The following is a 57671-nucleotide window of genomic DNA, read 5'->3' on the forward strand; positions in this document are numbered from 1 at the left end:
CCATACAACACCTAAGGGGTTTTGTGGACTCAAAGCCAAGAACGAATTGAATGTGTGACGAACTTTTAAAGCCAGCTTTCCGAATTTAAGCATTTGCTTGGCGACCATAGCATTGTGGACCCACCTGATTCCATGCCGAACTCAGAAGTGAAACGCAATAGCGCCGATGGTAGTGTGGGGTTTCCCCATGTGAGAGTAGGACATCGCCAGGCTTTAATACCGTCTTAGGTTACAGACCCAAGACAAACCTGAATAAAGCAATCTAACCATAAGACTTTATTTAGGGTAAAAATACCGCTGCGGAGTGGTAGTTCAGTTGGTTAGAATACCGGCCTGTCACGCCGGGGGTCGCGGGTTCGAGTCCCGTCCACTCCGCCACTTATTAGAAACCCCAGTCGAAAGACTGGGGTTTTTTGCGTTTAAAATCAAAATTATACCTACCCATTTTCTATTCGATATCACTCAATCTTAGTTTGAGTGGTCACATTGTGAACCCTATCCGATAGAATACGATTAATTATTTAGGGGATGAAGTATGAATCAGTTTTATGTATTAGCCAGTATTGGACTCGGCGGAGCTTTTGGTGCTTGTTCAAGGTATTTAGTGGCTGAGTTGTGCGCCATGTTATTTGGGCGCGGCTTTCCTTATGGCACATTGACGGTCAATGTAGTCGGATCTTTTATCATGGGCCTGTTGGTTGCAGCGTTTGAGACGGAGTTGTTAGCGACTGAACCTTGGAGACAAATTATCGGTCTAGGTTTTCTTGGCGCATTAACTACCTTCTCTACCTTTTCAATGGACAATGTCACCATGATTCAACAGGGGGCCTTTATGAAAATGGGCCTAAACGTTATGTTGAACGTTGTATTAAGCATCTCAGCTACTTGGGTTGGTTTTCAATTGCTTACTCGCTCATAGAAATTGTCACAAAAATAATGAATAAGCTGGTTAATCTGGATTAATTTCATATAATAACTTCACTTGTCGGAGTGCCACATGGCTGAGACCGTTAACCCGGGATCCGTTGAACCTGATCAGGCTAATACCTGCGAAGGAAACAAGAGAAGATTCAACCAATTTATTATTGGTTTCCTGTCACCATATACCTTATTTTTCTAATAAGGGTTTCTTCTTGTAGCATCCATCCGTCAAGCATTTTTGTTATAAAATCAACAAGGAAATGCTATGTCGAGCCGTAAACAATCCAGATTAGAAGCAAAGCAGTTCATCGACTCTTTGTCTGTAGAATCGTACCCTAACTCTCAAAAAGTCTATGTCGAAGGAAGTCGCCAAGATATCCAAGTGCCAATGCGGGAGATTAGCCTCGCGGACAGCTTGATCGGTGGCGGTAAAGATAATCCAATCTTTGAACCTAACGAGCCTATTCGCGTTTACGATACTTCTGGCGTCTATACTGATCCTCAGCATCACGTCGACCTATATCAAGGGCTACCTAAGGTTCGTGAGCAGTGGATTGACTCTCGAAGTGACACGCACGTTCTCAGCAGCGTGAGCTCTACCTATACTCGTGAACGCTTAGATGACGAAACGTTAGATGACCTTCGCTACGGTAACCTACCTAGAGTGCGACAAGCTAAAAACGGCCAGTGTGTTACTCAATTGCACTATGCTCGCCAAGGTATTATCACGCCTGAAATGGAGTACATTGCGATTCGAGAGAATATGGGTCGCAAGAAGTATTCGGATGAACAGTTGAATATTCAGCACCCAGGTGTTGGTTTTGGTGCCAATCTACCTAAAGAAATCACTCCTGAGTTCGTACGTCAGGAAGTCGCGGAAGGTCGCGCGATTATACCATCCAATATCAATCACCCTGAATCAGAGCCTATGATTATTGGCCGCAATTTTTTGGTGAAAGTGAACGCTAATATTGGTAACTCATCGGTTAGCTCGTCGATAGAAGAAGAAGTAGAGAAATTGGTGTGGGCCACACGCTGGGGTGGTGATACGGTCATGGATCTATCGACGGGGCGCAACATTCACGAAACCCGCGAGTGGATTCTCCGTAACAGTCCTGTGCCGATCGGTACGGTACCAATGTATCAAGCCTTGGAGAAGGTCAACGGCGTTGCAGAGAATTTAAATTGGGATGTGATGCGCGACACGCTCATTGAGCAAGCTGAGCAAGGTGTTGATTACTTTACCATTCATGCTGGGTTGTTACTGCGCTACGTACCTATGACTGCAAAACGTGTGACAGGTATTGTTTCTAGAGGCGGTTCTATTATAGCGAAGTGGTGTTTGGCACATCATCAAGAAAGTTTTCTTTATACGAACTTCCGCGAAATCTGTGAAATTTGTGCCAAGTATGACGTAGCCTTATCTCTTGGCGATGGACTTCGTCCGGGATCAATTGCCGATGCTAACGATGAAGCGCAATTTGCCGAACTGATGACGCTAGGTAAATTAACCAAAATTGCTTGGGAATATGATGTTCAAGTCATCATTGAGGGCCCAGGTCACGTTCCTATGCATATGATCAAAGAGAATATGGATTTGCAACTTGAACATTGCCATGAAGCACCTTTCTATACTCTAGGGCCACTAACCACAGATATCGCGCCGGGTTATGATCATATTACTTCTGGTATCGGTGCCGCCATGATCGGTTGGTATGGCTGTGCGATGCTTTGCTACGTGACGCCGAAAGAACACCTTGGCCTACCTAATAAAGATGACGTAAAAACGGGTTTAATAACCTATAAGTTAGCCGCTCACGCAGCAGATTTAGCTAAAGGTCATCCGGGTGCTCAAATCCGAGACAATGCTCTATCCAAAGCACGCTTTGAGTTTCGTTGGCAGGATCAATTTAACTTGTCTCTCGACCCAGACACTGCGCAAGCTTTTCATGATGAGACTCTTCCACAGGAGTCTGGAAAGGTCGCACACTTTTGTTCGATGTGCGGACCGAAATTCTGTTCCATGAAAATTTCCCAAGAAGTGCGTGAGTACGCCAAGACTAATGGCACAAAGCTTATTGATGAAGCTCTGTCTATTAAGATGATTGACGACCCTCTTGAAGGGATGAAACAAAAGTCACAAGAATTTTTGGCGTCAGGTTCGGAGCTGTACCATCCAGCCGCTGACGTTAAGGCTAACACAGCAGATATCGAGGACTAGGCAGTGGAAATCCTAGTCCCATCTAATTACAAAGAATGGACTGGTGAGCTGCAACGATGTTTATTGTCTGTTGGTGCGCAAGGCTTTTGCGTAGCAGACATTCAGTTGGGCATCAGCCCAACTGAATGCTTTGTTCTTCGTTGTGGAGGTCAATCTCAGCGCACTCTCCGATTGACCTCAGATATCGTTGGTTGTGGCACAGGTCTAAGTCAAGTTGACTATTTAATATCTTATCCTTCATTTTCGTCGCCCTCTTTTAGCGAAGCGCAGAAGCACGTGACCTCTACGTCTCAGCAAGTCTATATTGGCGTTGGCGACGAAATGGGATTATCTACTTATGACGTATGGATGAGTGAGGGGGTAGTCAAGCACTCTACAAGAACTGAAGCTTCTGCATGTTCACTTACAATTATTCAACCGAAGCAGCATTTTTGCTGGTTGCTGTCGTTGTTATCGGTTGAATTTTCAATAGATGATGCGCTCATTTTATCGAATGCGCTGTGCTATGTTTCACGTGAAACATGGCCAAAGTCTACCAAGGATTTTCCATTGGTTACGGCGAGTGATACTAAAATTCTACGTGAATCTATGAATATCTATAACAGCTTTCCTCGAGTAGATAAGAATAGGCTAACCCTTTACCCCATTGTTGACAGTATAGAACAGCTACAACGTTTACTTCAGTTAGGCGTAACAACGATCCAATTCCGAATCAAAAATTTGCCAGTTGAGCTAGTCGAGCGACAAGTTGAGGATGCTATAGGACTCGGTAAGCGGTTTAATGCTCAGCTATTCATTAATGATTATTGGAAACTTGCGATTAAGTATTCCGCTTTCGGAGTTCACCTGGGGCAGGAGGATCTTATTGATTCAAATCTTGAACAGATTCTAGAGTCCGGCCTTGCGCTTGGCGTTTCTACACACAGTTATTTTGAATTACTTTCGGCGCTGGATTTTAACCCTAGTTACATCGCGGTCGGTCCAATATTTTTTACCCAAACCAAACAGGTGTTAGCTCGTCCTCAAGGGATCGCCAAATTGAGGGCATTTAATCATTTAGTGGCTGAGTACTCCAATTCAAATATAGCAACAGTATCAATTGGTGGGATTAATCTAGCCAATGTTTCGTCAGTGTGGGCGACTGGGGTGGATAGTGTCGCGGTGATTGGCGCGCTTTCGGAATGTAGCGATTTGCAAGGCACTGTCCAATCTTTTAACAGAGCCCTTGAGTCTCAGCGCGGTCGCGATATTAAATGCGACAAGGAGGACCACATTGCTCTCTGATCAGCAGTTTTTACGATATCAAAGACAAGTTGCGCTAGAGGAGTTCGGTGAACACGGTCAGCAGACGTTACTTAATAGTAAGGTGCTAATCATAGGCTGTGGAGGTCTTGGTTGCGCAGCTGCTCTATATCTCGCCGCGGCTGGCGTTGGGCAAATGGTACTTTGCGATGATGACACGCTAGAATCCTCAAATTTACACCGGCAAGTCGCATTTCGTCGTAGTGATCTCGAGGAGCTTAAAACTACCGCGCTCGCGAAGCAGATAACCCTGCTAAATCCTGACGTCCGAGTTAGAACAGTGCGACGTCGTATGGAAAAGTCTCAGCTTGAAATGGAAGTGATGCTCGCAGATATAGTACTGGATTGCACGGATAACTTTCCTTCTCGTCAGCTAACTAACCTTGTTTGTTATGAACAACGCACCACGCTGATTAGCGGAGCCTCGATTGGTTGGCAGGGGCAATTTGCAATGTTTAGCTACTGCGATGATGAATCTGCTGGCTGTTACCGGTGCTTATACCCATTTGATGATATTCCCGTCAAAACTAAATGTAGTGAGCTTGGGGTGGTCGGTCCGGTGGTGGGGGTCATGGGAAACTTACAGGCAGTCGCGGCGTTGCAAAAGCTAGTGTTAGGCGAAGCGAGGGTTTCGGTAAGCACGTTACATCTGTTCGATGGGCAGATGTTTGACTGGCAAAAACTCAACATTCCCAAGGTAATTACTTGCCCAGTGTGCGGAGACGAAAACGGCCTTATGGAGAGGGCAGAGTATGAATCCAATTAGTTTCGCTATCAATGGTATTGCAAGAGAGGCGCAGCCAAATTCCAGTATCAAGGATGTTATCACAGCGTTTAACCTACCTAAACTGGGTGTGGTTTGCGCAGTCAACGGCCAGATTGTCCCTGCAACAGAATGGGATGATAAAGTCGTTTCTCAAGGCGATGTAATTTCGTTGTTTCAAGCGATTGCAGGTGGGTGAACATGTTATGTATTAATGATTTTCAATTTTCGTCGCGTTTATTTACAGGCACGGGAAAGTTTAGCAATAGTGAGGTTATGTCAGCCGCCATTACTGCTTCTGGTTCTCAAATGGCCACAATGGCCCTGAAAAGGGTTGATCTCGAAGCTCAACATAGTGATGACATTCTGTCTCCTTTAGTCGAGAATTCAATTAAGTTACTCCCAAATACTTCTGGGGCGAAAAACGCTCAAGATGCAATCTATGCTGCGCATTTAACACGGGAGGCGCTCGGAACGAATTGGGTTAAACTTGAGATTCATCCTGACCCAAGATATCTGATGCCTGACCCCATCGAAACCTTGCTCGCTGCGGAACAACTGGCTAAGGAAGGATTCACCGTTTTGCCATACTGTCACGCCGACCCTGTATTGGCCAAAAGATTGGAGGAGGTTGGCTGCGCAGCTGTTATGCCTCTTGGCTCACCAATCGGTAGTAACAAGGGATTGGCATCGCGCGAGTTTCTTAAAATTATTATTGAACAGGCAAACGTCCCAGTTATCGTGGATGCTGGAATCGGGGCGCCGTCCCATGCCGCTCAGGCGATGGAAATGGGTGCCGATGCGGTATTAGTCAACACAGCGATTGCTGCTGCCAGCGACCCGACAAAAATGGCATTGGCATTCAAGTATGCGGTTGAAGCTGGCCGCATGGCCTATGAAGCTGGTTTGGCGGGGCAAGTTTCTCTTGCTAGTGCATCTAGCCCGTTAACAGCATTCCTGGATAAATAGGGCATATAATGAGCTTCGTAAATAGATTTAATCAGCTCAATTGGGACGATACTTATTTGTCTATTTATGGCAAGACGTCTCACGATGTTGAAATTGCGTTAAGTAAAACCTCATTGACTTTAGAGGATTTTAAGGCGCTGATTTCACCCGCGGCAGAACCTTACTTAGAGCGCATGGCACAAAGGTCAGCAGCGTTAACGCGACAGAGATTTGGTCATACCGTGTCTATGTACATACCACTTTATCTTTCAAATCTTTGCTCAAATGCCTGCACGTATTGTGGATTTTCGATGGAGAACCGAATCAAACGCAAGACGTTGAATGAGACTGAAATCTCTGCTGAGGCGCATGCGATCAAAAAGATGAAGTTTGATAGTGTGCTACTGGTAACGGGTGAGCACGAAACTAAAGTCGGTATGGAGTATTTTTCTCGTGCGCTACCTGTGATTAAAAACGAGTTTAGCTATGTAGCAATGGAAGTGCAGCCTCTCGATCAGACTGACTACGAAGAGTTGAAGGCGCTTGGACTCGATGCCGTGATGGTTTATCAGGAAACATATCACCCATCGACCTATGCCAAGCATCACCTACGTGGAAAGAAGCAAGACTTCTATTATCGCTTAGATACCGCAGATAGATTAGCGAAGGCGGGCATAGACAAAATAGGTATAGGGGCATTGATTGGTCTTGAGGATTGGCGGACTGACAGCTTGTATGTTGCCGAGCATCTAGATTACCTTCAGCGTACCTACTGGCAAACAAGATACTCCATTTCGTTTCCTCGCTTGCGTCCGTGTGAAGGAAGCCTGAAGCCGAAATCAGAGATGTCTGATCGTCAGTTGGTGCAGTTAATCTGCGCCTATCGGTTGTTCAGTCACGATGTCGAACTCTCTTTATCAACTCGTGAGGCACCAATTTTCCGAGATAACATATTGCCACTCGGTATTACTAGTATGTCGGCTGCATCTAAAACCCAGCCGGGCGGGTATGCATCTGCTAGTGAAGAGCTGGAGCAGTTTGAGATTTCTGACGAGCGTTCAACCCAAGAGATTGAAGCTATGATCAGGAAAAATGGATTTGCTCCGGTCTGGCAAGATTGGCATTCGAGTTATTCTGGGTGAATTGTTTCACGTGAAACATCGATGTTTAGGTTTAGGCACTTAGATTTAGGTACTTAGATTTAAAAGCGGCGCTGATGGTGCGCCGCTTTTTCAGTTTGTACTTAGGAGCTGTACAGTTTAGTGCGTTTAGTGCGTTTCCACTTTGATCATCCTTAATCTAACCCACTTGTATTACCTTGTAAGCGTCGCTGTTGCCTGTTCTAACCAAGCTTTAACGTCGCCGGATACTAGTGGGCTAATGTCACTCCAAACTTGTTGATGATAACGATTGAGCCATGCTATCTCTGCATCTGAAAGCAACTCAGTATTAATATTTCGCTGGTCAATCGGACAACGCGTCAAAGGCTCAAATGTGAGGACTGGGAAATCACCGTTGGTTTCTTTCTCCACGACTAGCTCTAGGTTTTCAATACGAATACCGAAGGCGTCAGCACGGTAATATCCAGGTTCATTTGACAGCACCATTCCAGGTAACAGCGGAACATTTACGTAACGCTTAGAAATGCTCTGTGGCCCTTCATGTACGCTGAGAAAATGACCTACACCGTGTCCAGTTCCATGATCGTAGTCGTACCCTTGTGCCCATAAGTGCTGTCGGGCAAGGGTATCGATTTGGTGACCACAAGTCCCTTTCGGGAAGCGAGCCGTCGTAACTCCAATATGCCCCTTTAATGCCAAGGTAAACTGGTTGATCATATCTGAAGACGGATGACCAATTGCTATGGTGCGTGTGATATCTGTTGTGCCATCTAAGTATTGCCCACCTGAATCTAATAGGTAGAGTGAGTTCATTTCTAAGTAGGTAGATTCTGGCTGGTTATTATGATTGTAATGGCACATGGCGGCATTGCTGCCAGCCGCTGAAATGGTATCGAAGCTTAAATCGACCAAATTAGGGTCTTCAAAGCGGAACGCTTGCACTTTGTCCGATAAAGTAGCTTCATCATGAAGTTTGCCCGCGGAAACTTCACTGTCGAGCCAAGATAAGAATTTGGCCATTGCGACACCATCTCGAATATGACTAGCTTTCATTCCTTCGATCTCAACTGAATTCTTGGCAGCTTTCACGAGTGCGCATGGATCTTGGGTTGCGATGATTTTCGCGTCGGCTTGTTCAAGCGTCATACTTAGCCAAGCATTGCTGGTGCTAGGATCGATACTGACTTGTTTACCTTTCAATGTCTGCAAAACGGATCCATATTCTTCAGGAGAATAAACTGATACGCCGGCGCCAGCGTGTCCAGCAAACGCATCATTAACGCGAGAAGATTCAATGAAAAACTGCACGTCGCCATTGTTATGCAAAATAGCGTGCGACAATAACACTGGTAGCCGAGACACATCCATACCACGAATGTTCAATAGCCAGCATACTGAGTCTAGGGCTGTAATTACGGCGCAATCTGCACCTGAATCAGCAACCACGCTTCCGATGCGTTGGCGTTTTTCTTGGCATGACACTCCGACTTTATCGATTGACATTAATCGCATATCGGTGAGAGCTGGGGTTGGTCGGTCGGCCCAGTAAAGGTCAATCGGGTTCTCAGCCACCGTGACTAACTGTTGTTGCTGTGCAAGTTTTGTTAGCGCTCCTTGATACCAATTCGCGGTATGCATACGTGGATCGCATGCAATGATAGCGTCTTTGGCTAAACTTTGACGAATCCAGTCCAGTGGCGGCTGTTCAACTAAGTGGCAATACTCATATAACTCACCATCTACTTGCTTTTTCACCTGCACGGTATAGCGCCCGTCGACAAACATGGCTGCGCGGTCGTGGGTGATCACAGCGGCACCCGCAGAACCGGTGAAACCTGTCAGCCAATGCAGTCTCTCATTGTGTGCTGGAATGTACTCACCCAAATACTCATCTTCATGTGGCACGATGAAGGCGTCGTAATTATTGTCGGCAAGCCAAGTGCGGATCGCATCGACTTTGGCGGAAAAAGAATCAAGCATATTAAAAGTCCTTGTTGTTCAAGCCGTGAATTGTGGCTGAGCATAAAAGAGTGTGCAAATTAGGCCCCTAAAACTACTCCTTTTCACCTTGCGGTGCAATTGTGCCAAAGTGCAACGTTTTGTCGCAGATCACATCTCGAAGCCAAGTGAGCGCTGGATCGTTGGCTCGATCGCGGTGCCAAAATACGGTGTAAGCCATGGGGGGGAGGTCGAAAGGAAGGGGAAGAATTGTGAGGTCCATTTGTTTTGCCGCTAAGTGGATGAAATGGCTGGGCGCTGTGAAGGCAAAGTCGGTATAGGAACACAGACTAGCTGCACTATTGAAGTCAGGGACAGTGATCGCGATGTCTCTTTGTTGACCTATGTCGGCTAAACGGTAGTCCAGTAGCCAGCGGTCGTTTCCTTCATAACGGACTTGCACATGACGGAGGGACAAATAGGTGTCTAAGTCCCAACGGTTGAGGCTTAAAATAGGGTGGTCCCGTTTGACGGCACATAAATTTTTATCGCGATAGATCTCTAGCTCAACAATATCATCGGGAGGTAACAAGGTTAGCTTAGCGTCATTGATATCAATGTCTTTGCCTGTAATCCCAAGGTCCAGTTCGCCCATTTGTAGGCGCTTAAAGGTCTGCTCTGTCCAAGGATGTGTTGAAACAGATAATTTCGGGCCATGTTTAAATACTGCAGGTAGGAAGTGAGGGAAAATAAGTGGATAAACACTCTCTACAGTCGCAATATCAAAGCGGTGTTCGCTGGTGTTCGGACAAAATATCTCGGGCTCAGCAATCGCCTCTAACTGGCCAACGAGTGCTTCTAGTTTAGGTTTGAGAAAAAGGCTTTTCGGAGTAGGTTTGAGTCCGTGGGAGCTGCGTAGAAATAACGGGTCGTCAAACTGCTTGCGGAGTTTCGCGAGTGACTTACTGACGGCAGATTGGCTGAGGCACAGTCGATGTGCGGCTCGAGAGACACTGAGCTCATCCAGTAATACGTTCAGACAAACGAGCAGTTTGAGGTCAATTCGAGATAGTTTCTGTATATTCACTGTGAATTTCCTAATGGGAATATCACTAATGATTATATGTCACTATTAGGCATATCATGAATCAGTTAGAATGTGATCAAACTAACGTTCAGGAGAACATTGCTTTGTCGTTACCTTCTCAATCGGCCAATAAGACCCAAGTATCAATATTGATTCTGTTGGTGCTATTTAGCCCACTCGCTATTGATATTTATCTTCCCGCACTACCGAAAATGGCTCAAGATTTGTCAGTGACGACTGCGATGACTCAAGACACCATCACTTGGTTCTTATTCTCTATGGGCGTTGGTCAATTGTTTGCCGGTCCACTCGCGGATAAGTTTGGACGCAAAGCAATTGCTCTCGTGGGCGTGTCCATATACGGCCTGAGCGCGGCGCTTGCGTCAGTTGCGCACGATATTAACTGGTTGCTGGCTGCGCGCCTGTTACAAGGGCTCGGTGCTTGCGCGACCTCGGTCGCGGCGTTTGCGACGGTAAGGGACTTATTTGGTCCTGAGCGAAGCGGAAAAATGATCAGCTACCTCAATGGGGCTATTTGTTTCATTCCTGCATTGGCCCCGATCTTGGGCAGTTGGATTACTTGGCACTTCGGCTGGCGTAGTAACTTTAGCTTTATGGCAAGTTTCGCGGTGATTATTTTCATATTGATGCTGTTCACTATGCGTGAAAGTAACCAATCTCAAAGTACTCAATCCGTTTTTCATATCGAGCGTTACTGGGCGGTAGTAAAAACACCTTCGTTTTTATTTCATGCCAGTTTGTGTATGTTGGCCATGGCGGCAATTTTAGCGTATGTCACCTCAGCGCCGGGTATACTGATGCAACAATATGGCCTGTCGATGGTTCAATTCACATGGTGGTTTAGTGCCAATGCCATTATTAACATTGTCTCTTGTATTGTGGCTCCAAAAATTATGGACAGGATAGGTGTTCATAAGACTATTATTATTGGTACGACTTTACTCGTTTTGGCGGCAATTGTGATGGCGTTATTTACGTCTACGGCACTTCCAGTCGCTTTTATGCTACCTGTGTTTATTTCTTCAGTTGGCTGCTCATTAATCCTTGGCTCCGCAGCAGGACAAGCCTTGGCGCCATTTGGTGATAAGGCGGGTACGGCGGCAGCAATTTTAGGGCTATTCCAAATGAGTGGCTCTGGCGTGGTGCTCAATGTGATTCAATCGATTCAACTCGCACCGCAATTATTGGTTGCGCTACAAATGCTTATTATTGCGCCCGCGTTGGTCATTTTATTTTCAAATGTCTATCGAAACTGGCATCCCGTCAGAGCGTGATGTATATTTAGTTCAGAGCTAGAAAACACACCAAAGTATAACGTCGTCTTGGGTATCTAAGCGCTTTATGGAGGTGTGTTTTTTAGTTAAACGGCGCAAATTTCTATTCTAGATCTATTCATTGGAAACCTTATACACATGTCGATGACTACTTATAAAATGGCCCGCGTTCTTGAGCAATTGACCGATTCACCTGATAAAGTGATGTATGGTAAATTGTTAAATGAGCTGGGTAATCAAAGTGGTGAGCGCATTCAAAGCGCGGCCAAAAATGTTCCGCTGCACCTACTCAGAGATATCGTTTTTCAGTTCCAACAAGTGATCGAATCTCGAAAAGGTGAGCAAGTTGAAGAGTTAGCCAAACAATTGGCCGATCAGGGGATTTCAGCTGAAGCTCTGCAAAAATATTTAAGCCGTTAGTTTCACGCCAAGTTTATTCCTTGAACCACCTTTGTGCCGGCTGGTGAATGTAAATTAAGGGTTTACGTTCCGGCTGATAGGGTTCTGTAAAGAGATCAAGGTCTCTGTTGAACGGACTTCATCAATGGCTTGGAGTTTGTTAAGTAAGACCACCTGTAGCTCCTCAATCGAACGACACATGAGTTTTACAAATACGTTGTAGGCTCCAGTGGTATAGTACGCCTCAACAACTTCTTCTAGTGCATTGAGTTTTTCCAGCGCAGAATGGTAATCGCGCGCTGCGTTTAAATTAATACCAATAAAACAACATACGTCATATCCGAGCTTTTTCGTATCGACCACGACTTCCGTTTTTAGAATAACCTCAGCCGCTTTCATTTTTTCAATACGTACATGAATGGTTGCCGGGCTGACTTGAAAGCGTTTGGCCATCTCCGCGTAAGGTGTGCGCGCGTCGTCCATTAGCGTTTTTAAAATAGCTTTGTCCAAGTCATCTATCTTGGTATTCGTTTCAGTCATATAACAACCTCGATGGGCGAATGCATAGAGCCATTGGTCTTATTGGTCCGGCTAGTCTAGCATTTCTCGTTAGTGTGCTAGCTTATTATTTTGTACACTGCACTGTTCTCAATAAAAATTACAAGCGGAGATGGCTTTGCTGATCAAGCTGATATCTGAAAGCGACACTAGACCCAACTACTTAAGCGAATTAGCCGACAGATTCGGCCTCCAACAGGATGATGCCGCTCAATTTGCTCTTGTAGACAATGGCGAAAAGCTTGCGTTAAAAAAACTCGATGAGCCTAAATTGGGTGCGATCGTCGTTGATTTTGTCGCTGGGGCGGTTGCCCACAGGCGCAAGTTTGGTGGTGGTAAAGGTCAATCGATCGCAAAAGCCGTTGGCTTAAATAAAGGCGCGGCGCCGATCATTTTAGATGGCACTGCTGGGCTGGGGCGTGATTCGTTTGTGTTTGCGTCTTTAGGTTGTCAGGTACAAATGGTTGAGCGTCACCCAGTAGTGGCGGCGTTGTTGTTCGACGGCTTGGAGCGAGCAAAGGTTGATGCTGAGATTGGGGCTTGGGTGAGTGAGCGCATGTCGTTATATTGCGCGTCGAGCCATCAAGCGCTAGCACAACCCAATTCAATCGTTCAGCCAGATGTCGTCTATCTCGACCCTATGTATCCGCACCCCGTGAATAAGAAAAAGTCAGCGCTGGTGAAAAAAGAAATGCGTGTATTTCAAACCTTGGTTGGAGAAGATTTGGATGCCGACGATCTGTTGTCTGATGCGCTTACGTTGGCCAAAAAAAGAGTTGTGGTGAAAAGGCCTGATTATGCGCCTTGGCTTTCGGGCCGTGAACCAAGCATGTCGATTGCTACCAAGAAGAACCGATTTGACGTGTATGTTTTGGCGGCAATGACGTTAGACACACCTTAGTGAAGGCTTATACTGCCGCGCTCTTTTTAATTGAGTGTTCTAGCTGAGAGTTTCGTAGCTAAGTAGTTTGATCCTGCTGGCTTTCAAGGATGGTGAGTGCTTACATTTTGATATTACTCGCCTTTGAGCCCTATTGCTGAAAGGCGAGCATAGGCTAAAGGGTTAGGTCAATGTTTGGCGTTTTTGCGCGACCTTTCTTTTCACCCAAGTTTCGTTAAACCACAATGAGAAGGCGATCAGTGCGCCGCCCAACAGCAGTTTTGGCAAGTTTACGTCGTGGTTCCATATGACGAGATTGACGATAAGCCCGGCGGGAACTAGAGCGTTATTCATGACCGCTAGCGCGCCAGCGTTCACCTTACAGGCTCCTCGGTTCCAAATAAAATAGCCAAGCCCAGATGCGATCACCCCGAGATACGTCAATATCCCCCACTGAGTGATGCTGGTGGGCAGTTTGCTACTATCACCTAACCAAGTAAAGGCGATCAAAGCGACACACAAAGCGCCGAGATAAAAGTAGCCAAAAATATGATGCTGAGGAAGAGAGTTAGGCTGTTTTTCCATCAGATGCTTATAGCTTACTTGGCCGATGGCAAAGCAAATATTCGCGCCTTGCACGACGAGAAAGCCCAATAAGAAGTGTGAACTGATGGCTGAGTATTTAATTACCGCCGCGCCCAGCACCGCCACAAAAGCCGTGACAAGATACCAAGGCGAGAATTGTCCTTTCATCAAGTCATACAGTAAGGTGACATAAAACGGAGTAAGGATGGTGAAAAGCAGTACTTCCGGTACAGAAAGTAGTAAAAATGATTGGTAATAGAAGCCGTACATTAAGCCAAGCTGAATGCCACCGATCGCCATCAATGACAATATCAACTTTTTACTGATGCCGCGAAAGCGCAAAAATGGCAAAAACACTAACGCTGCCAGCGCGATTCGTATCAATACTGAGAACCAAGCATCAACTTGGCCCGCCAAATATTCGCCAATTAAACTAAACGAAAACGCCCAGACGAGCGTCATCGTATATAAGTAGCCCATAATTTCTATCTTGAGTATTAAAAATGAGCAAGTTTAGCCTAGTTTAGCCAATGCGTCAGTCTTTCAGTGGTACAACAAGCATGTCGACTGGGGAGCAGTTAATCAGCTGCTTGGTTGAGGAAATAAATTTGCTCCAGAAATCTTGGTGGTGGCCACAAACAAGAAGGTCAATATTGAACTCTGTAATGGTGTCACAGAGTTCGTTGCCCAAATCTCCGCTGCCCACAAGAGTGTGTTTGACCGGATATTGAGCTCTATCGGCCATTTTCTGCAAGTGCTGCTGGGACGATTTCATTGTCTGGTTTTGGGTTTCAGCCAAGTTAATATCAATCAGTCCTGTATAGACTTCGGCGTAGCTCACATCGATGTGGATGAAAGAAAGCTCCGCATTAAGGGGTTTAGCCAGCTCGACCGCTCTTTTGACTAAATAATCACTGTCGTTTGATAGGTCAACGGCGACTAAAATGTGTTGATAGCTCATAGCGTAATCCTTTATATGATTCATTTGTATTCAGCCTATCATTGCTGAAGATTCCATTTTGTCGTTGTGATCTCAGTTACACATTCATCATGCAAGATGGTATCGTTAGCGGCAATATCGGCGGCAAAGCTACCGTCAAGTAAATGAAATAGGAGACTTTCGATGTTGTCTAATGCGATGGTAGAACATCTAAATCAACAAATTAATCTAGAATTTTTTTCATCCAATCTATACTTACAAATGAGTGCTTGGTGTGAAGACAAAGGTTTTGAGGGGGCGGCTGAATTTCTTCGTCAACATTCAGTAGAAGAAATGCAGCATATGCAACGGTTGTTTACTTATGTGAGTGAAACTGGCGCTATGCCGATCGTTGGTACCATAGAGGCTCCTCAGCACGAGTTTTCCAGTTTAGGGGACGTATTTCGCTTAACGTTTGAGCATGAGCAGATGATTACAGAGAAAATCAACAAGCTGGCTCACGTAGCGTTTACGTCACAAGATTACTCAACGTTCAGTTTCCTTCAATGGTATGTATCAGAGCAACACGAAGAAGAGAAATTGTTTAAAGGGATCTTAGATAAGCTGGAACTGGTTGGTGAAGACGGCAAAGCGTTGTTCTTCATTGATAAGGATCTAGCGGTTATGGCTAAAGAAGGCTCATCGTCTATTATGGATGCCCCTGCTGCGTAGCGTGTAATATCGCTGCGATCATCTTTTCAGTCAGGCATGGATAGTCGATGTAGGGAGGGAAAGATGATCAGTGGAGAAACCATTTTATTTGCGCTTACGCTTGTGACCGTCATTAACGTCGCAAGATACCTGAGCGCATTGCGGTCTTTGATTTACATTATGCGTGAAGCTCATCCTTTATTGTATCAGCAAGTCGATGGGGGGGGATTTTTTACCACACATGGTAATGTGTCCAAACAAGTTCGCCTCTATCACTATTTGAAAAGTAAAGAATATCACCACCATCATGATGAGTTGTTTACGCATAAATGTGCGCGGGTGAGGGAGTTGTTTGTTATATCGGCACTGTTATTGAGTTTGACTCTAGTGGTCGCCTTTATGCTTTGATGTGGCATTAAATTGTCAACATCGATCTTTCTCGTTACACTAGCGCCGAATTGGCAAGGATGTGCACCCGCACATCCTTTTTTTATGGTTCTTGCTGAGCGAATATCATGAGTAAAAGTGTTGATGTGGTCATTGTTGGTGCAGGTGCTGCGGGCTTAATGTGTGCAGCTGAAGCGGCAAAGCGCGGTCGTCGCGTATTAGTGGTTGATCACGGTAAAAAGCCCGGTCGGAAAATTTTAATTTCCGGTGGCGGACGGTGCAACTTTACTAATTATGATGTCTCGGCAAGTCATTACCTGTGTCAAAATCCTCACTTCGTCAAATCGGCTCTTTCTCAGTACACTAACTGGGATTTCATCGGTATGGTTGGAGAGCATCAAATTGAATTTGAAGAGCGAGATCATGGCCAGTTATTTTGTTTAGACTCCGCCAAGGACATCGTGAAGATGCTATTGGCTGAGTGTGATGACACTTTAATTGAACAGCGCTATCAGGCCGACGTCCACCATATTGAGCCATTAGACAATGGCTTTGCGGTGCACATCGGTACCGAAAAAGTTCACTGCCAGTCACTGGTTGTGGCGACTGGCGGACTCTCTATGCCTAAGCTGGGGGCAACACCATTTGGTTATAAAATCGCTGAGCAGTTTGGTCTCACGGTAATGCCGACCACGGCTGGGCTAGTACCATTTACATTGCACACGCAAGATAAAGAAGATTTCGCTGAGCTATCAGGTATCGCGATCCCGGTTGAAATGAATGCTGAGGATGGCACTGTTTTTCGAGAGGCAATGCTGTTCACGCACCGTGGCTTGTCTGGACCATCCGTATTGCAGATCTCTTCCTATTGGAAAGCAGGCCAGAACGTCACCATTAATCTTGTGCCGGATACGGATGTAGAAGAGCTATTGACCAGCAGTCGAGAAAAGCATCCTAATCAGAGCTTAAAAAATACTTTAGCTAAAGTGCTACCTAAGCGTTTTGTTGAAGTGTTAATCGAGCGTAAGCAACTGCAAGATAAACCACTGAAGCAATACAATCCGAAAGAATTTGATGAGATCAAAACGCAGCTAGAAAATTGGGCGATCAAACCCAATAGCACTGAAGGCTACCGCACTGCAGAAGTGACCTTAGGTGGCGTTGATACCGATGCTATCTCGTCGAAGACGATGGAGTGCAAATCCGTGCCTGGGTTGTATTTTATTGGCGAAGTGCTGGATGTGACCGGTTGGCTAGGGGGCTACAACTTCCAATGGTGCTGGTCGAGTGGGTATGCCGCTGGTCAGCGGTGCTAAATTGTGTAGAAAAATAAAGTTCGCTTATTTAGACATGCAAATAGAAGTGTTACCAACGTTTAAGTTGCTCTTGGCACCATTGAAAAGCTAAGTCTTCATCGGTGAAGACCTGCCAATACATTTGCGGTACCTCCTTGAACAAATCGCCCATCAAATGTTGCTGGATGATCTGGGTTTCCGGGCAGGTGACAACGGCTTGAAACTTCAGGTCACGTGCAACCATAAACGGGATAAAGGCTTTAAACATCTCCCAGACGTCGGGTGTACACAGCGCCCAGTCACGTAAATCGACATGAATGCCCCACGGCGAGCCTTGTAGCTGCAGGGTTTTTTCTGTCATGTCATCGATCAGTGCTTTCCCATCTACATCATTCCATGAGCCATGTGGGTGAATCAGATAAATACCGTCGCGAACTGAATTAACAAAGTAGCCATGAGTTTCAAAATTCATATCACGCTCCTTCTGCTCACCCAAGATTACATGTCTTCGCCTGATAAGATTAGTATGGCTCAAGATAGGCAAAGATCGAGTTTGCTAGCCGCTCCAATTTCGACAGATTATTACTACGGAAATCTGGTTATTTCTCCCTCAACTGAGTCAACTTGTCCTATATTAATGAGACGAATAACGATAACGTTCAGGAGTGATGCATGAGTCATGATGCGCTAATTTCTCGGATCAACGAGTTACCACGTATAGAAAGTGTTTTGCAAGAATTGCTGGAGATGGTGAACCGAGAAACGATTGATTTTGGAGAGTTATCGCGCAAGATGTCAATGGATCAAGTACTGAGTGCACGGGTACTGAGAATGGCCAACTCTGCACACTTTGGTGGTGTGAAGGGGGTATCTACCATCAATGATGCGATCATTCGCGTTGGCGGGGGAGCGATTCGAACCTTGGTGTCTTCATCCATTCTTTCGACCACTTTTCCAAAGCTGGCCACCTTGAACCTGAAAGATTATTGGTCGAATACCTTTGAAGTGTCCATGATCGCTAGCACGATTGCGAAGAATGTGAAATTAGACCCTAACGAAACGTTCACCACTGGGGTATTACACAACATTGGTGAGTTAATGATTCACGCGCTAGTGCCGGATAAAGCGGTGGAGATCATGCGCCGAGTTGAGCAAGGAGAGAATATAACGGAAGTACAGAAGGAATTGTTAGATATCGACTCCCAGCAGTTAGGAGCAGCATTGGCGGAAAGCTGGAAATTTCCGACGGACATGATTGATGCAATTGCCCACGTCAACCACCCCAATCGAGCCGGGGAATCGCGTCGTTTGGCTTGCGTGCTCTATTTGGCGCGTGACGTGCATCACAATTGGGACTCAATGCTCGATAGCCGAGAAAAAACCGCTTATTTGGCCAAACATGGTGCGGCGAAAGCGCTGAAAGTGACGGGAGAGCTGGTAGGAAAAATCGATAAGGTCCGTGGGCAAGGCAGTGAAATGGCCTATCAGCTCTTTTAGATGTCAGCTAAGACAATTGTTTGTTTGCTTGATGAGAGCGAAACTTTAGTTGTTGAACGATCAAGCCCACCACAATTAACACCAAACCTACGAGAGTGGAACGATGAATGGTTTCACCAATGATGGTGGCGAGCAAAATTAACGAAATAAATGGAGAGACAAAAATCAGGTTGCTGATCCGCGCCGTATTTTGAGTCAGCTTGAGTGCTGATAGCCACAACACAAATGTTATCCCCATTTCAAACAGGCCAATATAGCCCGCCGCCGCCCAGCCTTGTAGAGTGACTTGCGACCAATCTGAGCCTTCATAAATGCTGAGGCTGACTGCACAAGGAATCGCGACCAGAAAGCCAAGTAACACGCTGATGATAGGGTCGGCTTTGTTTTTGGTGTTGAGTATCCAATAGCTCGCCCACAATAAAGTTGATAGCAGCGCCAAACCCACGCCAAGCGGGCTGTTAAAATTGAGTCCAAGCACATTACCTTGCGTGGCAATAACTAAGACTCCCAAGTAGCTCAAGCCACTGGCTAACCAATCTTGCTTACGAATACGATGACCTAAAAACATCGCCGCCATTAAGGTGAGTGTAATTGCCCAGCTATAATTGATGGCTTGGGCTTGCGCTGCAGGCAAGAGATCATAAGCCTTAAATAATATGAGGTAGTACGCCAAGGGGTTAATAACCCCCATGCACAGGTAATAGCGAGGGTTAGCTAAAAATACACTGGGAACTTGAGATAATTTTCCTTGATATAAACAAATGGCGCTTAATGCGAAGGCCGACACTATGCTGGCGACAGTCAGCATCTGTACCGGAGTCAACTGCTGCAAGGCAAGTTTAAAGGCGGTGGCTACTGTCGACCACAGCAACACGGCTGATATTGCAAATATTAGCGCTCGGCGCTCATTCATGATTTTCCTCTCCGTAGTGATACATAGTCGTCATTCCTCTGATGTGGGCTGTCAGTCTATAGCCGTTGAACCAAGGCTCAAACTGGACATTTATCCAGTATGGAAATACCATTTAATTTATACAGACTGACGACATAAAGTTGTGATTATGCAATGGATTTTTGAACATCAAAATATGCTTTGGGTTGCGACGGCTAGTGCAATTGCGGCTGGGAGCATCGCTGCCGGTTGGATGAGGCAGCGCCAAGCGATGGCGCTGCAGCGCTTACAGCAGCAAGTGGAATCTGAGCAAGCGCTCCATCGCAGTGAAACACAGCAGCTGCAGCAAACTTTACAAGCGGCGCAAGAAGAATTGCATGAATTGGATGCTGCTCGGGATCAAGGGGCATATGAACTGCGCCAAACTCACGGAAAATTGATGGTCGCGATGGAGAAACTGCGCCAGTTCGACACAGTAAAACAACAAAAGCAGCAACTTGATGAGGAAATGGCCAGTACGAAGGAGGCTAAGTTTTCTTTGGAAGCACAACTCAGAGAGCAACAAGCCCGCTACGACATGCAGCACAGTGCGGATCAAGAAAAGTTGCAGCTTTTGGAAAGTGCAGAAGAGCGGTTAACGCAACAGTTTGAACGTTTAGCCCAACAATTGTTCGATGAGAAGAGTGCTAAGGTTGATCAGCAAAACAGACAAAGTTTAGATAGCTTACTGTCGCCATTGAAAGTGCAGTTAGAAGGATTTAAAAAACAGGTCAATGATAACTTCAATCATGAAGCGAAAGAACGGCATACGCTGGTTCATGAGCTGAAGAATTTACAAAGACTCAATGAACAAATGGCGCAAGAAGCCGTCAACTTGACCAACGCATTGAAAGGCGACAACAAAGCGCAAGGCAATTGGGGGGAAGTCATTCTCGCCAGTATATTGGATGACTCAGGATTGCGAGAAGGGCACGAATACCTTACTCAAGTTAGTCTGCATAACGAGGCCGGTAAACGCTATCAACCTGATGTGATTGTAAACCTTCCGCAGCAAAAGCAAGTGGTTGTGGATTCTAAAGTCACCTTGGTGGCATACGAGCGTTACTACAATGCGACCGACGATATGGCGAAAGAGCGCGCGCTACAACAGCACTTAGCGGCTTTGAGAGCGCATATTCGTGGCCTGAGTCAAAAGGATTACCATAGACTGGACGGGATCCAATGTCTGGATTATGTGCTGTTATTTGTGCCGATTGAACCAGCATTTCAAGTGGCGATCCAAGCTGAGCCGAGTTTAGTTAAGGAAGCCATGGAGCAAAATATTCTGTTGGTTAGTCCGACTACTTTGCTGGTGGCGTTACGCACGATTGAAAATCTATGGCGCAACGAGCGAAAAAATCAAAACGCGCAGCTTATCGCAGATAAGGCCAGCAAGTTATACGATAAGTTACGCTTGTTTGTTGATGACATGGAGGGGTTGGGTGGGGCGCTTGATCGTGCTAATCAAAGTTACCAAGGCGCGATGAATAAGCTGGCGACTGGGCGTGGCAATGTATTGCGACAAGCGGAAAGTTTTACTGAGCTTGGCGTACAGGTAAAGAAACCGATTTCCCCTAGATTGACAGAGAGCATGTCGATGCCCGAAGAATCGTCCCGATGACGTTTGTCGGCAATGTATAATTGCAGATTTCTTTATATTCGCTCGCCTGTGGCGCTGAGTATGGTGGTACACTATTGCACGGTCACTGATGGTAATTGTCGCACCAGACAGTCAATTTTAAGGTAGCAGTAGCATGACAGATAATAACGCGCATTCGAGTACACAGTCAGACTCGAACGAAACCACACACTTTGGCTTTGAAACGGTAGTCAAAGAAGAGAAAGTTCAAAAGGTCGCGGAAGTTTTCCATTCTGTAGCCGCCAAATATGACATCATGAATGACCTGATGTCTGGTGGCGTTCACCGATTGTGGAAACGTTTCACTATTGATTGCAGCGGCGTTAAGCCGGGCCAGCGTATCCTAGATCTTGGGGGCGGCACGGGCGATTTGACTGCCAAATTTTCTCGTATTGTTGGTGATAAAGGTCATGTCATTTTGGCGGACATTAACAACTCGATGCTAAATGTCGGCCGAGATAAGCTGCGTGATCGCGGGATTGTCGGCAATGTGCACTACGTGCAGGCAAACGCTGAAGAGTTGCCGTTTCCTGATAACTATTTCGATTGTATTACGATTAGCTTTTGTTTACGTAATGTGACCAACAAAGATCAAGCGCTGCGCTCTATGTTCCGAGTGCTGAAGCCAGGCGGCCGCTTGTTGGTGCTTGAGTTTTCTAAACCAGTGAGTAAATCACTGTCGAAAATCTACGATACCTACTCCTTCCACCTCTTGCCGAAAATGGGCCAGCTCATCGCCAATGATGCCGACAGCTATCGCTATTTAGCAGAGTCTATTCGCATGCACCCAGACCAAGATACTTTGCAAGGGATGATGGACGAGGCCGGGTTTGAACAGACCAGTTATTACAATTTGACTGGTGGCATTGTCGCTTTGCATCGTGGTTACAAGTTTTAGGAGACCATCATGCCGTTGATCCAATTGGCCACTGCCGTCATCGAACTGTCACTGAACACGGTTATAAATGACGACCTAGAATTGGTCCGCCGTCTTGCACGCCTCAAAGGAAAAGTTATCCAAGTTCAAGTGAGAGAACTGGATATGCGCCTGACTTTCGTTCTGAGCCAACAAGTGGATGTGTTGAGTGAATATGAAGACGAGCCAGACTGTTTCTTATCGTTTAAGTTGTCTGATTTGGCTGAGCTAAGAGAGCAAGCCAATATCACCAAAATGATCAAAGAAGATAGGCTGGTGCTAGAGGGCGATGTTCAGTTAGCGCAAAAATTTGCGCAGCTGCTCACCGACTGCAAACCCGATATTGAGGAGTGGCTATCTCGTTTAACCGGAGATGCGATTGCTCATTCGTTGGTTCAGGGGATCAAAAATCTAGGACAAGGGCTACAAAAAAAGGCGTCACGTCATCAAGATCACCTATCACAAGTTTTGACAGAGGAATGGCGAGTATCGCCTGCGCCACTTGAAGTCGCTTACTTTTGTGATCAAGTAGATGAGGTGAAAAGTCAGGCGGCCAATCTCGAAGTGAAGATCAATCGAATGCTGGAGAAAGCATGACTCCGACTGAACTGAAACGTTTATACCAGATCATCAAAATTCAGTTGGAATATGGTCTTGATGAATTGCTGCCGAGCCATCAGCTAACTAAATTGCCGCGATTGGTGCGCAAATCGTTATTTTGGTTAAAGCCTTTACACCAAGATAAGCCTCTTGGTGAGCGATTACGTTTGGCATTGCAAGCGCTGGGACCTGTTTGGATTAAATTTGGCCAAATGATGTCGACTCGGCGCGATCTGTTTCCCGATCATATTGCTGACCAGCTAGAATTGCTGCAAGACCAAGTCGCTCCATTTGATGGCCAATTGGCGAAACAACAGATGGAAGCCGCGCTCGGTGGTGATCTTGAAACATGGTTTGATAACTTTGACATCAAGCCGCTTGCCTCGGCCTCTATTGCTCAAGTTCATACCGCTACGTTGAAATCTAACGGCAGAGAGATAGTGATTAAGGTTATCCGTCCCGATATCCAACCTGTCATCCAAGCCGACTTGAAATTGATGAATCGTTTAGCGCGCATTGTGTCTTCCGTCTTGCCTGAAGCACGTCGCCTGAAACCTGTCGAAGTGGTGCGTGAATATGAAAAAACGCTATTAGGCGAGCTGGATCTGCGTCTTGAAGCGGCCAATGCGATTCAATTGCGCCGAAATTTTGAAGGCAGTGAAGAGCTTTACGTCCCAGAAATTATCACCGACTTTAGTAATAAAAGTGTGATGGTGTCTGAGCGAATTTACGGTATTCGGGTCTCGGATACTGCGGCACTGCAGGCCAATGGCACTAATATGAAGTTGCTGGCGGAGCGCGGAGTACGGGTGTTCTTTACTCAGGTTTTCCGCGACAGCTTCTTTCACGCGGATATGCATCCTGGCAATGTTTTCGTTGATTATAATACGCCAGAAAACCCCCGTTGGATTGGGTTAGATTGCGGTATCGTCGGCACGCTGAACAGTGAAGATAAACGCTATTTAGCAGAGAACTTTCTTGCCTTTTTTAATCGTGACTATCGCCGTGTTGCGGAGCTGCACGTTGAATCTGAGTGGGTACCTCGCGAAACCAATATTGATGAGTTTGAACTGGCGATCCGTATGGTGTGTGAACCTATCTTCGCTAAACCATTATGCGATATCTCGTTCGGCCACGTATTGCTCAACTTATTTAATACTGCGCGTCGCTTCAATATGGAAGTGCAGCCGCAGTTGGTCTTGTTGCAAAAGACGCTATTGTATATTGAAGGGTTAGGTCGTCAGCTTTACCCACAACTGGATTTATGGGAAACCGCCAAACCATTTTTAGAAGAGTGGATGTCGAATCAGATTGGCCCGAAAGCCTTTATCAATGCGGTGAAAGATCGCGCGCCATTTTGGGCAGAAAAATTGCCAGAATTACCTGAGTTGCTCTATGACAGCTTGCGTCAAGGTAAGCTCATGAATCAAAGAATGGAGCTGTTGTATCAGGGTTACCGTGATACCAAACGCTCGATGGCAACGGGTAAGCTGCTATTTGGGGCTGGTGCAACCTTAGTTATTTGCGGAGCACTATTTGTTGGGACGCACCATGAATCGCTGTCGCTAGCGTCTGCGACCACTGGCCTTGTGCTATGGTTGTTAAGTTGGCGTTGCTATCGTAAGTAATTGTTATGCTAATTTTTAGTTTTATGGAAGTGAAGGTTTTTTTAATTTTATCAGTGGCTCGTTACAGCGAAGAGGGAACTTAAATGGGTGGAATAGGCATATGGCAACTGTTAATCGTTGCATTGATCGTGGTCGTGCTATTCGGGACCAAAAAAATTGGTCGTATCGGTGGTGATTTAGGATCAGCGATAAAAGGCTTCAAAAAAGCAATGAGTGATGACGACACCAAATCGAACGATCATACGCAAACTCGTGATGCTGATTTTGAAGCGAACAACCTTGATAACCAGCAGTCTCAAACCAGCGCAGAGACTAAAACCAAGAAAGATAATGAGCAGGCGTAGTTATGTTTGATATTGGTTTTGGTGAGCTGGTATTGGTGTTTGTGGTTGGGCTCATTGTGTTGGGTCCAGAGCGCTTACCGCATGCGATTCGTAGTGTGTCGAGATTTGTCGCAACCGCGAAGGCGATGGCCAACAATATTAAGGAAGAAGTGTCGCAAGAACTTAAAGTGCAAGAGTTACATGATAATCTGCGTAAAGCTGAGCAGTTAGGCATGAACGATTTGTCTGCGGACTTGAAGTCTTCTGTCGATGAATTAAAACAGGTTGCGCAAGAAGTACAGCGTCCTTATGCGTCTGACAATAAAACGAGCAGCTTGGGATCTCATCCGAAAGATGAGCAAGCGGATCATGTTAAACCCGAACACAAGGCGTCAGAGCGCGCTTAACTCCATTCACATCAAGCACTATGCAAAACCTTTAGTGCTTAGTTTTTTAGAGCGAACCACATGTCCTCAGCAGACCAAACCCAACCTTTAATTGGCCACCTGATTGAGTTACGTAGCCGACTACTAAAATCCATTAGCGCAATTGTGGTGGTGTTTTTAGCCTTAGTATACTTTTCTAATAATATTTATGACTTTGTCTCGGCGCCGTTAATTGAACGCTTGCCCCAAGGGGCTACGATGATTGCAACGAATGTTGCGTCACCGTTTTTTACTCCGCTAAAACTGACGCTTGTCACATCTGTGTTTATTAGTGTGCCATTCATTTTGTACCAAATTTGGGCGTTTGTGGCGCCAGGCTTGTACAAGCACGAGCGCCGCTTGGTGACGCCTTTACTAATCTCAAGTTCGTTGCTGTTTTACGTCGGGGTCTCTTTTGCCTATTACGTCGTATTGCCGATTGTGTTCCATTTCTTTACGGCCATTTCTTTAGGGGGCGTAGAGTACGCAACGGATATCACCAGTTATTTGGACTTCGTGTTGACGATTTTTATGGCATTTGGGATTGCATTCGAAGTGCCTGTCGCGATCATTTTGCTGTGTTGGACCGGTGCCACCAACCCAGATTCTCTTCGTCAAAAGCGGCCGTATATTATCGTCGGAGCATTTGTTGTCGGTATGTTTTTAACCCCGCCAGACATGTTGTCTCAGACTATGTTAGCGATACCTATGTGCTTGTTGTTTGAAGTGGGTTTGTTCTTTGCCCGATTTTATGTACGTAAAGACGAACAATCGCAAGAGAACAACACGGTCTAAGGTTACGTTGGTGAAGGTTAGTGTGAGTGTAAGGAGAAGGTTGGTGGAAACACCAACCTTTTTTCTCTTGTCGCTATAGGCGAAACAGCGTTTTCGCGTTGCGGGTGGTGATTTGGTCAACTTCTTCTAGCGTTATGCTTCTTAGTTCAGCGACGCGTTTAGCCACCAGTTGGGTATAACTAGGTTCATTTCTCTTACCACGATGCGGGACAGGGGCGAGGTATGGGCAATCGGTTTCCAGCAGCACGTAATCCATATTCAATTCAGGAATCACCTTGTCCATCCCCCCATTTTTAAACGTAGACACGCCGCCGAGTGCGAGATGGAAGCCAAGCCCAGTAATGGCTTTTGCTTCTTCTACGCTACCACCAAAACAATGGAAGACTCCTTGAAGCGATCCGTCTTGCTGCTGGGCAAGTAATTCTAAGGTTTGTTGCATCGAGTCACGCGTGTGGATCACCACGGGAAGTTTGAGCTCTTTCGCCCAATTAAGTTGGGTGATAAAAGCATACTCTTGTTCTTTTTTAAACGTTTGGTCCCAATATAGATCGATACCAATTTCACCGACCGCAATAAAGGAACGACGCTCGAACCAAGAGCGAATGGTGTGCAAGGTTTGCTCAATGTTTTCGTCCACATAGCAGGGGTGCAGACCCATCATAGAGCGGCATACCTCAGGGTAGGCGGCTTCCGTATCGAGCATCGGTTGAATGGATTCAAGATCTATGTTGGGCAGCAAAATGTGCTCGATCCCTTGTGCAAGTGCTCTTGCCACGACTTGGTCGCGATCTTGATCAAATTCATTGGCGTAGATGTGAGCGTGAGTATCTATCATATTGCTGAGCTGGTTCGAGTAAATGTTAGCACTGAGTATACGGTACTCTTAATAAGAGATCATTTTTATCAAATGCCACGATATCGGTAGCGTGGCGCCGCGAGAGTGTTATGATTTTGCTTTGCCGTGAATCATATAAGGAGACAAGCGTGTCTGCCATTACCCAAAGTCAATTCCCATTGCGCCGTATGCGCCGGACTCGTAATCATGACTTTAGCCGTCGCTTGGTTGCAGAAAATCAGCTATCCGTAGACGATCTCATTTACCCGATGTTTATTCTAATGGGAAAAGATCGTCGTGAACCCGTAGAATCTATGCCGGGTGTTGAAAGGTTATCGATCGATTTGATGCTGGAAGAAGCGCATTATCTAGCTCAACTTGGCGTGCCTGCAATCGCGTTATTTCCCGTTGTGAATCAAGATGCTAAAAGTCTCTGTGCCTCAGAAGCTTTCAATCCAGAAGGGCTAGTTCAGCGCGCCGTTCGTGAATTGAAGCAGCACGTACCACAAATGGGCGTGATCACGGATGTCGCTCTCGATCCTTATACCACCCATGGGCAGGATGGCATCATTGACCAAGATGGTTATGTGCTGAACGATGAAACGACCGAAGTCTTGATCAAGCAAGCCTTATCTCATGCCGAAGCCGGTGCTGATGTTGTTGCGCCATCGGATATGATGGATGGTCGCATTGGTAAAATTCGCATTGCTCTTGAAGAAGCCGGTCATATTAACACTCAGATCATGGCTTATTCGGCCAAGTATGCGTCTAGTTACTATGGTCCGTTTCGAGATGCAGTGGGCTCTAGCAGCAACTTGAAAGGCGGCAATAAAAAGAATTACCAGATGGACCCAGCCAACAGTGATGAAGCGCTCCACGAAGTTGCCATGGATGTGAATGAAGGCGCGGATATGGTGATGGTGAAACCTGGGATGCCTTACTTAGATCTCGTCCGCCGCGTGCGCTCTGAGTTGCAAGTGCCGACGTTCGCTTATCAAGTCTCTGGTGAATACGCCATGCATAAAGCCGCAATAGACAATGGTTGGTTAAAAGAGAAAGAAACCATTTTAGAATCGCTATTGTGCTTCAAGCGTGCTGGCGCTGATGGAATTCTGACTTATTTTGCCAAGCAGGTCGCTGAATGGTTGGTATTAGATAGTGCTCAAGCCGCTGAACATGTACGTAAATAGATTACATAATTAAGTGAGAATAATTATCATTTGGTATTGACACCTATTTGATAATGATTATTATTAACACTGTGTTAAGGGCAAAGACATCTTGGTGAAAGGCTTTCGTTAGGTGTCTGCTGCATTCTTTTGGCACGACATTGCTCACATTGCTTCCAGTGTAATTTATGGCTTTTGTTAAGCTAAACTGAATTACTTATAATAGTGTTGATCTTTTTACGCTAGGCGACATCCATCGGGTGTCGCTTTTTTTCATTTTAGGGAAGATGAAAAGGACATCGGTGAGATTTTCCACAGGTCACGATCAAAAAAAGATCAAGTTTAAATTGAGCGATCTACTTTTTTATTCTTAATAAACATGATCTTATTTTCTTTATTGCTCTCTTTACTATAGCGCTCTTTCATTGGTGAAAAATACTATAAACAGACTTATCCACAAAAAGGGGTAAGACCTGTTATGCAATATTATACTATTGCCATAACTAAACTTAGCGGCCAACATTGGATTCGTTTTAACAGTCATGGCATCCTTAGCGCATATTTTCGTTTCTATGTTTGGATATCAAAATTTATGGCCGACATCCCAGAAAACCCATTGATCCTCATTGATGGCTCATCTTATCTTTATCGTGCATTTCACGCATATCCTGGCTCCATGACCAATGGGGAAATCCCCACCAATGCAGTATATGGTGTCGTTAATATGCTGCGCAGCATGATGCGTCAGTTTTCGTCGGACCGTATTGCTGTCATTTTTGATGCCAAAGGTAAAACTTTCCGCGACGATATGTATTCCGACTACAAGGCCAATCGTCCTCCTATGCCGGACGACCTCCGCTGCCAAATCGAACCTCTGTTTAATATCATTCGTGCCATGGGGTTGCCTTTGATTTCAATAGAAGGCGTAGAAGCCGACGACGTGATTGGTACTTTGGCCCATCAGGCATCACTGCAGGGTATGCCAGTGCTTATCAGCACAGGTGATAAAGATATGGCCCAGTTGGTGAATGAGCATGTCACTCTTATCAATACCATGACCAATGTGGTGATGGATGAAGCCGGTGTGGTGGAAAAGTTTGGTATTCCCCCAGAACTCATCATCGACTACTTGGCTTTGATGGGAGATAAGGTTGATAACATCCCGGGAGTACCCGGTGTGGGAGATAAGACCGCGACCGCACTGCTACAAGGCATCGGTGGGATGGATGAGTTATACCAGCGTCTAGACGACATCGCAGCCCTGGGCTTTCGTGGGTCGAAAACGATGGCCAAAAAGCTGCAGGACAATAAAGATTCCGCTTATCTTTCTTACCGTCTTGCGACGATTAAGTTAGATGTTGAGTTGGACTCCACTCCAGAGTCATTGCTAAAGGCTGAGCCGAACCATGATGAATTGGTGCAGTTGTTTGGCAAAATGGTGTTTAAGTCTTGGTTAAATGAATTGCTCGATGGAGGAAGCCTTGTTGCGGTGAAGCAAGACTCCGCCGCTGCAGGATCGAACACGACAATCGAAACCAGTGTCGCGGAGATCGATCGCAGTCAATATGAAACTATTTTGGATAAAGAACAGTTTTCAGTTTGGCTGGAGAGATTACAGCAATCGGATGTCTTTGCATTTGATACCGAAACCGACAGTCTAGATTATATGGTGGCAAATTTAGTTGGAGTATCCTTTGCGACAGAACCTAGACTTGCCGCGTACGTACCAGTAGCACACGATTACCTTGATGCACCTCAGCAGTTGGATCGTGATTGGGTTCTAGAGCAGTTGAAACCTGTATTAGAAGACCACGAGCAAAAGAAAGTCGGCCAAAATCTCAAGTACGATGCGAGCGTATTGGCGCGCTACGATATCACCATGCAAGGTATAGAGGACGATACGATGCTTGCGTCCTACGTGCTGAACAGCGTGGCAGGTAAGCATGATATGGACAGCTTAGCGCTGCGTCATTTGCAGCACAGCTGTGTTTCGTTTGAGCAAATAGCCGGTAAAGGTAAGAAACAACTGACTTTCAATCAGATCGATCTAGAGCAAGCATCACCGTATGCTGCCGAAGACGCTGATGTTACCTTACGTTTGCACCAACATTTTATGGCGCAGCTTGCACGTGATGAGACACTAATGGCCGTGTATCGTGAGATTGAGATGCCGCTGGTACCTGTGCTGTCTCGTATTGAGCGAACGGGTGTGATGATTGATGACATGCTGCTTAATGCACAATCTCAGGAAATCAGTGCGCGATTAGTGGAATTGGAACAACAAGCCTATGCGCTTGCTGAGCAAGAATTTAACTTAAGCTCGCCTAAACAGCTTCAGGCTATATTGTTTGAGAAAATGGGGCTACCCGTTGTTAAGAAAACGCCGTCGGGTACCCCATCAACCAACGAAGAAGTCTTGCAAGAGCTGGCGCAAGACTACCCATTACCTAAGCTGCTATTGGAATATCGCGGACTGGCTAAGCTAAAGTCGACTTACACAGATAAGCTGCCTAAGATGATTAACCCGATGACCGGGCGAGTGCATACTTCTTATCATCAAGCTGTCACAGCGACAGGTCGCTTGTCTTCTACTGACCCTAACTTACAGAATATTCCTATCCGTAATGAGCAAGGTCGCCGTATTCGCCAAGCGTTCGTTGCGCCGCATGGCTATAAAATCCTAGCAGTCGATTACTCACAGATTGAATTGCGTATTATGGCTCACCTGTCTGGTGATGAAAGTCTATTACAAGCCTTCCAGCAAGGTAAAGACATTCACACGGCGACCGCGGCCGAGATTTTATCAGTGGATATCGAAGCCGTGACGAGTGAGCAGCGTAGACGAGCCAAAGCCGTTAACTTTGGTTTGATTTATGGAATGAGCGCGTTTGGCTTGTCGAAACAATTAGGGATCCCGCGCGGCGAAGCACAGCAGTACATGGATACCTATTTTGAACGTTATCCTGGTGTCATGCAGTATATGGAAGACACGCGCTCGGCAGCTTCTGAACAGGGTTACGTCGAAACATTATTTGGTCGTCGCCTACATTTACCTGAAATCACATCTCGCAACGGATTACGCCGTAAAGCGGCTGAGCGCGCCGCCATCAATGCGCCCATGCAAGGCACGGCGGCGGATATTATTAAAAAAGCGATGTTGCTGGTGGATGAGTGGATACAACAACAGTCTAGCGAAGATGTCCGTTTGTTAATGCAAGTACACGATGAACTGGTGTTTGAGGTGAAAGCTGAGTTATTGGCTGAGTTTGAACCGAAAATACAGCAGCTAATGGAAGCCGCTGCGCAGTTGAACGTACCATTAGTGGCGGAGGCTGGTCATGGTGATAACTGGGATCAGGCGCACTAGTTAGGCTTAGCTTATATGTAATAAAACAAGAAATGGTATTTTTATGACAGATTTATGGTGTTAATAAGCCAATAAATCACAAATAATCCTCTGGTAGTGAATATTTCTGAAAAAAAATTACATATTTAATTTTACTTTATGACCAAATGTTGTACATTAGAACGCGTAGGGTACAGAGGTAAGATGTTCTATCTTTCAGACCTTTTGTTTCACGTTATTGGATTAGGCTAATTCAGCCGCCCTAGTCAGTATTTGGCTGGGGCGTTTTTTATTGGGCGCTATCTAATCGAGCATATCTTCAGTTATCGCGCGGCTTCCTGCCGTACCAACACTTTCTTGATTCGTGAGAGCGGGTTCACATCACGGCGAAAATGTTCATAAGATCAGAGTATGACTAGAGAGATGATTTGGGATGATGGTTGTGCGGGGCAAAGGCTCAGCATGGTAGGCTGAGCCTTTTAAGTTAGATGTGGTTATTCGGTATCGCTGAGATCTTCTTGATTAGATTCTTCCTCTAACAAGGCCTCTACCGCTGGTGCAAACCATTGATCGAGTTTGTTACGTAGCACGTCTACACCGATACCTTTTAACGTAGAAAATGGGTCGACTTGTACGGTGCCGCCGAACCCTAACGCCATCTCACGGATTTTCAGCACTTGTGCTTTTCTCGCACCACTTTTCAATTTATCCGCTTTAGTCAGTAGCACCTGCACAGGAATTCCACTATCGATGGCCCAATAGATCAGCTGTTGGTCCAAATCTTTCATTGGGTGTCGAATATCCATCAGCACAACGACACCTTTCAAGCAGGTACGTTTCTGCAAATATTCGCCAAGTGATTTCTGCCACTTCTTCTTCATTTCCAGTGGTACTTGGGCAAAGCCGTAACCTGGCAAGTCGACAATATGGCAGCCGTCTTGCACTTTGAAAAGGTTGATCAGCTGAGTTCGCCCAGGTGTTTTACTGGTTTTGGCTAGTCCTTTTTGGTTGGTCAGTCGATTTAACGAGCTTGATTTTCCTGCGTTGGAGCGTCCTGCAAACGCAATTTCTATGCCTTCATCTTCGGGTAAATGACGGATATCTGGGGCACTGGTGATAAAATGCGTGTTTTGGTAGTTAATTTTAACGCTCACTGTTAACTCCATCTCGACTTTGTATGTTGGATTGATCACTTTATTGTGGACTCGACTAAACTAACCATGCTCAGCCAATGATCGCCTATTGTAGCATGAGTGGACTCGTAGAGTGGAAATGGAAGCCAGATAAATATAATGGAATGTCATGAATAAATTCACGCTAGTCATCAGTCTTATCGTTAGTAGCTCGGTGTGGGCACAAGGTAACATCGAAGCTGGGAAAGAAAAATCCCAAACTTGTACGGCTTGTCATGGTGCCGATGGCAACAGCCAATTGACCATGTACCCCAATTTAGCGGGCCAACATGCCAGTTATCTCAATAAACAATTGCTGGATCTTAAACTCGGTATGCAGACCGGCGGGAAGCAAGGTCGATATAATCCGGTGATGGGAGGTATGGCGCTCCCGTTGTCAGAACAAGATATGGCGGATCTTGCAGCCTATTATAGTTCGTTGCCAGCTGCAGAAGGCAGTACGCCGGAGGATGTCGTGGACAAAGGACGCGCGCTTTATGCTGGCGGAGATGCTGAAAAGGGCTTAACTGCTTGCATTGCTTGCCATGGACCAAGAGGAAATGGGGGTGAGCTAGCCGGATTTCCCAGAATTGCTGGGCAGCATGCCGAGTACATCAAGCTTCAGCTAGAAAGTTATCGCAACGGCTCTCGCGCTAACGACATGAATAGCATGATGCGTGATATTGCACAAAAGTTGTCCGATGAAGATATTTCCGTCTTATCTCAATATGTTGGTGGTCTTCACTAGCGCTGTAATGCTCGGTAACTTATTTGGGTGAGTAAGGACTGTGTTCGGTATCTAAAGCCGAAAGCCTTCTCATTCGCCCTAAAATTGATGAAAAATACCTCAAAATACTCCACAGCCAGCCGCATTTCTGATATGTTTCGCCTCTTCATTAAAGGAAGAATATATGAATCAGTGTCCTTTGTGTCTGGTAAAAGATGCCCACCATTATTATAGCGATAAACGCCGCAGCTACTTTCAATGCCAAGAATGTGAGTTGGTGTTTGTTACGCATGAGCATTTACTAAATGCGAAGGACGAAAAAGCGCACTATGACTTGCACGAAAACAACCCTGAAGATCAGGGCTACCGTCGTTTTTTGTCGCGAGTCGCAACGCCGCTGTTAGAGCGAATCGCGCCTAGTTCTACTGGGCTGGATTTTGGCTGTGGCCCCGGCCCTACTTTGTCATTGATGATGCAAGAGCAAGGACATCAGGTCGCTTTATATGATGTCTTTTATCAGCCTGATAAACAGGTGCTCGAATCGCAGTACGATTTTGTAACTGCCACCGAGGTCATTGAGCATCTGCACCAACCAGACCGGGTGTGGCAGCAGTGGTTAACTATGCTACGCCCAGGTGCGTGGTTAGCGGTGATGACAAAAATGGTGCTCGATGTGGAAGCGTTTGCGCGCTGGCACTATAAAAATGATCTTACGCATGTGATTTTTTTTAGTCGCCGCACGTTTGAATATTTGGCGAAACGGGATTGTCTCCATCTAGAATTTATAGGTAATGATGTTATTTTGCTGAGGAAGCCAGATGAGTCGTAATAAAAAATCAAGAAAACCGGGTGCGATGGGCGAAGTTGAAGTCGTCGTGACACGTAACCGTACAGAATCGGACGTTGAAGGCCGTTTACGTAAAAAAGTGAAAAATCGTAAAGGCTTAAAAACCGGAAACCGCAATGCGGAGTCGGCTGGAAGCCATAGTGGTTCGGCAAAAATGGCCAAAGACCCACGCATCGGCAGTAAAAAGAAAATTCAGCTGGTGGTAAATAAAAGTAAGCCAAGCAAAAAAGAGCGCAAGTTATCGGCGAAGCGCGAGCTAGAGCTGCTAGAAAATGACGCGCAATTGAATGTCTTGCTTGATCGCATCGAGCAAGGTGAAAAACTGGGTGCTGGCCTGCAAAGCTTTGTCGATGAAAAACTGGATCGAATTGAAGTGCTGATGAAGCAGCTCGGCTACTTTGACCAAGAACCAGAAGAGTCTGAGCTGGAAGAAGTAAAAGACGTTGAGCAACCGAAGAAGAAATCGGTGAAGCAAGCGCCACGCAGTGAAGACGATTTGTTGGCTCAATTTGAGAACGTCAATTTGGACGACTTAAAAGGGTAGGCATCAAGATGGGCATGACGTGGCTTGCCATCCTTGGCGGCATTATCATAGTATTATTGGCGGCATACGCTGGTCGTTTGCTGTTGTTATTGCGCAAACAGACTCAACAACAGGCGCAGCATCAAACGCTCGCGGTTAAGAAACGCAATGCGAATATCTATGAGAACGTCAACACCCTGTGCTTGGTCGGCATTCAGGGGCAATGTGACTTATCTGAAATTAGTATTCGTATCTATAACATTATGGATTACGTGCAAGGTGATGAAAGAGTCGACTTTGACGTTGAGTTTCCAGCCACGGCAGAGCTGTATCATATTGTGAAGGATATGGCGCGCAGCGATGCTCGCCAAGCATTGGTGAAGAAAGAGCGAATGAAGCAGAATCTCGCTCGTCACCAAGCCGAAGCGAGATTGCAAGATTCGATCGTTGCAGAGCTTAAGGCGTTGCAAAAGCGCGTGCTGCCTTTGAACGATCAAATACCAGTGCAAGTCCTGTAGCCGAATCTTGATATGGGCGAGTGAGTAGACTTGCTCACTGTCTGATCGAGCCGATAAAAACGGTTAGCGGTGCTAGCCGTTTGATAAAATGCCAACTGCACCGCATTGAGCGTATAGTTTTTTTTGCTAAGATAGCGTGGCAATTATGTCGGTGTGTTTATCTAATTTTGGAAAGCTTTTATGTCGCAGCAAGTGGAATCAAATCAGCAGCAGATTGTGTGGGATCAGAGTATTATTGAAAAATATAACTACTCAGGGCCTCGCTACACATCGTATCCTACCGCACTGGAGTTCCACGAAGCTTTCACCATTTCCGATTTAGACATGGCCTGCACTCAGTACCCTGAACGCCCACTATCTTTATATGTCCACATTCCGTTTTGCCATACGCTTTGCTATTACTGCGGTTGCAACAAATTCATCACTCGTCAGCAGCACAAAGTCGATGAATATTTGGATGTACTTGAACATGAAATTCGCCAGCGTGCTTTTTTGCTGCAAGGTCGTCGCGTCACTCAATTACATTTTGGTGGCGGAACACCTAGCTATTTAACACCTGAGCAAATTAGCCGCTTGATGGCTGTGTTAAAAAGCGAGTTTCAGTTTGATACTGAGGCCGAGATAAGTATCGAAGTTGACCCAAGAGAGCTGCGGTTAGACTTTCTCGATCACTTGTCTCAAGAAGGGTTTAACCGCCTTAGTATTGGTGTGCAAGACTTTAATAAGCAAGTTCAAAAGCTGGTCAATCGTGAACAAGATGAGCAACTGATTATTGATATGGTGCGGCGCGCGAAACAGTTAGGTTTTCGCTCGACCAACTTAGATTTGATTTATGGCTTGCCCAAGCAAACTCAGCAGTCGTTCTCGGCGACGCTAGATCAAGTCTTAGCGCTGCAGCCTGGTCGCTTATCGATTTTCAACTACGCCCATATGCCTACTATGTTCGCGGCTCAGCGTAAGATCAAACAAGCAGATTTACCACAGGCTGAAGAAAAATTGGCGATCTTACAGGATACCGTCGGAAAATTAACCGCCGCAGGATACCAATGTATTGGGATGGATCACTTTGCTCGTCCGGACGATGAATTAGCGGTAGCGCAGCGCGAGGGTAGACTACATCGAAACTTCCAAGGTTATACGACTCAAGGCGAGTGCGATTTAGTGGGCTTCGGAGTATCCGCTATTTCTATGATTGGAGATGTGTATGCGCAAAATCAAAAAGATTTGAAGGCGTATCACAACCAGCTTGATCAAGATCGACACGCTTTGTGGAAAGGCGTTGTACTTGATAACGACGATATTATTCGTCGTGACGTTATCAAAAGGCTGATTTGCAATTTCCAGCTGGATAAGCAGCAGCTTCAATCTACCTATCACATAGATTTTGACGATTATTTCCAAGAGGACTTGGCGCAGCTACAGCAATTTGTTCGTGATGGCTTGGTGACGCTTGATTCTAAGTGTATTCAGGTGACAGCGAGAGGCCGTTTACTTATTCGTAATATCTGCATGTGTTTTGACAAATACTTGCGCGATCGCCAGTGTCAAAATCAGTTTTCTAAAGTTATTTAACCCCATAGGCTTAATTTCGGAGCATGTCTTTTGTGGCCACGCTCCACAAAGCTTTCACAAGCGGATGGTTAAGCTGAGATCGCAAACAGCATAGCCCTATCTTAAACGGTTTGATCGGGGCGACGTTAAGTTTTTGTATTCGCTGTTTGACCGGGCTGCTGTTGATGACGACATCAGGAACAATCCCCACCCCACACCCTAATGCAACCATGCTGACGATCGCTTCATGCCCAGCTACTTTTGCATAAATTGTCGGCTTAATACCCATTTGGCTAAACCATGTGTTGGCACGCTCTCTGGCGGTTCCCGCTTCGGGTATGATGAAGGGAATACCCGACCAATCAGGCTGGGGTTTCTGTAATTCATCGATAAATGGACTGCTGCCACGCGGTGCGATAACGGAGAGCGGTATTTCGCCTATTGTGGCGAACTCTAGCTTAGTTGGCAGGGCATCAGGCATTGCTGATAAGGCGATATCCACTTCTTTGTTCTGAACTTTCTCAATCGCTTGCGCGGGATCACCAGTCGACAGCTTGTATTCAATCTGTGGGTGGTGGATACGGAAAGTCGACAGCAGATCAGGCAAATGGGTATAGCTGGCCGTTACCGAGCAAAACATGCGTAGCTCACCCGTTAACTCTTGGCATCCATCGTGGAGTTGATGGTACAGCTGCTGCCACTCTGAGGTGATGCGCAATGCGACGGGCAGTAACTTCCTACCAGCTTCAGTGAGTTCGACTGAACGATTATCTCGAAGCAGCAATGGTTGACCGACAGACGCTTCAAGTTTTTGGATTTGTCGACTCAACGCCGAAGGGCTAATGTGGACCGCTAATGCGGTTTTATGGAAGCTTTTGCTATCACAAAGGTGGATAAACATTTTTAAGGTTGTTAAGTTCACCTGCGTGCCTCTTTATCTTGCATTAATTGCAACGAGTAATTGTGAATATATCACTTTAAGCAATTTTATGATCGCACTAAGATAAATTCCATTGGCTTCGCTTGGCGAAGATCCCCATCTCATCACAAGGATACGAATATGGCTAACTATTTTAACACTCTGAACTTACGTCAGCAGTTGGATCAACTAGGCCGCTGCCGCTTTATGGACAAAGAAGAATTTGCAAACGAGGCAAAGTTCTTAGTTGGTAAAAAAATCGTGATTGTCGGGTGTGGTGCGCAAGGGTTAAACCAAGGTTTAAACATGCGAGATTCAGGCTTAGATGTGTCTTACGCACTTCGCCAAGCGGCCATTAATGAGAAGCGTCAATCGTTTCTGAGCGCAAAAGAAAATGGTTTTGTGGCGGATTGCTATGAGAACTTGATTCCACAAGCCGATTTGGTCATCAACCTGACTCCAGATAAACAACACAGTAATGTGGTTGAGACTGTTATGCCGCTGATGAAGCAAGGCGCAGCGCTGGGCTACTCACACGGTTTTAATGTGGTTGAGGAAGGAATGCAGATCCGCTCAGACTTAACGGTGGTGATGGTTGCACCTAAGTGCCCAGGCACTGAAGTTCGTGAAGAATATAAGCGTGGTTTTGGCGTACCGACTCTACTTGCCGTGCATCCTGAAAATGATCCACAAGGAGAAGGCTGGGAAATCGCTAAGGCGTGGGCTGCGGGAACCGGTGGCCACAGAGCGGGCTGTCTTGAGTCGTCTTTTGTTGCGGAAGTGAAGTCAGACTTGCTAGGTGAACAAACGATTTTATGCGGCATGCTGCAAGCGGGTTCGATTGTATGCTACGAAAAAATGATCGCAGATGGTATTGAGCCAAGCTATGCCGGCAAGTTACTGCAAAATGGTTGGGAAGTCGTTACCGAAGCTCTGAAATTTGGCGGCATCACTCATATGATGGATAGACTTTCTAACCCGGCAAAAATCAAAGCGTTTGATCTCTCTGAGCAGCTTAAAGATTTGATGCGCCCGCTGTACAACAAGCACATGGATGACATCATTACTGGTCAGTTTTCTAAAGGCATGATGGCTGATTGGTCGAACGATGACGCTGATTTGCTGCGCTGGCGCAAAGAAACCGGCGAAACGGCATTTGAAAATTACCCTGAGTCGAATCAAGACATTGCTGAGCAGGAATATTTCGACCACGGCATCTTGATGATTGCGATGGTAAGAGCTGGGGTAGAGTTGGCATTTGAGGCCATGACATCATCGGGCATCATCGATGAGTCGGCGTACTACGAGTCATTACATGAATTGCCATTGATTGCTAATTTGGTGGCACGTAAGCGTTTGTACGAAATGAACGTGGTTATTTCCGATACCGCAGAATATGGTACTTACCTATTTGCTAACGTGGCAGTGCCGATGCTACGCGATCAGTTTATGCCAACGGTCGCAACAGATGTGATTGGTCGTGGGTTTGGTGAAGTTTCAAATCAAGTTGATAATGCGCGCTTGATTGAGGTAAACGACGCGATTCGCCATCACCCAGTTGAGTTTATTGGTGAGGAGCTGCGCGGCTATATGACCGACATGAAACGTATCGCAGTTGCTGGTTAAGCATCTTGTGGTGTATGTTTTGTTGATAGGGAGATCAATAAAGTTTGAACTACGTCCTTGCCAGATAATCGGAAAATGATTAGTTTAGAGGCAGTATTTAAGAAGACTAAGTTATATTTAGCGTTTTTCTTAGTTGGTTAAAAATAAAATAAATACAACACAACATTGTAAAAAAGCTTGGTTGCCGTTAACCAAGCTTTTTTTATGTCTTCTCTCAAATCTTAGTGCTATTTGTTTTAGCTATTAGCTCAATGGCATAGTGAGCACTAACACACACCAAGTTTAGAATGTTCATGGCTTAGATAAATGCCCTAACTGTGAATCATTCTTGATTAAGTTTGGCTTCTAACTCGATCAGTTTATTTTCCATTTCAGTTAGCTTTTGACGGGTACGCATCAATACTTGCGTTTGTACGTCAAACTCCTCGCGGCTTACCACATCAAGTTTGTTCAATTGACCTTGAATGACCTGACGCACTTTTTGTTCTACGTCGGTGCCCAGATCTTTCACTGGTTGCGGCATGGAATCGTGAATTTGTTTTGCAACTTGTTCTAATTTTTTTGGATCAAACATAGTAATAACCGTTCCTATCTCGTTTTATTCATTTTATTGAATCATGTTGGAAATGTCGCCATTGAAGACGAAAAAAAAGGCCACCGAAGTGACCTTTATTGATGACGATTAACAATTATCGTTTAGTAACAAGTATCGTTAATTAACAAGTATCGTTGATACACCAAGTCAGTTACGATGAGGCATTGTCTTTATCAAGATTGATCTTGCGGTGTGCTGCTTTCGCCTCATCCACACGAGCCAGCTTTTCTAAGTCTTTATCTTCGACAAAGATAGGCAGTGGTTTGTGTTTCTCCGCTAGGAATGTATAAATCACCGGCAGAACGAATAGGGTAAAGATAGTACCTATCGCAAGGCCAGCCACAATCACGAGACCAATGTTAAAGCGTGAGTGCGCACCTGCGCCCGTCGCGTAAAGCAATGGGATTAGGCCAGCAATCATCGCCGCTGTTGTCATCAAGATAGGGCGTAAACGTGTTTTCGCCGCTATAATGACCGCTTCCATTCGTGAACGATTATTATGGAGCTGCTCTTCTTTAGCCACTTCACAGATCAATATACCGTGCTTCGATATCAATCCGACTAGGGTGATGAGGCCGACTTGGGAGTAGATGTTCATCGTTGTCACTCCGAAGAACGCCCCCCATGCAAGAGCAATCAGTGCGCCACATATTGCAAGTGGTACTGAAACCAAGATAACAATTGGATCCTTAAGAGACTCGAACTGTATCGCTAGTACCAAGAATACGATTGCAACCGCAAGACCAAACGTTAGATAGAGCGCATTTCCTTCTTCCACATACTGACGAGACTCACCCATATAGCTGTGAGTATAGCCAGACGGTAGTGTGGCTTGCACTGTGTTTTCAAGCCAATCCACAGCGGTACCAATAGACGTACCTGGAGCTTGAACGGCACTGATGGTTGCTGAATTTAGCTGGTCGAAGTGGGATAGCGCTCTTGGTTCACCGGTTACCTTAATGGTCACTAGGCTGCTGAGAGGCACTGATTTACCGTTCGCGGCGGTTACGTAATAATTATTGAGAGACTCTGGATTTAGTCTCCACTTACGTTCCACCTGAGGAATAACCTCGTAAGATCGGCCATCAATGTTAACGCGGTTCAGGCTGCCATCTGACATCATAGTCGAAAGCGTAGTACCAATATCTTGCATGGTAATACCGTATGCACCCGCTTTGTCTTTGTCGATCTTGATCTTCATCGTTGCTGAGTTGAAGTTGAGATTCAGCTGAGTGAAGACAAACATCGGGTTAGACTTCATTTTGTTTTGCACTTCCGTCGCCACGGTAAACAAGTTTTCAAATGAATTTGGCGTTGTGAGAACTAACTGAATCGGTAGACCTGAACCTGCTCCAGGCAGTTCTGGTAAGTTGAACGCAACAATACTCATGCCAGGAATATCTTTGACTAGTGCGCCAACGCGTTTAGTCACTTCTTCTTGGCTTGCTTTACGTTCACCCCACGGTTTCAGTGTCGCAATCCCTAATGCTTGGTTTGAATCTGGAACACCAGTGAACGCCATCGAAAACTGAACTTCAGGCTGCTTAGACAGAATCGTGTTCACGTCTTGCATGGTATTGCTCAGGTAATCTAGGTTCGCGCTTTCCTCACCAGTACCCATCATCATCACAACACCGTTGTCTTCCGAAGGAGCCAAAGCACTTGGGATGAATTTGAACAGCAGCGGAAGAACGGCGAATACGATAACCGCAAACCCAATGATTACTGGGCGACGCGTCATCACTGCAGTAAGCATTTTCTCATAACGAGCCGTCATTCGATCTAAGGTGCTATGAACCTTGCTCTCGAATTTGCTTGGCTTCTGGTTTGACTTAAACATCTTGGCGCACATCATTGGAGAAAGCGTCAGAGCTAAGATACCAGAGATAAATACCGCGCCTGCGAGCGTCAAAGCAAACTCTTTGAACAGCGTGCCTGTTAAGCCTCCCATTAGAGCAATCGGAGAGTATACCGCCGCGAGCGTGAGCGTCATTGCGATAACTGGAATGGCAATTTCTCTCGTACCAATAATGGCTGCTCGGAACGGCGACTCTCCCAGCTTGATATGCCGGTCAACGTTTTCCAATACAACAATCGCATCATCCACCACCAGACCGATGGCGAGTACCATGGCGAGGAGTGTCATCAAGTTCCAAGAGAACCCGAACGATTGCATCACCATCGCTACACCAATTAAGGACAGCGGAATGGTGACGATTGGAATAATCACAGCCCGCAGTGAGCCCAAGAATAGAGTAATTACCACCAATACGATCAGTACCGCTTCTGCCAACGTTTTAATGACTTCCGTAATGGAGTCACTAATCGCGATGGTAGAATCGTACATGACCCGCATTTTGATGTTGCTTGGCAGGTTTTTCTGTATTTGAGGCAACATCTTGCGGATGTTTTTGGCGATATTAATCGGGTTAGCGGTCGGTGTTGCGTTGATCGCGGCCACAACCGCTTTCTTACCGTTTGCGCTACCGCGAATTGTATCGTGGCTGGTTGCGAGCGTAACTTTGGCAATATCTCCAAGTCGGATAATGTTGCCGTTTTGCTCTTTAACGACGAGCTGCTTGAGCTGCTCTGGTGTCGTATTTTGGGTGTTCGCATCGCCATTGTATTGAATGAAGTAACCGTCGGCCTGTCCTGTCGCTGACTGATAGTTGTTTTGCTTCAATACGTTGGTGACTTCACTTGCCGACAGTTTAAGCGCCGCCATTTTTGCAGGATCAAGCCATACACGTAACGCGTAGCTGCTACCGCCGTAAAGATCGACTTTTGAAACGCCTTCAACAGTCACAAATTGAGGGTTAACAACGCGATCTAAGTAGTCGGTTAATTGGTTAGAGTCTAATGAATCACTCGTAAAGCCAATATAGAGCACCGCTGTCCCTGCCGCTGTAGACAAGCTCACCGTTGGGTCTTCAGCATCACTAGGTAACTGAGACTTCACGGACATCGTCTTGGCCAAAATATCGGCCAGTGCGGCGTTGGGGTCGGTATTCAACTTCATGTTGACGGTGATCGTTGAAACACCGAGCTTGGACGACGACGTCATGTAATCGATATTGTCGGCCTGAGCAATGGCTTGCTCTAAGGGTTGAGTGATGAAGCCTTGGATGGCATTCGCACTCGCGCCATAGTAATTAGTCGTTACAGTGACGATGGTGTTGGTCATTTCAGGGTATTGTCGAACCTGCATTTTAAAGGCTGCTTGTAAACCAAGCAGCGCAATTAAAAAGCTGATCGATACCGCTAAAACTGGACGTTTTATGAAAACATCAGTAAAGCGCATGATTCCTCCAGTTATAACATTGGTGCTTTGGCAGGTAGTTGCAGCGCAGAGTCTTTAACCACTCGCACTTTGGAGCCGTTAGACAAATGCACCTGACCAGATGTGACGATAACGTCACCCGCTTTTATGCCACTCAATATATGAGCGACGCTACCGATGCGCTCACCTACATTGACAACCGCTTGCTTGGCGCGTTTGACACCATTGTCATCGCTAACGACATAAACATTGTCTCCATATAGCGCGTAGGTAATGGCGGTTTGCGGCAGGGTAACTTGATTCGGGACGGACGGAAGTAGGATATTGGCACGGGCAAACATCCCAGCCAGCAACTTGCCATCGCTGTTTGGAATATCAGCTTGTATCTGAATCAGACCACTTTGCGCATCAACAGCAGGCTCAATCGCTCTGATCTTACCTTTGAAAACTTGGCTAGGATAAGCATCGACAGATATATCGACTTCTTGTCCATTCTTAACCTTGGCGATGTCCGTTTGTGGAATCGTCAATACCAGACGCATTACGCTGGTGTCTTCAAGTTGAACAATTTCTGTTCCCGGCTGTACGTATTGGCCTAAGTACACATTGCGAATACCAAGCACACCGGAAAATGGCGCTTTGATATTGCGCTGTTCAATCGTCGCTTTCAGGCTCTTTATTTGTGCAACTAAAGAAAAGTAGCTTGCTTTGGCACCATCATAATCTTCTTGCGAGACTGAACCTTTTTTATACAGGTCTTTGTAGCGCTTATATTTGGCTGCTGCTGCTGGCAAGTTGGCTTCAGAGCTTTCTAGATTCGCAATTTCTACGTCAGAATCAAGCTGAACCAGTGACTGACCCGCTTTGACCGATTGGCCTGACTCGAATGCCACTTTATTGATGACGCCGCTGGTTTCGCTGGCTAATGTGACACCTTGGTGAGGTTCGATAAAACCAATAGCTTGGATTGTAGGAACCCAGTTTACTGGCTTCACCGTGGTTACGGTAACGGGGAATTCTGGCTCAGGTCGATTAGCCAAGAATTCAGCGATTTTCTTTTCTTTAAATATATTGATACCAATCACACTGCCAAATAGTACCAGTGCGATAAGTAACATTATCAAAGTCCACTTTTTCATTCTGTTCAGAACTCCAAAATTAGTGAGTGATTATTGCATCCCAACAAGCTTCCAACGCTGCGTCAAGCAAGCTGCTGTCCAGTTCGTAAAAGCCTAAAGAGTGTTTTCGAGCTAACGCGGCACTTGCTTCAAAACTGAGAACCGCAAGAATTTCGTTATCTAATGGTTTGAATAAACCTTGTTCTTTTCCTTCATTAAATAGTTTACGCATTTCAGTGAATATCTGCCATTCACGCTCCTTGATGGTTGCATAAGGTAGGGAAGGAAGCGACGCATATTGCAGCCGATTGCTTATTGTTCCGATATTGGCGTTCGCAAACTGCCAAATATTAAGCCACATTGTGCGAAAGCGAAGTTTGAGCGGCATACCATCGTGGACACCTGCCTGCGCTGCGAGCGCGATACGTTGCATTACTGAGAAACGTACTTCGGCCAGTAGGGTATTTTTATCGTCAAAATAGCGATAGAGGGTTCCCGTCGCGACACCGGCACAGTTGGCTAATTTGTGCATGGAAAACCCTTGGACACCAAATTCGGCTACGAGTTTTTCGGCCGCGGTCAAAATTTGCTGCCGTTTGTCGGTGACGTCTGAATCAGACATGAGATCCTAGCCAGTGAATGAACGTTCATTCATTATAGTCTTAACATACTCCTTCTATGGAAGAAAAGAATATTTATTAAGCAAAATTATTATTTTTTAGCTTCTTTGGCCTTTTTTACGACTAAGGTGCCATTAATACGAGGGTGGAGGGGGAGGTCGGCGGTGTTTTCCACCACGATGTGTCGGTGGTTGGTGAGCGTGATGACCAGGAGCAGCCTTGTTGAATGAAGGGTCGGGGGTGCCTTTAAAGCAATTGAGGATATATGGGAAACTATTTGTAACATAATAGCCATATTGCTTATGGATGGTCATGCCATTGCACTGGTCGAGATCGCCCGAACCTTCAACAAACACATAGTCGTCGCGATAGGTTCCGTCATATTTTCCCCCAGGGCTATTATTACCGCTGGGCCGATTCCCTGGTTTCAGTTGATAGCTCGATTTTGCGGGGCGAATGATGCCATTGTCTGAGAGGTAAGGGCCCAGAATAGGAAAGCCATCCGCGGCGAAGCCGATTACAGGGGAGACTCGTAATCGGCTGTCGGAAAATAGGGCGCTGGGACTGGCGTGATAGTGGTAGGTTCCATCAGGTTGAGCGTGAGCATGATGGCTGTCGGTTAGGAAGTCACTGTAACGAAAGGCGGGATCGTAGCGCCATTTTTGGCTCATATCAAAACACCCAACCTTTCCGTCTGCAACCCCAAAGCAGCCTGCCGCAAGTACATCGACTTTCACTCCGTTGAGCATCACCGCATTATCGCTGCGCAGTGATAAGGGGCTGGCTTTGGGTGCGATACGAGGGTGTCGTGTTACCTGATACTCTTGCTGTTGTGGTTTTACTTGGTTGGGGAAGGCGCGTTTGCCGTCGTTGAAATCATGGTTTGGGATGGCATTACTCTGGAAGGTGCAGCTATCCTGATCGGCGGTAATCGTGAGGGTTGCGATTTGGCGGCGCTGTAAGTGAATATCTTGTGCGGTGGCTTCGTATTGCCCGACATAATCACCACAATTGGCTCTCGTCTTATTGAACGTTTTGTTGGTGATGTCCTGAACCGTGTTCACATTGGCTTGTGCGATAGTAAGGGGCAAACTAGAGAGTAGCCCCGCGCTCAGAGCATAGACTTGTGTTCGTGCCATTTTTTTCTCCACTCTAATCACGACCTTTGTTAATACGGCAACTGTCAGCAACTTGCTGTTAACCAAGTTAAAGTGTAGTGGCTACGCTTTAAGGTGAGGGAAGGGGCGTAAAAATTGTGGTTGAGATCGATAAACCCAATGTTGCTCACCAGTCTCGCTCAATAAGTCCGGCTTGCGAGAGGATCAATATTACCGGCAGGAATCCATTCGCAATCAGGCGCGCGGGCGACTATTATACGCCAGATAAATTCTTCACATTGAGGCCAACATGAAGCTGAATGCTCAACAAGATGCGGCAGTCAAATATGTCTCTGGGCCCTGCTTGGTATTAGCAGGAGCGGGCTCGGGTAAAACGCGCGTCATTACCAATAAAATTGCTTACCTTGTTCAGCAGTGTGGCTATAAAGCGCGCAATATTGCTGCGGTGACGTTTACCAATAAAGCGGCGCGCGAAATGAAAGAGCGTGTTGGACAAACGTTGAGTAAAAGCGAAAGCAAAGGCCTCATGGTGTCGACGTTTCATACCCTTGGCCTCAATATTATTCGCCGAGAATATCGCTCACTTGGTTTGAAAGCCGGATTTTCTTTGTTTGATGACCAAGATCAGCTGGCATTGTTGAAAGAGCTGACCGAAAAACAGTTGGATGGTGATAAAGACTTACTTCGAGCGTTAGTGAGCCACATATCCAATTGGAAAAACGATATCTTGACGCCAGATCAAGCACTGGCACGCGCTGCTGGAGAGCAGCAGCAATTGTTTGCCCTTTGCTATGCCATGTATCAAAAGCAGATGAGTGCCTACAATGCGTTAGATTTTGACGACTTAATTTCACTGCCAGTGACGTTGCTTAAAACTAACCAAGAGGTGAGGCAACATTGGCAGAAACGATTGCAGTATTTGCTGGTGGATGAGTATCAAGATACCAACACTAGCCAATATGAGTTAGTGAAACTCTTAGTGGGTGAACGGGGGCGCTTGACCGTTGTAGGAGATGATGACCAGTCGATCTATTCTTGGCGAGGTGCGAAACCGCAGAACTTGGTATTGCTTGGGGAGGATTACCCCAACTTGCGTATTGTGAAATTGGAACAAAACTACCGCTCTACGAGTCGCATTTTGCGTGCCGCGAATATTTTGATTGCCAATAATCCTCACGTGTACGAAAAGAAGCTGTTTTCAGAGATCCCGGAAGGGGAGAAGTTGAAAGTGCTGCTGGCCAAAAATGAAGATCATGAAGCTGAGCGGGTCACGGGGGAGCTGATTGCACATAAATTCCTCAATCGTACTGAATATCGCAGTTACGCAATCTTGTATCGTGGCAATCACCAATCTCGCCTGATTGAAAAGTCTCTGACGCAGAATCGAGTGCCTTATAAGCTTTCCGGAGGTACTTCGTTTTTTGCTCGTGCCGAAATTAAAGACATCATGGCCTATTTACGTGCTTTGGTGAACCCAGACGACGACAACGCGTTTTTGCGCATCGTGAATACGCCTCGCCGAGAGATTGGCCCGGCGACGCTAGAAAAATTGGGCAGCTACGCCAATATGCGTGGTAAGAGCCTCTTTGCGGCAAGCTTTGAATTGGGCTTAGAGCAACATCTATCTGGACGAGGTTTAGCCAATCTACGTAAATTTACCGAGTGGCTAGTGGCTATTGGTGACAATGCCGAACGCGGCAATACGGTTGAAGCAGTACGTTCTTTGGTGCGAGATATTCATTATGAAGATTGGTTGTATGAAACCTCGTCAAGTCAGAAAGCAGCTGAAATGCGGATGAAAAATGTCTCGGATCTGTATGCTTGGATTGTTGCCGACCTTGAAGGGGATAATCCCGACCAAGAAGAGAAATCGCTTAAAGAAGTGGTGCAGCGTCTGACATTACGCGACATGATGGAGCGAGGGGAAGAAAATGATGACACGGATGCGGTGCAGTTAATGACGCTACACGCTTCCAAAGGGCTTGAGTTTCCTTATGTCTATTTGATTGGTAGTGAGGAAGGGATATTGCCTCACCAAACCAGTATTGATGAAGACCAAGTGGAAGAGGAGCGCCGCTTGATGTATGTCGGAATCACCCGAGCACAGCGCGAATTGACGTTCACCTTGTGTAAAGAAAGACGCCAGTATGGAGAGTTGCTTAAGCCAGAACAAAGCCGCTTTCTGGATGAACTGCCACAAAGTGATATTGACTGGGAGCTGAAAAAGAAGCCTGTCTCTCAAGTTGAACGCATGGAGAAAGGGCAAGCCCATATTGCCAATCTTAAGGCAATGTTTAAAAAATAAGGCTGAAAAAGCAAGGATAGAGATAACGCTTGTGATGCGACGTAGAGTCTCAGCGTTATCTTTATAGCCCTTCTATCATGTGGTTGATCGCTGCCACTATTTCTTTATCTGAGCAATCCATACATGTGCCTTTGGGCGGCATCATATTGAAGCCCTCAATGGCGTGTTTCTCCAGCACTTCATGTCCTTGCGCTATCCTAGACGCCCAGTCGGCTTCGTTCCCTGTTTTGGGTGCTCCGCCCACTCCTGATGCGTGGCAAGCCACACAATAGGTGCCATATACAGCAGCGCCGTCTCTTGGCCCTGAGGGTTTGCTAGCTACGACCTGTTGGCCTGACAAGTAGACGCTGCCGATGGGTTTGATTCGCTCAACCAAGGCTTGTTGTTCTTGTTCAGTCAATTTTGCTGCCAGTGCGTTGGTTGAGAACGCCATCGCCGCACATAAAAAGCCAATCGGTAATAATGATGGTATGTCCATGAATCTCACTGTACTTTCCCTAGTATCAATTGTGGTTAAGTATATGCAGAGAAAGCATATTGATAAAAGGTAACTTATCCGCTTCAAGGGCTGTATCACATCTCACGAGAGGGGGTTTTTCAGGAAATTGCCCAAAAACTCATCAAACGATCAAAAAAGTAGAAAAAGTACTAGACGCCATTGGGCGATATCCGTATTATTCCACTCCGCCGATAGGGCATGCGCCCGTAGCTCAGCTGGATAGAGCGTTGGCCTCCGGAGCCAAAGGTCGAAGGTTCGAATCCTTTCGGGCGTGCCAGAATCCGGAGTCGGCAAAAATAAGTAATGGTGGCTATAGCTCAGTTGGTAGAGCCCTGGATTGTGATTCCGGTTGTCGCGAGTTCGAGTCTCGTTAGCCACCCCATTTACTTATTACAAATTAGTTCGGTGAATAGCGCAGCTTGGTAGCGCATCTGGTTTGGGACCAGAGGGTCGGGGGTTCGAATCCCTCTTCACCGACCATTATTATTGCATTTAGACCGCCACGGTCTGGATGAGTTGAGATGACGTCTCGACGACAAATTGTTGGTGGCTATAGCTCAGTTGGTAGAGCCCTGGATTGTGATTCCGGTTGTCGCGAGTTCGAGTCTCGTTAGCCACCCCATTCTTTAGTATAAGAATACTTGCTCGGTGAATAGCGCAGCTTGGTAGCGCATCTGGTTTGGGACCAGAGGGTCGGGGGTTCGAATCCCTCTTCACCGACCATCATACGAAGCCCTAGTCGTTAGACTAGGGCTTTTTTCATTTCTGTCTATCTATTCTTTGTCGCCGCCAAATCTTTTGGATTCTCTTTCTTGCCTCCACTTTTCCCGTAGATATCAGCACACGACTATTTAATAAGTAACACGTTGACTATCATTGCAACACATTCTCATTTTTATTCAGAGCTAAACGTTAATTAATTTTATCCAGCGCATGGCAAAGTGTCATGTGTGTTGCTTTATTGTAAAAATTTTGCCAAGTTTACTAACTCATGATTCACGATATTAATGCTTTTAGTGCTGGTTTATTTTGAATATGTAGGTAATTAGTTCAAATAATCAGCAGTGCACAGGTGTTCTATAGAGGTTGAGTAAATGTCGCTGTTAGAGGTAAAGAACCTTCGTATTGAATATCCATCGCGTCACGGTGTTCACGCCGCGGTGAAATCGTTGTCGTTTAGTATTGATCGCGGTGAGATTGTTGGAGTTGTCGGTGAATCTGGAGCGGGTAAGTCAACCGTTGGTAACGGGGTGATCGATTTACTGAGCCCTCCTGGACATGTGGCAAGCGGTGAAGTGTTTCTCGATGGAAAGAAAATATCCGGTCTCACTCCAGAACAGATGCGCTTTGTGCGCGGCTCTAAGATCGGCTTTATCTTTCAAGACCCGATGACTTCCTTGAACCCTTTATTCACTGTTGAACGCCAGTTGACTGAAACCATTCATGCCAACATGAAGGTCTCCGAACAAGTTGCGTATCAACGAGCACTTTCTTTGATGACTCAAGTTGGTATTCCCCAGCCTGAAAATAGACTCAAACAATTTCCTCATCAATTTTCGGGTGGTATGCGCCAGCGGGTAGTGATCGCTATTGCGTTAGCGGGTGAGCCGGACTTAATTATTGCCGACGAACCCACCACAGCGTTAGACGTTTCGATTCAAGACCAAATTTTGAGTTTAATCCGAGACCTCTGCATTAAAAACGATGTTGGCTGTATGTTAGTCACTCATGATATGGGAGTGGTATCGAATGTGACGGATAGAATCGCGGTTATGTATCGAGGCGATTTGGTTGAATTTGGTGAGACAAAAAAAGTACTGGGTGAACCTGAGCATCCTTATACACGTAGCTTGATCTCTGCGGTACCTCGTTCAGATGTGAAGCTAGATCGCTTCCCTTTGGTGAGCTATATCGAAGAGGCCCATGAGCTGGTGCAGCTTGATGTAAAGAATCATTGGCTAGGACAAAGTCAGGATCAGCGTGATTACGATGGTGCGCTGCTTTGTGTTGAAAACGTTAATTTGCGCTTTGTGACGAAAGACTCCTTTCTCCCTAGTCGCCGCGAGTATGTGCAAGCATCGAATGATGTGAGCTTTGAAGTGCGAGAAGGTGAAACCTTTGGGCTCGTCGGGGAGTCAGGATCGGGGAAATCTACGATAGCGCGCGTGATAGCGGGATTGTATGCGCCGGATTCTGGCAAGGTAAGTTTTGAAGGTATTGATTTAACCGCCCTGAAGTCAGAAAGTGAGCGGCGTCCACTACGCCGTCAAATGCAGATGGTTTTTCAAAACCCTTATACGTCGATGAACCCTCGCATGAAAATATTAGACATCATTGCAGAGCCGATCCGTTTTCATAAATTGACCAGTGGCGAGGCGCAAACGCGACAAATTGTCGATGACTTGCTCGACCACGTGGGTCTTGGAAAGCAGTCTGGTATCAAATACCCCCATGAATTTTCAGGTGGCCAGCGGCAACGGATCTCCATCGCTCGTGCGTTGGCAACACGGCCTAGGCTACTTATTTGCGACGAGCCCACCTCTGCACTCGATGTGTCCGTTCAAGCGCAAATTCTCAACTTGCTGAAGGATCTGCAAGATGAATTGAATTTGACCATGTTATTTATCAGCCACGATCTTCCTGTGATTCGGCAAATGTGTGACCGAGTCGGAGTGATGCAGCGCGGAACGTTATTAGAAGTGGCGCCAACAGAGCAGCTATTTGCACAGCCAGAGCATGAATACAGCCAGCATCTGATTTCCTTGATGCCCGAATTTAAAGGCCTCAGAAATCCGCTGGCGGTGGACTAAGTCGATACCGCGATTCAATGATGAACTTGGAATATAACCAAGTCTATAAACCAGTAGGGATGGTGATCCCGCAAAAGGAGTTAGGCAATGAAAACCATGAAAAGCAAATTGGCGACCGCGTTAATGGTCGCTGGTTTAAGCTTCGGTGCAGTGGCGGCGGATATTACAGTGGCGTATGACGCAGATCCTGTGTCATTGGATCCCCAAGAGCAGTTGTCGGGGGGAACGTTACAAATGTCGCATATGGTCTTCGATCCTTTGGTTCGTTACACACAGGATTTGGATTTTGAACCTAGGTTGGCAGAAAAATGGCAGCGTATCGACGATAAAACCTATCGTTTTTATTTACGTAAAGGGGTGAAATTCCATTCGGGGAATGAACTGACCGCTGATGATGTGGTGTGGACTTTTGATCGGCTCAAGTCATCGCCAGACTTTAAGGCGATCTTTGAGCCGTACAGTAAGATGGTAAAAGTGGACGACTATACGGTCGATTTGGTTTCCAACAACTCTTATCCATTAGTGCTACAAACCGCCACGTATATATTCCCGATGGACAGTAAGTTTTATTCAGGAAAAACCGCTGACGGTAAAGACAAGTCGGCCATTGTTAAACACGGTAACTCTTTTGCCTCGACTCACGTTTCTGGAACCGGTCCATTTATTGTTACTGAACGTGAGCAAGGGGTTAAAGTCGAGTTTGAACGTTTCAAAGGTTATTGGGATAGCAATTCCAAGGGTAACGTTGATCACTTGACCTTAAAACCAATCAAAGAAAATGGCACACGGGTGGCGGCACTCTTGTCTGGGGACGTTGATATGATAGCGCCGGTGCCGCCGAATGATCACCGCCGAGTGACTAGCGCTAAAGGGATTGATCTCGTGACCTTACCCGGCACACGTATCATTGAGTTCCAAATGAACCAAAATCGCAACAAAGCGCTGAAAGATGCTCGGGTTCGTCAGGCGATTGTGTATGCCATCAATAATGAAGGTATCGCGAAAAAGATCATGAAGGGCTTTGCCACGGTTGCTTCCCAGCAAGGACCAAAAGGTTACGCAGGTTATAACCCAGATTTAGCTCCGCGTTACGATTTGAATAAGGCCAAACAACTCATGAAAGAGGCGGGTTATGAAAATGGCTTCAACCTCACCATGATTGCGCCGAACAATCGATATATAAACGACGCAAAAGTGGCCCAAGCTTCGGCGGCGATGTTGTCGAAAATTGGTATTAAAGTCGATCTTAAAACGATGCCAAAAGCTCAGTATTGGCCGGAGTTTGATAAGTGCTCTGCCGATATGCTGCTGATCGGTTGGCACTCTGATACAGAAGACTCCGCTAACTTTTCTGAGTTCATGACCATGACCAGAGACGATAAAACGGGCCAAGGTCAGTACAACTGTGGTCACTATTCTAATGCTGAAGTCGATAAGCTGGTCAAAGCGGCAAATGTAGAAACTGATCCGGCCAAGCGAGCCAAGATGCTGCAGGACGTTGAGGGTATCTTGTATAAAGAAGCCGCCTTTGTTCCTTTGTATTGGCAAAACTTGGCGTGGGGGGCGAAATCAAATGTAGAGATTAAGCCAATCGTCAATGCGATGAACTATCCATATTTCGGTGACCTCGTCGTGAAGTAAGCCTAAATGACACCGCGCGTTGAGCGCGGTGTCATTGTTCTTATCGCTAGTGTGATAAGAGCCTATTCCGTTGGCGCTGTTGCACTTTTCCTTATTAGCCTGCGCAGCGAAATCCACTCCGACAAGCAAAGGGGCACGAAATGTTTTCGTTTCTGGTCAACCGCCTATTTCAGGCACTGATAGTGATGTTTGTGATCAGTTTGGTGGCGTTCTCAATCCAAGACAATTTGGGAGACCCGCTTCGCGAGCTAGTAGGACAGTCTGTGTCTGAAGCTGAACGGCAAGCGCTGCGCGATGAGCTTGGCCTTAATGATCCTTTCATGACCAAATACTCACGCTTTATCGCCGGGGCGCTGCATGGCGACCTAGGTACGTCATACTTCTTTAAGCGTCCTGTTGTGGACGTCATTCTCGATAAATTAGTCGCAACTCTTGAGCTGGTTTTTGGTGCGACGGTGCTGATCATTGTATTGTCTATCCCGTTGGGAGTGTATTCAGCGATTCACCCCAAAAGCTGGTTTTCCAAAGCCGTGATGGCCTTCAGTAGTATCGGGATTTCCATTCCCGTGTTTTTGACCGCCATCATGCTGATGTATGTATTTTCGATTGAATTGGGTTGGTTGCCATCCTACGGGCGAGGTGAAACCACGGCGCCATTTGGTTGGCAATCTGGCTTGTTTAATCTCGATGGTCTAGCCCACTTGGTTCTGCCTTGTGTCTCACTAGCATCGATTATGTTGCCACTCTTTATTCGTTTGGTGCGTTCTGAGATGTTGGAAGTGCTGAGCTCTGAATACATCAAGTTCGCCAAGGCGAAAGGGATTAAGCTGCGCAAGATTTACTACCAACACGCGCTAAAAAATACCATGTTGCCAGTCTTGACGGTGGGTGGTGTTCAGATAGGGACGATGGTGGCTTACACCATCTTAACAGAAACGGTATTTCAGTGGCCGGGGACAGGGTTTCTATTTTTAGAGGCCATTAACCGTGTGGATACGCCGCTAATTACGGCCTATGTGATTTTTGTCGGTTTGATCTTTGTGGTGACGAATACTGTGGTGGATTTGCTATACGGCATTATTAATCCAACCGTAAATCTGACTGGAAAAGGGGCGTGATACGATGAATCAAACGACTTCGACTGTGTCGCGTTGGCAGAGGTTTAGACAATCGGACTTTTTATACTATTTCTTACGAGACAAAGTGGCTATGGTCAGCTTTGCCGTGTTTATGGTGGTGTTAGTTGCCGCACTTGCCGCCCCGCTTGTTGCACCAAGCGATCCTTATGACCTTTCTTCTATCGATATCATGGATTCAGAATTGCCACCGTCTTGGTTTTCTGACGGTGACGCTCGCTTTGTACTGGGGACGGATGACCAAGGGCGAGACATATTATCGACGATATTGTATGGGTCACGCTTGTCGTTGGCCATTGGCTTTTTAGCCGTTGGACTGCAATTGGTGTTAGGGATTGTGATCGGATTATCCGCTGGCTACTTTGGTGGCCGAATTGATAGCTTTTTGATGCGTTTTGCCGATGTACAACTGTCGTTTTCTACCATGATGGTCGCCATTATTGTGTCGGCGATATTTAAGGCCAGTTTTGGCAGTGAATTTTACAGCCAATACGCGGTGTTGATGTTGGTGGTGATCATCGGTATTGCTGAGTGGCCACAGTATGCACGTACTATCCGTGCTTCGGTTTTGGCTGAGAAAAAGAAAGAATATGTTGAAGCGGCGCGGGTGATGGGCTTTCGGGCGCCAAGAATTATGTTCCGCCATATATTGCCCAATTGTTTGTCACCGATCTTGGTGATTTCAACCGTACAAGTGGCCAACGCGATTATGTCGGAAGCGGCATTATCTTTCCTCGGCTTGGGTTTGCCAGTCGATCAGCCTTCATTGGGTGCTTTGATTAGTATTGGTTTCAACTATATCTTTTCTGGCTCTTGGTGGATAACCGTCTTCCCAGGGATAGTGTTGATAACGTTAGTCTTGGTGATTAACTTGCTTGGCGACTGGCTCCGAGATGTGTTCAATCCGAAGATTTACAAAGGTTAAACAGAACGATAAGCAATAAATAGCTCAGAGTTAGTTGCAAGCGGTGATTAAAATTTGCTTAATAAAAAGTCGTTATATGGTGTAACGGCTTTTTTTTTGCATGTCTTTAAGTTAGATCTCAGCGGATGAGAGTCAATGCCAGTAAATTGACGTCAAGAAGATTACTATCATGTGAGAAGGGTATGGGTATTAAGTGGGAATCCAAATCTCTAGTCAAAGGAGTTAAGGCTGTAGGACTAAGCGTGCTGATGGGCTGGCTACCCTACGCGAATGCTGACGCTGACTTTTTGTGCGATGCCAGTCAGGCGTCGAGCTCTCAGTTGCCAGTGCTCGACAAAGCCTGCCCAATCGGGAAAGGCTTGTGGGGAAGAGCGCCGAAAAACAACCATGATTATTTTTGGATTCAATGCGGCTTGCTTGATGCGCCATTGACACCAAATCAAGCTAAGCCTCTGTATTCACAAATATCCACTAATGTTTGGATGAGGCCAGCGCCAAACGGTTACCGATGTTTGATTGGGCCTTATCGTGACTTTCAGCAAGCGGTAGTGGAGTTGCAACGTGTTCAGCAGATCAAAGGTAATCAAGATGCCTTTTTACGTGAGGTATTAGATAGCTCTTCTACGATTGATAAACGCAGCCAGCCAGCCCCCAGAGAGAAGAGAGCGCAACAACAAGCAAGTTTAGTTAAAGAGGCGCAGCCGACGGAGAAACCTAGAGTTTCGGTGCCGATCCGAGCAGAAGCACGGATTGACGGGGTGACCTATCAAGTCCCATTTTTAGGCGACCAGAGATACGAGTATTATATGGAACGTAATAAGCCCTGGACTCGTCTTGATTACACCCATGCGCGCCAAACTTGTCAGCAGATGGGGATGGGATTAGCAACGATCAGAGAATGGCAGCGGTTACTGGCCTCGAAACAATTGAATAATGGGCATTGGCCAGTTTCTTTGCCGTACTGGGGGGAAAATAAACTCGGTTTGTTTACTAGTGGTAAGGTGAATCAATTACAAGGCAATTCTGAGCTGAATGTCCTTTGTGTTTCTACCAGCTAGCTTTGTAGTTACAGTCTACGTAGGTTGATAGTTTGGCTATTCTTTTGGCTTCTCTGTTTCTTTTAATAAAGCCAAAAATTTCTTCTCGACAAAGTCTTTTTCTTTGGTCAAATTTTCTAGCTTTTTTTGTGCTTGGGTGAGCTCTTGTTGCACAGTCTCTATCTCCATACTGCCAGATCCAGTCCCCTGTTCTTGTAATTGTTTAATGGCTTGATCTTGTTCTTCAATTTGGCGTTTATATTGACTGATGGTGGCGACTAAATTTTTCTTCTCGCTTTCAAATTTTTGTGCCCCCCCTTCTTGAGTCGCTTGAATGTATTCTTTTTCTAGTTGGTTAAAGCTTTTTTGTAGCTTATCTTTTTCTTCTTTCATCCCTTCTAATGTTTGGTACTGGTTGTAGAGCTTTTCCTTAGTTCGCTTTAGCCCTTGTACGCTTTTATCGAGATCGCCCTTGAGCTTTTTGATTAGTTGAAATGACTTATTGAGTTTTTTGTTCAATTGTTTGATGGACGCTTTGTCTTCTTCGGTAAGGTTTTCTTCGCCCTTAGACTGGATGCTGGTGACCTGAGCTTCGAGTGCATGCTGAACCTCAACTAAATCGTTAAGAGTTTTGCCGTTCTCTGACACAAATCTAAGAGCATTGTCGATGGATTTTTGCACTAGGGCCAACATTTGGTTGTCAGCGCCTTGCTGACCCGCAACCACTTGGGTGAAGCGCCTGAACTCGCGGATGATCAATAGCAGCACGATAAACCACACGGCTAAAATCACAAACCCCACATCGAGTGCGACGAGCTTAAGTACTTTTTCCGTCAATAGCTGTTCTAGTTCCATGCTGTAATCCTAAATGTGTAAGGGTTGTCGATGTTTTAGAGATAAGTCTAGTTGCTAACAAAAATTTATGCCTATACTTTGAACAGGTTAACGTGTCAGGTTGCTCATATTTGTGAGAGTTCTTATTGTTGATGACAGTAAAGCAACGCTAGAAATCGTTCGGCGGGCGCTGGAAAAGTATCGTTATCGACGCTTATATATTAAAAAAGCCTCGGCAGCGATTGAGGCTTTGTCATTAATCGGCAGTTGGCACCCTCATATCGTGTTGACGGATTGGCACATGCCCGATATGACAGGTTTGATGTTGGTTCAAGAAATAGAAAAGAGAAAGCTGAGCATTCAGGTCGGGATGATTACTACCGTTGACGATAAGGAAGAAATTAATAGCGCGGAGAGAGCGGGTGCGAAATTTGTG

Annotated in this window: 53 protein-coding genes, 6 tRNA genes, 1 rRNA gene, 1 pseudogene and 1 riboswitch (1 of these 62 running past the window's edge); of the genes and pseudogenes, 44 read left to right on the forward strand and 17 right to left on the reverse strand. The window is 46.0% G+C overall.

Features of this window, described 5'->3' with window-relative positions; genetic code table 11:
- The first annotated feature begins 96 nt into the window (after window positions 1-96).
- The 9 genes from rrf (at window position 97) to thiH (ending at window position 7297) form a co-directional block, all read left to right on the forward strand.
- A 5S ribosomal RNA gene (gene rrf, locus L4C34_RS15920) occupies window positions 97-212 on the forward strand.
- 89 nt (window positions 213-301) lie between these two features.
- Window positions 302-378: transfer RNA gene (locus tag L4C34_RS15925), tRNA-Asp, on the forward strand.
- A 157-nt stretch (window positions 379-535) separates the two neighbouring features.
- Window positions 536-919 carry a fluoride efflux transporter CrcB gene (gene crcB, locus L4C34_RS15930; protein WP_428790336.1) on the forward strand — a complete coding sequence of 128 codons (384 nt, stop codon included), beginning with the start codon at window positions 536-538 and terminating at the stop codon, window positions 917-919.
- A 57-nt stretch (window positions 920-976) separates the two neighbouring features.
- Window positions 977-1075, forward strand: a riboswitch (TPP riboswitch).
- A gap of 111 nt (window positions 1076-1186) precedes the next feature.
- Complete coding sequence (gene thiC, locus L4C34_RS15935; protein ID WP_428790337.1) at window positions 1187-3142, forward strand: phosphomethylpyrimidine synthase ThiC; 1956 nt, start codon at window positions 1187-1189, stop codon at window positions 3140-3142.
- 3 nt (window positions 3143-3145) lie between these two features.
- Window positions 3146-4426 (forward strand): thiamine phosphate synthase, encoded by a 1281-nt coding sequence (locus tag L4C34_RS15940; protein WP_428790338.1) that lies wholly within the window; start codon window positions 3146-3148, stop codon window positions 4424-4426.
- The gene (locus L4C34_RS15945; protein ID WP_428790339.1) at window positions 4416-5210 is read left to right on the forward strand and encodes a HesA/MoeB/ThiF family protein; all 795 of its coding nucleotides are present in this window, start codon (window positions 4416-4418) and stop codon (window positions 5208-5210) included. Before L4C34_RS15940 ends, L4C34_RS15945 begins: the two co-directional genes overlap by 11 nt.
- Entirely contained in the window at window positions 5197-5406 is a 210-nt protein-coding gene (gene thiS, locus L4C34_RS15950; protein WP_428790340.1) for a sulfur carrier protein ThiS, read from the forward strand. The genes L4C34_RS15945 and thiS overlap by 14 nt, the downstream gene beginning before the upstream one ends.
- Window positions 5407-5408: 2 nt before the next feature.
- Window positions 5409-6176 (forward strand): thiazole synthase, encoded by a 768-nt coding sequence (locus tag L4C34_RS15955; RefSeq protein WP_428790341.1) that lies wholly within the window; start codon window positions 5409-5411, stop codon window positions 6174-6176.
- 8 nt (window positions 6177-6184) lie between these two features.
- Entirely contained in the window at window positions 6185-7297 is a 1113-nt protein-coding gene (thiH, locus tag L4C34_RS15960; RefSeq protein ID WP_428790342.1) for a 2-iminoacetate synthase ThiH, read from the forward strand.
- A gap of 171 nt (window positions 7298-7468) precedes the next feature.
- On the opposite strand, the gene L4C34_RS15965 is transcribed toward thiH, so the two are convergent.
- Entirely contained in the window at window positions 7469-9256 is a 1788-nt protein-coding gene (locus tag L4C34_RS15965) for an aminopeptidase P family protein (protein ID WP_428790343.1), read from the reverse strand.
- A gap of 73 nt (window positions 9257-9329) precedes the next feature.
- Window positions 9330-10301, reverse strand: a complete 972-nt coding sequence (locus L4C34_RS15970) for a LysR family transcriptional regulator (protein ID WP_428790344.1) — start codon at window positions 10299-10301, stop codon at window positions 9330-9332.
- A gap of 56 nt (window positions 10302-10357) precedes the next feature.
- On the opposite strand from L4C34_RS15970, the gene L4C34_RS15975 reads away from it, so the two are divergent.
- The gene (locus L4C34_RS15975) at window positions 10358-11596 is read left to right on the forward strand and encodes a multidrug effflux MFS transporter (protein ID WP_428790345.1); all 1239 of its coding nucleotides are present in this window, start codon (window positions 10358-10360) and stop codon (window positions 11594-11596) included.
- Between the two features lie 138 nt (window positions 11597-11734).
- Complete coding sequence (gene tsrA, locus L4C34_RS15980) at window positions 11735-12016, forward strand: H-NS-like global regulator TsrA (protein WP_428790346.1); 282 nt, start codon at window positions 11735-11737, stop codon at window positions 12014-12016.
- Between the two features lie 54 nt (window positions 12017-12070).
- On the opposite strand, the gene asnC is transcribed toward tsrA, so the two are convergent.
- On the reverse strand, window positions 12071-12535 hold the full coding sequence (asnC, locus tag L4C34_RS15985; protein ID WP_428790347.1) for a transcriptional regulator AsnC: 465 nt from the start codon (window positions 12533-12535) through the stop codon (window positions 12071-12073).
- Between the two features lie 136 nt (window positions 12536-12671).
- On the opposite strand from asnC, the gene L4C34_RS15990 reads away from it, so the two are divergent.
- The gene (locus L4C34_RS15990) at window positions 12672-13454 is read left to right on the forward strand and encodes a class I SAM-dependent methyltransferase (RefSeq protein WP_428790348.1); all 783 of its coding nucleotides are present in this window, start codon (window positions 12672-12674) and stop codon (window positions 13452-13454) included.
- Window positions 13455-13616: 162 nt separating this feature from the next.
- Here L4C34_RS15990 and L4C34_RS15995 read toward each other — a convergent pair whose 3' ends face one another.
- Both L4C34_RS15995 and L4C34_RS16000 read right to left on the reverse strand, forming a co-directional pair.
- Window positions 13617-14498, reverse strand: coding sequence for a carboxylate/amino acid/amine transporter (locus tag L4C34_RS15995; protein WP_428790349.1), 882 nt, complete (start codon window positions 14496-14498; stop codon window positions 13617-13619).
- Between the two features lie 55 nt (window positions 14499-14553).
- Entirely contained in the window at window positions 14554-14979 is a 426-nt protein-coding gene (locus L4C34_RS16000) for a universal stress protein (RefSeq protein WP_428790350.1), read from the reverse strand.
- Between the two features lie 162 nt (window positions 14980-15141).
- Between L4C34_RS16000 and ftnA the strand changes: the two genes are divergently transcribed.
- The 3 genes from ftnA (at window position 15142) to L4C34_RS16015 (ending at window position 17351) form a co-directional block, all read left to right on the forward strand.
- Window positions 15142-15669, forward strand: a complete 528-nt coding sequence (gene ftnA / locus L4C34_RS16005) for a non-heme ferritin (RefSeq protein WP_428790351.1) — start codon at window positions 15142-15144, stop codon at window positions 15667-15669.
- A 63-nt stretch (window positions 15670-15732) separates the two neighbouring features.
- Window positions 15733-16056, forward strand: a complete 324-nt coding sequence (gene uspB / locus L4C34_RS16010; protein WP_428790352.1) for a universal stress protein UspB — start codon at window positions 15733-15735, stop codon at window positions 16054-16056.
- A gap of 107 nt (window positions 16057-16163) precedes the next feature.
- Complete coding sequence (locus tag L4C34_RS16015) at window positions 16164-17351, forward strand: BaiN/RdsA family NAD(P)/FAD-dependent oxidoreductase (RefSeq protein WP_428790353.1); 1188 nt, start codon at window positions 16164-16166, stop codon at window positions 17349-17351.
- 49 nt (window positions 17352-17400) lie between these two features.
- Here the strand turns inward: L4C34_RS16015 and L4C34_RS16020 are convergent, their stop codons facing one another.
- Entirely contained in the window at window positions 17401-17802 is a 402-nt protein-coding gene (locus L4C34_RS16020; protein WP_428790354.1) for a hypothetical protein, read from the reverse strand.
- A gap of 200 nt (window positions 17803-18002) precedes the next feature.
- On the opposite strand from L4C34_RS16020, the gene L4C34_RS16025 reads away from it, so the two are divergent.
- Window positions 18003-18827, forward strand: a complete 825-nt coding sequence (locus tag L4C34_RS16025) for an HDOD domain-containing protein (RefSeq protein ID WP_428790355.1) — start codon at window positions 18003-18005, stop codon at window positions 18825-18827.
- Between the two features lie 7 nt (window positions 18828-18834).
- On the opposite strand, the gene L4C34_RS16030 is transcribed toward L4C34_RS16025, so the two are convergent.
- On the reverse strand, window positions 18835-19740 hold the full coding sequence (locus tag L4C34_RS16030) for a DMT family transporter (protein ID WP_428790356.1): 906 nt from the start codon (window positions 19738-19740) through the stop codon (window positions 18835-18837).
- 148 nt (window positions 19741-19888) lie between these two features.
- Between L4C34_RS16030 and rmuC the strand changes: the two genes are divergently transcribed.
- From rmuC to tatC, 7 genes and pseudogenes are all read left to right on the forward strand, one after another.
- Complete coding sequence (gene rmuC, locus L4C34_RS16035; RefSeq protein ID WP_428790357.1) at window positions 19889-21379, forward strand: DNA recombination protein RmuC; 1491 nt, start codon at window positions 19889-19891, stop codon at window positions 21377-21379.
- Window positions 21380-21512: 133 nt separating this feature from the next.
- Window positions 21513-22295 carry a bifunctional demethylmenaquinone methyltransferase/2-methoxy-6-polyprenyl-1,4-benzoquinol methylase UbiE gene (ubiE, locus tag L4C34_RS16040; protein WP_428790358.1) on the forward strand — a complete coding sequence of 261 codons (783 nt, stop codon included), beginning with the start codon at window positions 21513-21515 and terminating at the stop codon, window positions 22293-22295.
- Window positions 22296-22304: 9 nt separating this feature from the next.
- On the forward strand, window positions 22305-22910 hold the full coding sequence (locus L4C34_RS16045) for a ubiquinone biosynthesis accessory factor UbiJ (RefSeq protein ID WP_428790359.1): 606 nt from the start codon (window positions 22305-22307) through the stop codon (window positions 22908-22910).
- Window positions 22907-24541, forward strand: coding sequence for a ubiquinone biosynthesis regulatory protein kinase UbiB (gene ubiB / locus L4C34_RS16050; RefSeq protein ID WP_428790360.1), 1635 nt, complete (start codon window positions 22907-22909; stop codon window positions 24539-24541). Before L4C34_RS16045 ends, ubiB begins: the two co-directional genes overlap by 4 nt.
- Before the next feature lie 83 nt (window positions 24542-24624).
- A complete protein-coding gene (gene tatA, locus L4C34_RS16055; protein ID WP_428790361.1) occupies window positions 24625-24885 on the forward strand; it encodes a twin-arginine translocase TatA/TatE family subunit in 261 nt (86 codons plus the stop codon).
- A 2-nt stretch (window positions 24886-24887) separates the two neighbouring features.
- Window positions 24888-25185 (forward strand): annotated as a pseudogene (tatB, locus tag L4C34_RS16060) (Sec-independent protein translocase protein TatB); the annotation flags it as partial.
- A gap of 146 nt (window positions 25186-25331) precedes the next feature.
- Entirely contained in the window at window positions 25332-26084 is a 753-nt protein-coding gene (gene tatC / locus L4C34_RS16065) for a twin-arginine translocase subunit TatC (RefSeq protein WP_428790362.1), read from the forward strand.
- A gap of 73 nt (window positions 26085-26157) precedes the next feature.
- Here tatC and L4C34_RS16070 read toward each other — a convergent pair whose 3' ends face one another.
- Complete coding sequence (locus tag L4C34_RS16070; protein ID WP_428790363.1) at window positions 26158-26919, reverse strand: TatD family hydrolase; 762 nt, start codon at window positions 26917-26919, stop codon at window positions 26158-26160.
- 149 nt (window positions 26920-27068) lie between these two features.
- On the opposite strand from L4C34_RS16070, the gene hemB reads away from it, so the two are divergent.
- The 3 genes from hemB (at window position 27069) to spfP (ending at window position 31686) form a co-directional block, all read left to right on the forward strand.
- On the forward strand, window positions 27069-28109 hold the full coding sequence (gene hemB, locus L4C34_RS16075; RefSeq protein WP_428790364.1) for a porphobilinogen synthase: 1041 nt from the start codon (window positions 27069-27071) through the stop codon (window positions 28107-28109).
- Between the two features lie 571 nt (window positions 28110-28680).
- On the forward strand, window positions 28681-31455 hold the full coding sequence (gene polA, locus L4C34_RS16080) for a DNA polymerase I (protein ID WP_428790407.1): 2775 nt from the start codon (window positions 28681-28683) through the stop codon (window positions 31453-31455).
- A gap of 183 nt (window positions 31456-31638) precedes the next feature.
- Window positions 31639-31686, forward strand: coding sequence for a small protein SpfP (gene spfP, locus L4C34_RS20425; protein ID WP_438356636.1), 48 nt, complete (start codon window positions 31639-31641; stop codon window positions 31684-31686).
- A 242-nt stretch (window positions 31687-31928) separates the two neighbouring features.
- Here the strand turns inward: spfP and yihA are convergent, their stop codons facing one another.
- Window positions 31929-32588, reverse strand: a complete 660-nt coding sequence (yihA, locus tag L4C34_RS16085) for a ribosome biogenesis GTP-binding protein YihA/YsxC (RefSeq protein WP_428790365.1) — start codon at window positions 32586-32588, stop codon at window positions 31929-31931.
- Between the two features lie 148 nt (window positions 32589-32736).
- On the opposite strand from yihA, the gene L4C34_RS16090 reads away from it, so the two are divergent.
- The 5 genes from L4C34_RS16090 (at window position 32737) to hemN (ending at window position 36793) form a co-directional block, all read left to right on the forward strand.
- On the forward strand, window positions 32737-33354 hold the full coding sequence (locus L4C34_RS16090; protein ID WP_428790366.1) for a c-type cytochrome: 618 nt from the start codon (window positions 32737-32739) through the stop codon (window positions 33352-33354).
- Between the two features lie 163 nt (window positions 33355-33517).
- Entirely contained in the window at window positions 33518-34162 is a 645-nt protein-coding gene (locus L4C34_RS16095) for a class I SAM-dependent methyltransferase (protein ID WP_428790367.1), read from the forward strand.
- Window positions 34152-34724, forward strand: coding sequence for a Der GTPase-activating protein YihI (gene yihI, locus L4C34_RS16100; protein ID WP_428790368.1), 573 nt, complete (start codon window positions 34152-34154; stop codon window positions 34722-34724). Before L4C34_RS16095 ends, yihI begins: the two co-directional genes overlap by 11 nt.
- Window positions 34725-34732: 8 nt before the next feature.
- Window positions 34733-35221, forward strand: a complete 489-nt coding sequence (locus L4C34_RS16105; protein WP_428790369.1) for a DUF2489 domain-containing protein — start codon at window positions 34733-34735, stop codon at window positions 35219-35221.
- A gap of 180 nt (window positions 35222-35401) precedes the next feature.
- The gene (hemN, locus tag L4C34_RS16110; protein ID WP_428790370.1) at window positions 35402-36793 is read left to right on the forward strand and encodes an oxygen-independent coproporphyrinogen III oxidase; all 1392 of its coding nucleotides are present in this window, start codon (window positions 35402-35404) and stop codon (window positions 36791-36793) included.
- A gap of 10 nt (window positions 36794-36803) precedes the next feature.
- On the opposite strand, the gene ilvY is transcribed toward hemN, so the two are convergent.
- Entirely contained in the window at window positions 36804-37694 is an 891-nt protein-coding gene (gene ilvY / locus L4C34_RS16115; protein WP_428790371.1) for an HTH-type transcriptional activator IlvY, read from the reverse strand.
- A 138-nt stretch (window positions 37695-37832) separates the two neighbouring features.
- Between ilvY and ilvC the strand changes: the two genes are divergently transcribed.
- The gene (gene ilvC / locus L4C34_RS16120; protein WP_428790372.1) at window positions 37833-39317 is read left to right on the forward strand and encodes a ketol-acid reductoisomerase; all 1485 of its coding nucleotides are present in this window, start codon (window positions 37833-37835) and stop codon (window positions 39315-39317) included.
- Between the two features lie 322 nt (window positions 39318-39639).
- On the opposite strand, the gene ubiK is transcribed toward ilvC, so the two are convergent.
- The 5 genes from ubiK to L4C34_RS16145 form a co-directional block, all read right to left on the reverse strand.
- The gene (gene ubiK, locus L4C34_RS16125) at window positions 39640-39891 is read right to left on the reverse strand and encodes a ubiquinone biosynthesis accessory factor UbiK (protein WP_428790373.1); all 252 of its coding nucleotides are present in this window, start codon (window positions 39889-39891) and stop codon (window positions 39640-39642) included.
- Between the two features lie 172 nt (window positions 39892-40063).
- Window positions 40064-43213, reverse strand: coding sequence for a multidrug efflux RND transporter permease subunit (locus L4C34_RS16130; RefSeq protein ID WP_428790374.1), 3150 nt, complete (start codon window positions 43211-43213; stop codon window positions 40064-40066).
- Between the two features lie 11 nt (window positions 43214-43224).
- The gene (locus L4C34_RS16135; protein WP_428790375.1) at window positions 43225-44331 is read right to left on the reverse strand and encodes an efflux RND transporter periplasmic adaptor subunit; all 1107 of its coding nucleotides are present in this window, start codon (window positions 44329-44331) and stop codon (window positions 43225-43227) included.
- 19 nt (window positions 44332-44350) lie between these two features.
- Complete coding sequence (locus tag L4C34_RS16140; RefSeq protein ID WP_428790376.1) at window positions 44351-44932, reverse strand: TetR/AcrR family transcriptional regulator; 582 nt, start codon at window positions 44930-44932, stop codon at window positions 44351-44353.
- A gap of 132 nt (window positions 44933-45064) precedes the next feature.
- Window positions 45065-46069, reverse strand: a complete 1005-nt coding sequence (locus L4C34_RS16145) for a YHYH protein (RefSeq protein ID WP_428790377.1) — start codon at window positions 46067-46069, stop codon at window positions 45065-45067.
- A 268-nt stretch (window positions 46070-46337) separates the two neighbouring features.
- On the opposite strand from L4C34_RS16145, the gene rep reads away from it, so the two are divergent.
- Window positions 46338-48353 (forward strand): DNA helicase Rep, encoded by a 2016-nt coding sequence (gene rep / locus L4C34_RS16150; protein ID WP_428790378.1) that lies wholly within the window; start codon window positions 46338-46340, stop codon window positions 48351-48353.
- Window positions 48354-48414: 61 nt separating this feature from the next.
- On the opposite strand, the gene L4C34_RS16155 is transcribed toward rep, so the two are convergent.
- The gene (locus L4C34_RS16155) at window positions 48415-48831 is read right to left on the reverse strand and encodes a c-type cytochrome (protein WP_428790379.1); all 417 of its coding nucleotides are present in this window, start codon (window positions 48829-48831) and stop codon (window positions 48415-48417) included.
- A 221-nt stretch (window positions 48832-49052) separates the two neighbouring features.
- Between L4C34_RS16155 and L4C34_RS16160 the strand changes: the two genes are divergently transcribed.
- The 10 genes from L4C34_RS16160 to L4C34_RS16205 all read left to right on the forward strand — a co-directional run bounded on the left by L4C34_RS16160 (window position 49053) and on the right by L4C34_RS16205 (window position 56422).
- Window positions 49053-49129: transfer RNA gene (locus tag L4C34_RS16160), tRNA-Arg, on the forward strand.
- A gap of 29 nt (window positions 49130-49158) precedes the next feature.
- Window positions 49159-49234: transfer RNA gene (locus L4C34_RS16165), tRNA-His, on the forward strand.
- A 21-nt stretch (window positions 49235-49255) separates the two neighbouring features.
- Window positions 49256-49332: transfer RNA gene (locus L4C34_RS16170), tRNA-Pro, on the forward strand.
- Between the two features lie 66 nt (window positions 49333-49398).
- Window positions 49399-49474 (forward strand) — tRNA-His (locus L4C34_RS16175).
- A 24-nt stretch (window positions 49475-49498) separates the two neighbouring features.
- Window positions 49499-49575: transfer RNA gene (locus L4C34_RS16180), tRNA-Pro, on the forward strand.
- A 371-nt stretch (window positions 49576-49946) separates the two neighbouring features.
- Window positions 49947-51662: a dipeptide ABC transporter ATP-binding protein gene (locus L4C34_RS16185; protein WP_428790380.1), complete on the forward strand. Its 1716-nt coding sequence runs from the start codon at window positions 49947-49949 to the stop codon at window positions 51660-51662.
- Between the two features lie 87 nt (window positions 51663-51749).
- Complete coding sequence (locus L4C34_RS16190) at window positions 51750-53303, forward strand: ABC transporter substrate-binding protein (RefSeq protein ID WP_428790381.1); 1554 nt, start codon at window positions 51750-51752, stop codon at window positions 53301-53303.
- Between the two features lie 140 nt (window positions 53304-53443).
- Window positions 53444-54421 carry an ABC transporter permease gene (locus tag L4C34_RS16195; RefSeq protein ID WP_428790382.1) on the forward strand — a complete coding sequence of 326 codons (978 nt, stop codon included), beginning with the start codon at window positions 53444-53446 and terminating at the stop codon, window positions 54419-54421.
- A gap of 4 nt (window positions 54422-54425) precedes the next feature.
- Window positions 54426-55364, forward strand: coding sequence for an ABC transporter permease (locus L4C34_RS16200; protein WP_428790383.1), 939 nt, complete (start codon window positions 54426-54428; stop codon window positions 55362-55364).
- 182 nt (window positions 55365-55546) lie between these two features.
- Window positions 55547-56422 (forward strand): SPOR domain-containing protein, encoded by an 876-nt coding sequence (locus L4C34_RS16205; protein WP_428790384.1) that lies wholly within the window; start codon window positions 55547-55549, stop codon window positions 56420-56422.
- A 36-nt stretch (window positions 56423-56458) separates the two neighbouring features.
- Here L4C34_RS16205 and L4C34_RS16210 read toward each other — a convergent pair whose 3' ends face one another.
- Window positions 56459-57256 (reverse strand): chromosome partitioning protein ParA, encoded by a 798-nt coding sequence (locus L4C34_RS16210; RefSeq protein WP_428790385.1) that lies wholly within the window; start codon window positions 57254-57256, stop codon window positions 56459-56461.
- A 112-nt stretch (window positions 57257-57368) separates the two neighbouring features.
- Between L4C34_RS16210 and L4C34_RS16215 the strand changes: the two genes are divergently transcribed.
- Window positions 57369-57671 carry the beginning of a response regulator gene (locus L4C34_RS16215; protein ID WP_428790386.1) on the forward strand. 594 nt of this gene lie beyond the right edge of the window, so only the first 303 of its 897 coding nucleotides appear in the window; it begins with the start codon at window positions 57369-57371; its stop codon lies off the right edge, out of view.

Origin of the sequence: Vibrio profundum, assembly GCF_050337555.1 — a bacterium.
Taxonomy (GTDB): domain Bacteria; phylum Pseudomonadota; class Gammaproteobacteria; order Enterobacterales; family Vibrionaceae; genus Vibrio; species Vibrio profundum.

Excerpts from the sequence above, each read along its gene's own strand:
- crcB (WP_428790336.1), top strand. The coding sequence starts at position 536 with ATGAATCAGTTTTATGTATTAGCCAGTATTGGACTCGGCGGAGCTTTT.
- thiC (WP_428790337.1), top strand. The coding sequence starts at position 1,187 with ATGTCGAGCCGTAAACAATCCAGATTAGAAGCAAAGCAGTTCATCGAC.
- thiS (WP_428790340.1), top strand. The coding sequence starts at position 5,197 with ATGAATCCAATTAGTTTCGCTATCAATGGTATTGCAAGAGAGGCGCAG.
- L4C34_RS15955 (WP_428790341.1), top strand. The coding sequence starts at position 5,409 with ATGTTATGTATTAATGATTTTCAATTTTCGTCGCGTTTATTTACAGGC.
- thiH (WP_428790342.1), top strand. The coding sequence starts at position 6,185 with ATGAGCTTCGTAAATAGATTTAATCAGCTCAATTGGGACGATACTTAT.
- L4C34_RS15965 (WP_428790343.1), bottom strand. The coding sequence starts at position 9,256 with ATGCTTGATTCTTTTTCCGCCAAAGTCGATGCGATCCGCACTTGGCTT.
- L4C34_RS15975 (WP_428790345.1), top strand. The coding sequence starts at position 10,358 with ATGAATCAGTTAGAATGTGATCAAACTAACGTTCAGGAGAACATTGCT.
- tsrA (WP_428790346.1), top strand. The coding sequence starts at position 11,735 with ATGTCGATGACTACTTATAAAATGGCCCGCGTTCTTGAGCAATTGACC.
- asnC (WP_428790347.1), bottom strand. The coding sequence starts at position 12,535 with ATGACTGAAACGAATACCAAGATAGATGACTTGGACAAAGCTATTTTA.
- L4C34_RS15995 (WP_428790349.1), bottom strand. The coding sequence starts at position 14,498 with ATGGGCTACTTATATACGATGACGCTCGTCTGGGCGTTTTCGTTTAGT.
- L4C34_RS16000 (WP_428790350.1), bottom strand. The coding sequence starts at position 14,979 with ATGAGCTATCAACACATTTTAGTCGCCGTTGACCTATCAAACGACAGT.
- ftnA (WP_428790351.1), top strand. The coding sequence starts at position 15,142 with ATGTTGTCTAATGCGATGGTAGAACATCTAAATCAACAAATTAATCTA.
- uspB (WP_428790352.1), top strand. The coding sequence starts at position 15,733 with ATGATCAGTGGAGAAACCATTTTATTTGCGCTTACGCTTGTGACCGTC.
- L4C34_RS16015 (WP_428790353.1), top strand. The coding sequence starts at position 16,164 with ATGAGTAAAAGTGTTGATGTGGTCATTGTTGGTGCAGGTGCTGCGGGC.
- L4C34_RS16020 (WP_428790354.1), bottom strand. The coding sequence starts at position 17,802 with ATGAATTTTGAAACTCATGGCTACTTTGTTAATTCAGTTCGCGACGGT.
- L4C34_RS16025 (WP_428790355.1), top strand. The coding sequence starts at position 18,003 with ATGAGTCATGATGCGCTAATTTCTCGGATCAACGAGTTACCACGTATA.
- L4C34_RS16030 (WP_428790356.1), bottom strand. The coding sequence starts at position 19,740 with ATGAATGAGCGCCGAGCGCTAATATTTGCAATATCAGCCGTGTTGCTG.
- rmuC (WP_428790357.1), top strand. The coding sequence starts at position 19,889 with ATGCAATGGATTTTTGAACATCAAAATATGCTTTGGGTTGCGACGGCT.
- ubiE (WP_428790358.1), top strand. The coding sequence starts at position 21,513 with ATGACAGATAATAACGCGCATTCGAGTACACAGTCAGACTCGAACGAA.
- L4C34_RS16045 (WP_428790359.1), top strand. The coding sequence starts at position 22,305 with ATGCCGTTGATCCAATTGGCCACTGCCGTCATCGAACTGTCACTGAAC.
- ubiB (WP_428790360.1), top strand. The coding sequence starts at position 22,907 with ATGACTCCGACTGAACTGAAACGTTTATACCAGATCATCAAAATTCAG.
- tatA (WP_428790361.1), top strand. The coding sequence starts at position 24,625 with ATGGGTGGAATAGGCATATGGCAACTGTTAATCGTTGCATTGATCGTG.
- tatC (WP_428790362.1), top strand. The coding sequence starts at position 25,332 with ATGTCCTCAGCAGACCAAACCCAACCTTTAATTGGCCACCTGATTGAG.
- L4C34_RS16070 (WP_428790363.1), bottom strand. The coding sequence starts at position 26,919 with ATGATAGATACTCACGCTCACATCTACGCCAATGAATTTGATCAAGAT.
- polA (WP_428790407.1), top strand. The coding sequence starts at position 28,681 with ATGGCCGACATCCCAGAAAACCCATTGATCCTCATTGATGGCTCATCT.
- L4C34_RS16090 (WP_428790366.1), top strand. The coding sequence starts at position 32,737 with ATGAATAAATTCACGCTAGTCATCAGTCTTATCGTTAGTAGCTCGGTG.
- L4C34_RS16095 (WP_428790367.1), top strand. The coding sequence starts at position 33,518 with ATGAATCAGTGTCCTTTGTGTCTGGTAAAAGATGCCCACCATTATTAT.
- yihI (WP_428790368.1), top strand. The coding sequence starts at position 34,152 with ATGAGTCGTAATAAAAAATCAAGAAAACCGGGTGCGATGGGCGAAGTT.
- L4C34_RS16105 (WP_428790369.1), top strand. The coding sequence starts at position 34,733 with ATGGGCATGACGTGGCTTGCCATCCTTGGCGGCATTATCATAGTATTA.
- hemN (WP_428790370.1), top strand. The coding sequence starts at position 35,402 with ATGTCGCAGCAAGTGGAATCAAATCAGCAGCAGATTGTGTGGGATCAG.
- ilvC (WP_428790372.1), top strand. The coding sequence starts at position 37,833 with ATGGCTAACTATTTTAACACTCTGAACTTACGTCAGCAGTTGGATCAA.
- ubiK (WP_428790373.1), bottom strand. The coding sequence starts at position 39,891 with ATGTTTGATCCAAAAAAATTAGAACAAGTTGCAAAACAAATTCACGAT.
- L4C34_RS16130 (WP_428790374.1), bottom strand. The coding sequence starts at position 43,213 with ATGCGCTTTACTGATGTTTTCATAAAACGTCCAGTTTTAGCGGTATCG.
- L4C34_RS16135 (WP_428790375.1), bottom strand. The coding sequence starts at position 44,331 with ATGAAAAAGTGGACTTTGATAATGTTACTTATCGCACTGGTACTATTT.
- L4C34_RS16140 (WP_428790376.1), bottom strand. The coding sequence starts at position 44,932 with ATGTCTGATTCAGACGTCACCGACAAACGGCAGCAAATTTTGACCGCG.
- L4C34_RS16145 (WP_428790377.1), bottom strand. The coding sequence starts at position 46,069 with ATGGCACGAACACAAGTCTATGCTCTGAGCGCGGGGCTACTCTCTAGT.
- rep (WP_428790378.1), top strand. The coding sequence starts at position 46,338 with ATGAAGCTGAATGCTCAACAAGATGCGGCAGTCAAATATGTCTCTGGG.
- L4C34_RS16155 (WP_428790379.1), bottom strand. The coding sequence starts at position 48,831 with ATGGACATACCATCATTATTACCGATTGGCTTTTTATGTGCGGCGATG.
- L4C34_RS16185 (WP_428790380.1), top strand. The coding sequence starts at position 49,947 with ATGTCGCTGTTAGAGGTAAAGAACCTTCGTATTGAATATCCATCGCGT.
- L4C34_RS16190 (WP_428790381.1), top strand. The coding sequence starts at position 51,750 with ATGAAAACCATGAAAAGCAAATTGGCGACCGCGTTAATGGTCGCTGGT.
- L4C34_RS16195 (WP_428790382.1), top strand. The coding sequence starts at position 53,444 with ATGTTTTCGTTTCTGGTCAACCGCCTATTTCAGGCACTGATAGTGATG.
- L4C34_RS16200 (WP_428790383.1), top strand. The coding sequence starts at position 54,426 with ATGAATCAAACGACTTCGACTGTGTCGCGTTGGCAGAGGTTTAGACAA.
- L4C34_RS16205 (WP_428790384.1), top strand. The coding sequence starts at position 55,547 with ATGGGTATTAAGTGGGAATCCAAATCTCTAGTCAAAGGAGTTAAGGCT.
- L4C34_RS16210 (WP_428790385.1), bottom strand. The coding sequence starts at position 57,256 with ATGGAACTAGAACAGCTATTGACGGAAAAAGTACTTAAGCTCGTCGCA.